At 53.9% G+C, this 56,973-nt stretch carries 58 protein-coding genes, 1 tRNA gene and 2 pseudogenes (1 of these 61 cut by a window edge); 60 read left to right on the forward strand and 1 reads right to left on the reverse strand.

Annotated features, from left to right (window positions below; all coding sequences use genetic code 11):
- From B3K89_RS10120 to B3K89_RS10350, 49 genes and pseudogenes are all read left to right on the forward strand, one after another.
- The coding region (locus B3K89_RS10120) for an FtsW/RodA/SpoVE family cell cycle protein (RefSeq protein ID WP_345907360.1) at positions 1-618 on the forward strand (618 nt) is incomplete at its 5' end.
- A complete protein-coding gene (locus B3K89_RS10125; protein ID WP_345907361.1) occupies positions 605-2,473 on the forward strand; it encodes a TIGR03960 family B12-binding radical SAM protein in 1,869 nt (622 codons plus the stop codon). The genes B3K89_RS10120 and B3K89_RS10125, both read left to right, overlap by 14 nt.
- A complete protein-coding gene (locus B3K89_RS10130; protein WP_345907362.1) occupies positions 2,470-3,069 on the forward strand; it encodes a TIGR03936 family radical SAM-associated protein in 600 nt (199 codons plus the stop codon). Before B3K89_RS10125 ends, B3K89_RS10130 begins: the two co-directional genes overlap by 4 nt.
- A gap of 16 nt (positions 3,070-3,085) precedes the next feature.
- A complete protein-coding gene (locus B3K89_RS10135; protein WP_345907363.1) occupies positions 3,086-4,552 on the forward strand; it encodes an Rne/Rng family ribonuclease in 1,467 nt (488 codons plus the stop codon).
- Complete coding sequence (gene smc / locus B3K89_RS10140) at positions 4,527-7,943, forward strand: chromosome segregation protein SMC (RefSeq protein WP_345907364.1); 3,417 nt, start codon at positions 4,527-4,529, stop codon at positions 7,941-7,943. The genes B3K89_RS10135 and smc overlap by 26 nt, the downstream gene beginning before the upstream one ends.
- Entirely contained in the window at positions 7,940-8,683 is a 744-nt protein-coding gene (locus tag B3K89_RS10145; protein ID WP_345907365.1) for a tRNA1(Val) (adenine(37)-N6)-methyltransferase, read from the forward strand. The genes smc and B3K89_RS10145 overlap by 4 nt, the downstream gene beginning before the upstream one ends.
- Positions 8,674-9,570 (forward strand): 16S rRNA (cytidine(1402)-2'-O)-methyltransferase, encoded by an 897-nt coding sequence (gene rsmI / locus B3K89_RS10150; RefSeq protein ID WP_345907366.1) that lies wholly within the window; start codon positions 8,674-8,676, stop codon positions 9,568-9,570. Before B3K89_RS10145 ends, rsmI begins: the two co-directional genes overlap by 10 nt.
- Complete coding sequence (gene metG / locus B3K89_RS10155; protein ID WP_345907367.1) at positions 9,563-11,491, forward strand: methionine--tRNA ligase; 1,929 nt, start codon at positions 9,563-9,565, stop codon at positions 11,489-11,491. The genes rsmI and metG overlap by 8 nt, the downstream gene beginning before the upstream one ends.
- 92 nt (positions 11,492-11,583) lie before the next feature.
- Positions 11,584-12,375, forward strand: coding sequence for a TatD family hydrolase (locus tag B3K89_RS10160; RefSeq protein WP_345907368.1), 792 nt, complete (start codon positions 11,584-11,586; stop codon positions 12,373-12,375).
- A complete protein-coding gene (gene tgt, locus B3K89_RS10165) occupies positions 12,368-13,489 on the forward strand; it encodes a tRNA guanosine(34) transglycosylase Tgt (RefSeq protein ID WP_345907369.1) in 1,122 nt (373 codons plus the stop codon). Before B3K89_RS10160 ends, tgt begins: the two co-directional genes overlap by 8 nt.
- Positions 13,486-14,049, forward strand: a pseudogene (locus B3K89_RS13790) (L-threonylcarbamoyladenylate synthase); the annotation flags it as partial. The gene tgt and the pseudogene B3K89_RS13790, both read left to right, overlap by 4 nt.
- A gap of 75 nt (positions 14,050-14,124) precedes the next feature.
- Positions 14,125-14,481, forward strand: coding sequence for a Sua5 family C-terminal domain-containing protein (locus B3K89_RS13795; protein ID WP_414712349.1), 357 nt, complete (start codon positions 14,125-14,127; stop codon positions 14,479-14,481).
- Positions 14,482-14,539: 58 nt separating this feature from the next.
- Positions 14,540-14,626 (forward strand) — tRNA-Leu (locus B3K89_RS10170).
- A gap of 129 nt (positions 14,627-14,755) precedes the next feature.
- Entirely contained in the window at positions 14,756-18,202 is a 3,447-nt protein-coding gene (gene rpoB / locus B3K89_RS10175; RefSeq protein ID WP_345907370.1) for a DNA-directed RNA polymerase subunit beta, read from the forward strand.
- Positions 18,203-18,217: 15 nt separating this feature from the next.
- Positions 18,218-22,500 (forward strand): annotated as a pseudogene (gene rpoC / locus B3K89_RS10180) (DNA-directed RNA polymerase subunit beta').
- Positions 22,501-22,674: 174 nt separating this feature from the next.
- The gene (gene rpsL / locus B3K89_RS10185) at positions 22,675-23,049 is read left to right on the forward strand and encodes a 30S ribosomal protein S12 (RefSeq protein ID WP_013608506.1); all 375 of its coding nucleotides are present in this window, start codon (positions 22,675-22,677) and stop codon (positions 23,047-23,049) included.
- A gap of 18 nt (positions 23,050-23,067) precedes the next feature.
- Entirely contained in the window at positions 23,068-23,538 is a 471-nt protein-coding gene (rpsG, locus tag B3K89_RS10190; protein ID WP_293895997.1) for a 30S ribosomal protein S7, read from the forward strand.
- A 392-nt stretch (positions 23,539-23,930) separates the two neighbouring features.
- The gene (tuf, locus tag B3K89_RS10195; protein WP_293896000.1) at positions 23,931-25,121 is read left to right on the forward strand and encodes an elongation factor Tu; all 1,191 of its coding nucleotides are present in this window, start codon (positions 23,931-23,933) and stop codon (positions 25,119-25,121) included.
- 64 nt (positions 25,122-25,185) lie between these two features.
- Positions 25,186-25,494 (forward strand): 30S ribosomal protein S10, encoded by a 309-nt coding sequence (rpsJ, locus tag B3K89_RS10200; RefSeq protein WP_013608503.1) that lies wholly within the window; start codon positions 25,186-25,188, stop codon positions 25,492-25,494.
- A 17-nt stretch (positions 25,495-25,511) separates the two neighbouring features.
- The gene (rplC, locus tag B3K89_RS10205) at positions 25,512-26,132 is read left to right on the forward strand and encodes a 50S ribosomal protein L3 (protein ID WP_288014520.1); all 621 of its coding nucleotides are present in this window, start codon (positions 25,512-25,514) and stop codon (positions 26,130-26,132) included.
- A gap of 11 nt (positions 26,133-26,143) precedes the next feature.
- Complete coding sequence (gene rplD, locus B3K89_RS10210) at positions 26,144-26,773, forward strand: 50S ribosomal protein L4 (RefSeq protein ID WP_293896006.1); 630 nt, start codon at positions 26,144-26,146, stop codon at positions 26,771-26,773.
- Between the two features lie 11 nt (positions 26,774-26,784).
- Positions 26,785-27,087, forward strand: a complete 303-nt coding sequence (gene rplW, locus B3K89_RS10215; RefSeq protein ID WP_293896009.1) for a 50S ribosomal protein L23 — start codon at positions 26,785-26,787, stop codon at positions 27,085-27,087.
- A gap of 14 nt (positions 27,088-27,101) precedes the next feature.
- Positions 27,102-27,926: a 50S ribosomal protein L2 gene (gene rplB, locus B3K89_RS10220; protein ID WP_293896012.1), complete on the forward strand. Its 825-nt coding sequence runs from the start codon at positions 27,102-27,104 to the stop codon at positions 27,924-27,926.
- 9 nt (positions 27,927-27,935) lie between these two features.
- Positions 27,936-28,208, forward strand: a complete 273-nt coding sequence (gene rpsS / locus B3K89_RS10225) for a 30S ribosomal protein S19 (RefSeq protein ID WP_013608498.1) — start codon at positions 27,936-27,938, stop codon at positions 28,206-28,208.
- Between the two features lie 17 nt (positions 28,209-28,225).
- Positions 28,226-28,588 (forward strand): 50S ribosomal protein L22, encoded by a 363-nt coding sequence (rplV, locus tag B3K89_RS10230; protein ID WP_293896015.1) that lies wholly within the window; start codon positions 28,226-28,228, stop codon positions 28,586-28,588.
- A complete protein-coding gene (rpsC, locus tag B3K89_RS10235; RefSeq protein WP_293896017.1) occupies positions 28,589-29,296 on the forward strand; it encodes a 30S ribosomal protein S3 in 708 nt (235 codons plus the stop codon).
- A 6-nt stretch (positions 29,297-29,302) separates the two neighbouring features.
- Positions 29,303-29,719 (forward strand): 50S ribosomal protein L16, encoded by a 417-nt coding sequence (gene rplP / locus B3K89_RS10240; protein ID WP_293896020.1) that lies wholly within the window; start codon positions 29,303-29,305, stop codon positions 29,717-29,719.
- A 4-nt stretch (positions 29,720-29,723) separates the two neighbouring features.
- Positions 29,724-29,930 carry a 50S ribosomal protein L29 gene (gene rpmC / locus B3K89_RS10245; protein ID WP_293896023.1) on the forward strand — a complete coding sequence of 69 codons (207 nt, stop codon included), beginning with the start codon at positions 29,724-29,726 and terminating at the stop codon, positions 29,928-29,930.
- A 15-nt stretch (positions 29,931-29,945) separates the two neighbouring features.
- The gene (gene rpsQ / locus B3K89_RS10250) at positions 29,946-30,197 is read left to right on the forward strand and encodes a 30S ribosomal protein S17 (RefSeq protein WP_293896026.1); all 252 of its coding nucleotides are present in this window, start codon (positions 29,946-29,948) and stop codon (positions 30,195-30,197) included.
- A 15-nt stretch (positions 30,198-30,212) separates the two neighbouring features.
- Positions 30,213-30,578, forward strand: coding sequence for a 50S ribosomal protein L14 (gene rplN, locus B3K89_RS10255; protein WP_244772290.1), 366 nt, complete (start codon positions 30,213-30,215; stop codon positions 30,576-30,578).
- Between the two features lie 10 nt (positions 30,579-30,588).
- Positions 30,589-30,894, forward strand: a complete 306-nt coding sequence (gene rplX / locus B3K89_RS10260; RefSeq protein WP_293896032.1) for a 50S ribosomal protein L24 — start codon at positions 30,589-30,591, stop codon at positions 30,892-30,894.
- Positions 30,894-31,445, forward strand: a complete 552-nt coding sequence (gene rplE / locus B3K89_RS10265) for a 50S ribosomal protein L5 (RefSeq protein WP_293896035.1) — start codon at positions 30,894-30,896, stop codon at positions 31,443-31,445. Before rplX ends, rplE begins: the two co-directional genes overlap by 1 nt.
- 12 nt (positions 31,446-31,457) lie before the next feature.
- The gene (locus tag B3K89_RS10270; RefSeq protein ID WP_293896038.1) at positions 31,458-31,643 is read left to right on the forward strand and encodes a type Z 30S ribosomal protein S14; all 186 of its coding nucleotides are present in this window, start codon (positions 31,458-31,460) and stop codon (positions 31,641-31,643) included.
- 9 nt (positions 31,644-31,652) lie between these two features.
- A complete protein-coding gene (gene rpsH / locus B3K89_RS10275) occupies positions 31,653-32,051 on the forward strand; it encodes a 30S ribosomal protein S8 (RefSeq protein ID WP_244772288.1) in 399 nt (132 codons plus the stop codon).
- An 11-nt stretch (positions 32,052-32,062) separates the two neighbouring features.
- Complete coding sequence (gene rplF / locus B3K89_RS10280; RefSeq protein ID WP_293896041.1) at positions 32,063-32,608, forward strand: 50S ribosomal protein L6; 546 nt, start codon at positions 32,063-32,065, stop codon at positions 32,606-32,608.
- A 16-nt stretch (positions 32,609-32,624) separates the two neighbouring features.
- The gene (rplR, locus tag B3K89_RS10285) at positions 32,625-32,984 is read left to right on the forward strand and encodes a 50S ribosomal protein L18 (RefSeq protein ID WP_293896043.1); all 360 of its coding nucleotides are present in this window, start codon (positions 32,625-32,627) and stop codon (positions 32,982-32,984) included.
- Positions 32,985-32,993: 9 nt separating this feature from the next.
- The gene (rpsE, locus tag B3K89_RS10290) at positions 32,994-33,506 is read left to right on the forward strand and encodes a 30S ribosomal protein S5 (RefSeq protein WP_293896046.1); all 513 of its coding nucleotides are present in this window, start codon (positions 32,994-32,996) and stop codon (positions 33,504-33,506) included.
- Between the two features lie 4 nt (positions 33,507-33,510).
- A complete protein-coding gene (gene rpmD, locus B3K89_RS10295) occupies positions 33,511-33,699 on the forward strand; it encodes a 50S ribosomal protein L30 (protein ID WP_293896049.1) in 189 nt (62 codons plus the stop codon).
- 1 nt (position 33,700) lies between these two features.
- Complete coding sequence (gene rplO / locus B3K89_RS10300; protein WP_293896052.1) at positions 33,701-34,132, forward strand: 50S ribosomal protein L15; 432 nt, start codon at positions 33,701-33,703, stop codon at positions 34,130-34,132.
- Between the two features lie 14 nt (positions 34,133-34,146).
- Positions 34,147-35,463, forward strand: coding sequence for a preprotein translocase subunit SecY (gene secY, locus B3K89_RS10305; protein WP_293896055.1), 1,317 nt, complete (start codon positions 34,147-34,149; stop codon positions 35,461-35,463).
- 15 nt (positions 35,464-35,478) lie between these two features.
- The gene (gene rpmJ / locus B3K89_RS10310; RefSeq protein ID WP_013608481.1) at positions 35,479-35,592 is read left to right on the forward strand and encodes a 50S ribosomal protein L36; all 114 of its coding nucleotides are present in this window, start codon (positions 35,479-35,481) and stop codon (positions 35,590-35,592) included.
- Between the two features lie 53 nt (positions 35,593-35,645).
- The gene (gene rpsM, locus B3K89_RS10315) at positions 35,646-36,011 is read left to right on the forward strand and encodes a 30S ribosomal protein S13 (RefSeq protein WP_293896059.1); all 366 of its coding nucleotides are present in this window, start codon (positions 35,646-35,648) and stop codon (positions 36,009-36,011) included.
- A 14-nt stretch (positions 36,012-36,025) separates the two neighbouring features.
- Positions 36,026-36,403: a 30S ribosomal protein S11 gene (rpsK, locus tag B3K89_RS10320; RefSeq protein ID WP_013608479.1), complete on the forward strand. Its 378-nt coding sequence runs from the start codon at positions 36,026-36,028 to the stop codon at positions 36,401-36,403.
- Positions 36,404-36,421: 18 nt separating this feature from the next.
- Positions 36,422-37,063 carry a 30S ribosomal protein S4 gene (rpsD, locus tag B3K89_RS10325; RefSeq protein ID WP_293896062.1) on the forward strand — a complete coding sequence of 214 codons (642 nt, stop codon included), beginning with the start codon at positions 36,422-36,424 and terminating at the stop codon, positions 37,061-37,063.
- Positions 37,064-37,072: 9 nt separating this feature from the next.
- Entirely contained in the window at positions 37,073-38,125 is a 1,053-nt protein-coding gene (locus B3K89_RS10330; RefSeq protein ID WP_293896065.1) for a DNA-directed RNA polymerase subunit alpha, read from the forward strand.
- Positions 38,115-38,573, forward strand: a complete 459-nt coding sequence (gene rplQ / locus B3K89_RS10335) for a 50S ribosomal protein L17 (RefSeq protein WP_293896068.1) — start codon at positions 38,115-38,117, stop codon at positions 38,571-38,573. The genes B3K89_RS10330 and rplQ overlap by 11 nt, the downstream gene beginning before the upstream one ends.
- 211 nt (positions 38,574-38,784) lie before the next feature.
- Positions 38,785-40,317 (forward strand): ribonuclease Y, encoded by a 1,533-nt coding sequence (gene rny / locus B3K89_RS10340; RefSeq protein WP_293896071.1) that lies wholly within the window; start codon positions 38,785-38,787, stop codon positions 40,315-40,317.
- 7 nt (positions 40,318-40,324) lie between these two features.
- Positions 40,325-41,125: a TIGR00282 family metallophosphoesterase gene (locus tag B3K89_RS10345; protein WP_293896074.1), complete on the forward strand. Its 801-nt coding sequence runs from the start codon at positions 40,325-40,327 to the stop codon at positions 41,123-41,125.
- Positions 41,125-41,901, forward strand: coding sequence for a TlyA family RNA methyltransferase (locus B3K89_RS10350; protein ID WP_293896076.1), 777 nt, complete (start codon positions 41,125-41,127; stop codon positions 41,899-41,901). Before B3K89_RS10345 ends, B3K89_RS10350 begins: the two co-directional genes overlap by 1 nt.
- Here B3K89_RS10350 and B3K89_RS10355 read toward each other — a convergent pair.
- Positions 41,894-42,424 (reverse strand): GerMN domain-containing protein, encoded by a 531-nt coding sequence (locus tag B3K89_RS10355; RefSeq protein WP_293896078.1) that lies wholly within the window; start codon positions 42,422-42,424, stop codon positions 41,894-41,896. The genes B3K89_RS10350 and B3K89_RS10355 overlap by 8 nt on opposite strands.
- A 76-nt stretch (positions 42,425-42,500) precedes the next feature.
- Between B3K89_RS10355 and ptsP the strand changes: the two genes are divergently transcribed.
- From ptsP to B3K89_RS10410, 11 genes are all read left to right on the forward strand, one after another.
- Entirely contained in the window at positions 42,501-44,234 is a 1,734-nt protein-coding gene (ptsP, locus tag B3K89_RS10360) for a phosphoenolpyruvate--protein phosphotransferase (RefSeq protein WP_293896080.1), read from the forward strand.
- Positions 44,203-45,747: a ribosome biogenesis GTPase Der gene (der, locus tag B3K89_RS10365; protein WP_345907371.1), complete on the forward strand. Its 1,545-nt coding sequence runs from the start codon at positions 44,203-44,205 to the stop codon at positions 45,745-45,747. Before ptsP ends, der begins: the two co-directional genes overlap by 32 nt.
- A 2-nt stretch (positions 45,748-45,749) precedes the next feature.
- The gene (locus tag B3K89_RS10370; protein WP_293896084.1) at positions 45,750-46,457 is read left to right on the forward strand and encodes an HAD family hydrolase; all 708 of its coding nucleotides are present in this window, start codon (positions 45,750-45,752) and stop codon (positions 46,455-46,457) included.
- Between the two features lie 17 nt (positions 46,458-46,474).
- Positions 46,475-48,013: a SpiroCoCo family coiled-coil protein gene (locus B3K89_RS10375; RefSeq protein WP_293896086.1), complete on the forward strand. Its 1,539-nt coding sequence runs from the start codon at positions 46,475-46,477 to the stop codon at positions 48,011-48,013.
- Positions 48,014-48,184: 171 nt separating this feature from the next.
- On the forward strand, positions 48,185-48,817 hold the full coding sequence (gene grpE / locus B3K89_RS10380) for a nucleotide exchange factor GrpE (protein ID WP_293896089.1): 633 nt from the start codon (positions 48,185-48,187) through the stop codon (positions 48,815-48,817).
- 90 nt (positions 48,818-48,907) lie between these two features.
- Positions 48,908-50,830 (forward strand): molecular chaperone DnaK, encoded by a 1,923-nt coding sequence (gene dnaK, locus B3K89_RS10385; RefSeq protein ID WP_293896092.1) that lies wholly within the window; start codon positions 48,908-48,910, stop codon positions 50,828-50,830.
- Positions 50,831-50,930: 100 nt separating this feature from the next.
- Positions 50,931-52,070, forward strand: a complete 1,140-nt coding sequence (gene dnaJ, locus B3K89_RS10390; protein WP_293896095.1) for a molecular chaperone DnaJ — start codon at positions 50,931-50,933, stop codon at positions 52,068-52,070.
- Between the two features lie 57 nt (positions 52,071-52,127).
- Complete coding sequence (rlmB, locus tag B3K89_RS10395) at positions 52,128-52,883, forward strand: 23S rRNA (guanosine(2251)-2'-O)-methyltransferase RlmB (protein ID WP_293896098.1); 756 nt, start codon at positions 52,128-52,130, stop codon at positions 52,881-52,883.
- A 176-nt stretch (positions 52,884-53,059) separates the two neighbouring features.
- Positions 53,060-54,274 (forward strand): DUF3798 domain-containing protein, encoded by a 1,215-nt coding sequence (locus tag B3K89_RS10400; protein ID WP_293896101.1) that lies wholly within the window; start codon positions 53,060-53,062, stop codon positions 54,272-54,274.
- Between the two features lie 140 nt (positions 54,275-54,414).
- A complete protein-coding gene (locus tag B3K89_RS10405; RefSeq protein WP_293896104.1) occupies positions 54,415-56,037 on the forward strand; it encodes a sugar ABC transporter ATP-binding protein in 1,623 nt (540 codons plus the stop codon).
- Positions 56,034-56,973, forward strand: partial view of an ABC transporter permease subunit gene (locus B3K89_RS10410; protein ID WP_293896107.1) — the 5' portion only. It continues 122 nt past the right edge of the window; the window shows 940 of its 1,062 coding nt (coding positions 1-940); its start codon is at positions 56,034-56,036; its stop codon lies beyond the right edge, outside the window. The genes B3K89_RS10405 and B3K89_RS10410 overlap by 4 nt, the downstream gene beginning before the upstream one ends.

Here is a 56,973-nt window from a genome sequence, read left to right on the forward strand (position 1 = left end):
GTGCTTTCGGTCATGATCCTTACAGCCCTGTACGCAGCAGGAACACCAGTGAGCTACCTGGTTGGGCTTTGCGGTGCAGCCCTTTTGGCCATGCCGTTCGCCTGGCATTTTCTCAAGACCTACCAGCGCCTGCGACTCATGGTTTTTTTGAATCCCTATGTCGACCCTCTCGGGGCGGGTTACAACGTGATCCAGTCCAGGATCGCAGTGGGTTCGGGACGCCTGGTCGGCAAGGGGTTCATGATGGGAACACAGAGCAAGCTGGGTTTTCTCCCGGAGCCCCACACGGATTTCATTTTCAGCGTCTTTGCGGAGGAGTTTGGTTTCCTGGGCGGCATTGTCCTTCTGGCCCTCTTCTCACTCTTGCTCTGGCGTATCATCGCTGCCGGAGTCAAATCCAGGGATCTCCGCGGGAAAGTCCTTGTCGCCTCCATCGCGGGCTGGATCTGGTTCCAGGTACTGGAAGGCATGGCAATGAGCATGGGGCTTGCCCCCGTAACCGGACTTCCCCTGCCATTCCTGAGTTACGGTGGGAGCTCTCTTCTTTCGCTCGGGATTGCCTTGGGGCTCGTCCAGAGTGTTTTCGTCGAAAACCCGCGACCAGATGACGATTCTTGAGGTGAATAAAAAAGTGGAACGCCCTTTTGAGTTGAAAAGCACGTTGTGGCCCCTCCTTGCGACGGTCAAGCATCCGTCGCGGTACATCGGGCAGGAATGGGGCTCGATCGATAAAATCAGCGGGACCGAAAATTCCGCAGTACGAATCTGCCTGGCTTTTCCCGATACATACGAGGTCGGGATGAGCTTCCTGGGGTTCCAGATCCTCTATGCACTGGCGAATTCCCTTGGTGGAGTCGTGGCGGAAAGGGCCTATTGCCCCTGGGGCGACATGGAGATGTCCCTGCGCTCAGAGGGATTGCCCCTGGTTTCCCTCGAATCGGGCACTCCCCTTGGAAAATTTGACGCTGTCGGGTTCACGCTCCAGTACGAGTTGACCGCGACGAATATCCTGACGATGCTAGACCTTGGAGGCATTCCCATCAGGTCTGAGGATCGTCGCGAGGGAGACCCGCTGGTCATGGCCGGAGGTCCAGGAGGCCTTGCCCCCGAACCTCTGGCACCTTTCATCGACTTCTTTTGCCTGGGGGATGGTGAAGAACTGCTCCCGTCCGTCCTGAAAGTGATGGCCGAGACCCGCGGTTGCCACAGGGGAGAGCGCCTTTCCTGCCTCGCGGGCTTGCCAGGTGTTTACGTTCCGGCCTTCTCGACGTGCGAATTCACAGACAGGGGAGTCGAGATCAAGTCAAGGCAACAACTACCGATCAAGCGCCAGATTGTTCTCGATATGGACACCGCGTTTGCCCCGTCTTCCCTGATCGTTCCCGATACGGGAATCATCCACGACAGGGTTCCGGTGGAGGTTTTTCGTGGTTGTTCAAGGGGATGCCGGTTCTGCCAGGCTGGAATGATTTACCGGCCGGTCCGGGAAAGAAGCCCTGGAAAGGTCATCGACATCGCCAGGGACCTGCTGAAGAAGACCGGTTGGGAAGAAGTCGGGCTTGTGTCGCTATCCTCCTGCGATTACACGGGCCTGGTTCCTGTCCTCGAAACCCTCTCCAGAGAGTTAAGGGCTCCAGGGATCAAGCTGAGCCTTCCCAGCCTGCGGATGGATGCCTCTTCCGTGGAACTGGCTGCAAGCCTGGAGACGGTAAAGAGAGGCGGGTTGACCTTTGCCCCGGAAGCAGGAAGCCAACACTTGCGGGATGTCATCAACAAGGGAATAGACGAGGAAGATATCCGCACGACCCTGGAAGCCCTCAGCGAACATGGCTGGGACAGGGTGAAACTTTATTTCATGGTGGGCCTCCCGACGGAAACGGAGACCGACCTGCAGGGAATCCTGGACATTTGCAGGGAAGCTTTCGGGATCCTGAGGAAGCGCCACCGAAGAGCCGAGGTGTCCGTTTCCGTCAACGGATTCATCCCGAAGCCGCACACGCCATTCCAGTGGGAACCTCAACTACCTTTTCTGGAAACCGAATCCCGTTGCCGGTGGCTTAAGGGGAAACTTGGGAACCCACGGATCTCGATGAATTATCACGATCCGAGACAGGGCTATGTCGAAGGGGTTTTCGCGAGGGGGGATCGCCGCCTTGCGGATGTGATAGAGAGAGCCTGGAGAAACGGGTGCCGTTTCGACGGATGGACGGAGACATTCCGTTTCGATACCTGGATGCAGGCTTTCGAGTCGGAGGGGCTGGATCCGGCGGATTACGCCAACCGCAGCCGGCAGGAGCACGAATCTTTTCCATGGGATCATATCGATACTGGAGTGAGCCGTGATTTTCTTTGGCGTGAAAGGGGAAAGGCGTTTTCTGCAGCAACGACGCCGGATTGCAGAACCGGAGGGTGCCAATCATGCGGTTTCTTGTCGTCAGAGTGTCCCCGCCTTGATGGGGAGGCCAATCGATGAGCCGGATCCGTTTCCTCTTTTCCAAGAGGGGATTGGCTGCCTTTGTTCCTCATGTGGAAATGCCTCCCCTCATTGCCCGATCCGCCAGGAGGGCAGGAATGGAAATCCTCCAGACGGAGGGATTCTCCCCGCATCCGAAAATTAGCCTCGGGCCTGCCCTGCCGGTGGGTGTCCCAGCTCTGGCTGAACCTGCCGAAATCTGGGTGGGCAATTGGGGTGAAGCAATGCTTGATGCCTGGCAGAGGTCCATGCCTAGGGGGTTTGAAATCCTTCGCGCGGGGCCCGTCGAAGGACCGCCCCTAAGTCGTCTCTGCAAGGCCGGAGAGTACAGGATCTTTTTCAGGGGACTCCCTCCCAGCATTGACGAGTTGACTCGGGCCATCGAACCCTTCCTGCAGGAAGAAAAAGTTCTCCATGTCCTGGAGATGGAGGAGGACTCGGCCAGGGTAGTCCTTGCCCAGCCGGATCGCTTCGGGCCAGGGCTCTTCGTCAAGGCCTTGAGGGCCGCCGGCCTCGTGGAGGGGTGGGGGGACCTGTTGATCCTGAGAACTGTAGTGGGAGCTTGGGAAGAGAGCATCGTAAAGCCTCTCGTTTAGCCTGGGGAGTGACGGGATGACGATAGAAAGACAGATTATCGCAAATGTTCTTGATTCGGAAGAAATGCGCCTGGCGATTTTGGAAGAGGGGCGCGTTGCAGAGATCTTTAGCGAGCGGATGTGGGAAACGCAAAAGGCCGGGGAAATATTCAAGGCGAGGGTGGACAGTGTCCTCCCCGGCATGAACGCATCGTTCGTGAGCCTGGGGGATGGTCGGAATGCCTTCCTTTACCTGGAGGATGCCCGTGGGATCGACATACGGGCAAACGCAGAGGTCGTCGTACAGGTCGTAAAGGCAGCCCGAAAGGGAAAGGGGGCCAGGGTCTCGGCCCGGGTTTCACTGCCCGGCCGTTTCCTGGTTTTGGTCCCGGGAGGAAGCGAAACGGGCGTTTCCAAGCGGATCCTCGACGAAGGGGAGAGAAAGCGCCTCAGGCAGATTGCCCGTGCCCTTCGCCCGACTGGGTTCGGGATCATCGTCAGGACCGTAGCCGAGGGAGTTCCCGCGGAAGCTCTCCAAGGAGATCTGGCGATGCTCCTGGAGCTTTGGCAGGAAATTTCTTCTCTGGCGGAAAGCCAGCCGGCTCCTTCCCTGTTGTACCGGGATATAGGGCTGGTGGGACGGATCCTGAGGGATGAACTCAACGGGGATGTTTCCGAGATCGTCGTCGATTGTCCCGAAGAATACGAAAAAGTTGCAGCCTATGTCCGCGATTTCTTTTCCGAGCGGACACCGCAGGTCGAGCTTTACGCGGGATCCGTTCCAATCTTCGAGTTTTACGGCATAGAGAAGGAATTGGCTGCCGCATTGGAACGCAAGGTTTGGCTGCCCTCGGGAGGGACCCTTGTGGTAGACCAGGCGGAGGCCCTGACCGTCATCGACGTGAACACCGGAAAGTACGTCGGGGTGACGAACCTCCGGGAAACAGTCCTTAAGACAAATCTCGAAGCTGCGGAGTCGATCTACCGGGTCCTGCGCCTGAGGTCGATCGGCGGCATTGTGGTTGTTGACTTTATCGACATGGAATACGAGGAAGACAAGAACGCCCTCCTGCAGCGACTTGAGGAGCTCTTCCGGCATGATCGCTGCAAGGCCCGGGTTTACGGGGTGACCCAGCTCGGACTCGTGGAGATCACGCGCAAACGGGCCCGGGGGGATCTCAAGGGGGCCTTCACGCGCAGTTGCCCGTTCTGTTCGGGGAACGGATGGGTACTCAAGGAGGACACCGTGTCCCTATCGGTCAAGCGATTCCTGAGGAAGGTGTGCCGCTCAGGAAAAGCAGAGGCCCTGATCCTCGAGCTTTATCCAGCCGTGGCCCGGCATATTGTCGAAAATTATATCGAGGCCTGGGAGGAAGAATTCGGGAGGAAAATATTCCTCAGGGAGATGCCTGGATTCCCATGGGAGAAATTCCGCCTTGATTTCCAGGGGTCCATGACGCAGGCGGAACACAAGGTCAATGTATATCGCCCAGCTTCAACTTAAGGGATTCAAGAGTTTCGGGGGTGACCACGACCTTTCCCTGTCACCGGGCTTGACCTGCATCGTTGGGCCCAACGGGAGCGGCAAGAGCAACCTGCTGGACGCCATGCGCTGGGTTCTTGGGGAAGGGGCACCATCGGACCTAAGGATTTCACGGCAGACAGATCTTCTTTTCCAGGGTAGTGCAAGCGTCCCCTCGTGCAGGGAAACCGAAGTGGCCGTGAGGCTCCTCGCGGGCAAGGACGGATGCCTGATCCGGAGGAAGGTGGACCGGGAAGGGGCGGCCTCTGTCACAGTCAATGGAAACCGTGTGCGTCTCCAGGACCTGGAACAGGTCAAGAGGGACTGGGGGCTGGAGGGTGTCCGCTTCGCTTTCATCGGGCAGGGAGAGATCTCCGAAATCATCCAGCAAAAGCCTCTCCAGCGGAGAATGCTGCTGGAAGGGCTCTTCGGCATAGATCTTTACCGCAGGAAGCGCGAAGAAGCGGTCGATCGCCTTAAGCGGGCCGAGGAAGAGTTGCTACGCCTTGCAACCCTCTTGTCGGAACTTTCCGCCCGTCGCAATGAAATTGCCCCGATGGTCGAAAAAGCGAGGAAGGCCAAGGAGGTTCTGACGGCCCTGGAAGACCAGAGGCGAGTGTTTTACTGGTTGCGAAGGGAACGCTCGGAATCTGCCCTCGAGTCCCTCCGTAACCGCTGCTCCCTGCTGGAACGGGAACAGGCAACCCACGCTTTTTGGAGCGAGGGCTGGACACGCAGGAGAGAACTTCTAGAGCGGAATCTCGCCACTGTCCAGGAAGAGATGGAGTCTTGCCGGGAAGAAGGAAACGTTGCTTTCCAAGCCCTCCAGGGAACGCTTCGCCAGGCGGCTTCCCTCGCTTCGGCCCTCAGGAGGGACAGGGACCAACTCAAGGAAGCGCAAGCGGAGTCCCTGAGAAAACGCGCTACCCTACTGGACCTGGAAAGGGAGGAAAGGACCCAGCGTGACCTGGCGGAATCCCTTGAAGCTGAACTTTCCGAAAAGCGTGCCGCAGCAAGGGCGGCCAGGCAGGCAAGGTTGCAGCGGCAGGAAGAACTTGAAAGGCAAAATAACGCTCGAAAGGCTCTTTCTCGAAAAAAGGCGGAGCAGGATTCCGCAACAGAGTCGTTAAAAGTTTGCCTGGAGGGCTTGGGCCGTCACTATTGGGCCCTTGTCGAAGAAAAGAGGAAGGCAGGCACGGGGGCTTTGCGCCTGGGGGAGGCTTTGGTCAAGGCCGAGCGATCAGCCGCAGAAAGCCTGAATCAATGCGAGGCGGCAATCGAGTTCCACTCGGCTGCATTTGCCGCCTCCCAGAAAGCTGCTGCTGATATTGCGAGGCATCGAAAACAGGTGAGCCAGCTTGCCTCGGAATTGGAAAGCCTGAGCCAGAAAATGGATGGGCAAGCCTTTCCGCGCCCAGTCCAGTTTCTCATGGCAGCGGCGAGGCTGGGCCGGATTTCGGCTTCTCCTCTTCCTGTCATCGAGGCATTCGAATGTCCCCCCCGTTTCGAAAAGGCCCTCGAATCCTTTCTGGGGGCAAGGCAGTTCTGGCTCTTGGTAAAAGACATGGATGAGGCTCGCCTCTGCATCGAGGGTCTCCGGCAGGCAAGCGCCGGCCGGGCGACATTCCTTCCCCTGGAACGATGTCGCCCCTTGAGGCCGGTTCGGGAAGTTGAACCGAAAAACGAGCCGGGAGTCCTGGGTTGGGCAATCGACCTTCTCGGGATCGCCGAAAAGTGGAAAAAAGCCATGGGGCATATTTTAGGTGATCTCCTCCTCGTGGAGGACTACGATACTGCGGCCCGTCTCGTGAGACGCCACCCGAGGCTTGCTGTCGCCACGTTGGAAGGCGATGTCTTCATGCCTGGCGGGTCCGTGAGCGGAGGAAGCCAGAAAAGCGGTTCGGGAGTCATCGAACTACGCCGGCGCAGGAAACAGCTAGAAGCCTCGCTGGAAGAGGCGCATAACGAGGCCGATCGCCTTCAGTCCATTTTGTCCGAGGCTGAAAGCCTGGAGATCAGGACGGCGGCCGAGAAAGAGGAACTGTTCGACAAGCGAAGGGAAGCGGAGGATAACCTGCGCCTGCTGAAGGGTGAAAAAGACCGGGTCGATAGGGAAGATTTGCGCCTGCAGGAAGCCGGGACGAAAACCCTGGAAGCCCTTTCGGGAGCGGGGCGGTCATTCGGGGAACTTTTCCTCGAACGAAAAAAGACAGTAACCCTCTTGCGCTCCATGGAAAAGGGCATTGAGGACCAAACCCCTGAGGAAAATATTTCGAACCTTGAAAACGAGGTCCTCCTTTCAGAGGAAAGGAGGCGAGGGGCCCTGGAATTGCTGGGTAGGGTAGAGAAGGAAAAAAAGGGTGTCCTTGAGGCCTTGAAAAGGGCTGAAGAGGAGGTCGCAGGGCGTGGGCGGACACTCGATAAGCTCCTGGTGGATTTGTCCGACCTGGGGAAGCGTTATCTCTCCTTCTGGGAACAGGGAAGGGAGATAAGGATGCGTGAAAGCGGCCTTTCCGCTCGAGCCGGGAGGAACAGGAAGGATCTCGTTCGTGTCGTTGCCAGGGAAGGCAGGGCACAGGAAGCGTTTCGCCGCTGCCGGACCCGTTTCGGGGAACTCGAGCGGGAAATCCTTGAAGCTGCAAACAGCCTGGCGGAACTCGCGGGGGAATGGGAGGAAAAGTTCCCTTATCCCGGCAAAGGCGCCGGAGGGGAAACTGATTTGGAGGATGTGAAACGGGCGATCCGGAACGCAGAGAAAACCCTTAGGGCGATGGGGGACGTGGAGATGGGCGTCCTTTCCGAAGAAGAATCGCTCAGGGAACGAACGACTTTCCTATCGGAACAGTGTGCCGACGTGAGAGAAGGCATCCGCACCCTACAGGAATTTATCGCTGAGACCGATAGCCAGGCTTCACGAGTGTTCAGCCTGGCCATGGAAGGGATTGATCGTCGTTTCGACACCCTCTTCCAGCGCCTCTTCGGTGGTGGGGAAGCCCATCTGGAAATCGAAGGGGAGGGGGAGGGCTGGGAGGCGGGTGTTGAAGTGACGGCACGGCCACCGGGCAAGCGCCCCCAGGGATTGGCCCAGCTTTCGGGCGGGGAGCAGTCCCTCTCGGCGATTGCCCTCCTGTTCGCGGCGATGGAAGAAGCCCGTGTTCCCATCGCGATCCTGGATGAAGCAGATGCCGCTCTCGACGAGGTTAACCTTCGGCGTTACGTGGACCTCGCGGGAGAATATGCCCGGGACCTGCAGATCCTCGCCATGACCCACCGTAGAACGACGATGGAAAAAGCGGATGTCCTCTATGGAGTCACGCTCTCCGAGCCCGGGCTATCGCAGGTTGTCGGGGTTCGCATGGAGGATTGGGCATGAGCAAAACGACGCGCGACGATATCCTGTACGGCGAATTAAGCCTCCTCCAGCCCGAGGAAGGCCCCCGTGTCTCCGTGGACACAGTGCTGCTCTCGGCTGCAGCCAGGTTGAGAAAAGGCGAAAGAGTCCTGGAATTGGGATGTGCCCACGGAGCAGTCCTGCTCATTCTTGCCCGGAAATACCCGCAAGTTTCCCGGTTAGATGGCCTCGAGATCCGCAAGGACCTCGCAGAAATGGCCATGGAGAACGCCAGGACCAATGGCCTCGATCACCGCACGGCGTTTACCTGCGGGGACCTAAAGGAAATCAGGAACCTTTACCCGGCAGGATCCTTTGACGTGGTTCTCATGAATCCCCCATATAACGATCCCGGGAAAAGCCGTGTCAGCCCCAATTCGATCAAGGCCGTGGCCCGCCATGGGACCGCCTGTACCCTTTCTGACGTGGTGCGGGCAGCGAATTTCCTGTTGAAGCCCAGGGGAAGGTTTTATCTCGTGCTGAGAGCGAGTCGCGCTGCGGAAGCCCTGGGCATTTTCAGGGAGGGAGGGCTGGAACCGAAACGGATCCGGTTTGTCCACCCCAACCCAGGAAAGGATGCCTCCGTGTTCCTTCTGGCCGCCATGAGGGGAGGAAAGCCGGGACTACTGGTCGCCCCGCCGCTTTTCATTACGGACGAGTGTGGGGATTACACTCCGGAACTCCTTGCCGCTTATCGCCTGGAGGCTCCGCCATGCCTTTGATCCTTGTCCCGACACCGGTCGGGAACCTTGAGGACATTACTCTCAGGGCGATTCGAGTGCTGAAAGAAGCGGATCTCGTCGCTTGCGAAGATACGCGGAGAACCCTGCGCCTTCTAAACCACCTTGGGATACGGGTTCCCCTGGTTTCCTCCCATGAGCATAACGAGAAAGAAAAGGCGCCATTTTTGCTGAGGGCGCTGCTGGAAGGGAAGAAGGTCGCTCTGGTTTCGGATGCAGGAACTCCCGGAATTTCAGATCCTGGAGCCCACCTTGTCGGGGAGGCCATTCGGGAGGGAATCCCCGTGGAGGTTCTGCCCGGTGCCACGGCACTCATCCCGGCCCTTGTCCTTTCAGGTCTTCCTACCCATACGTTTCATTTTGCCGGTTTTCTTCCCCCGCGCAGGGGCGATCGGCAAAAGAGGCTCCATCTCCTGCGAGAAATCCGCTGTACCCTCGTCTTCTATGTTTCACCCCATCGGCTACAGGGTGAGGTTTCCGATTGCGCCCTCGTCCTGGGAAACCGACCGGCGGCACTGGTTCGCGAACTGAGCAAGGTTCACGAGGAAGTCCTGAGGATGGGTCTTGACCAGCTGGCGGAAAGGGTCCTGTCTCCAATGAAGGGCGAGATGGTCCTTGTCGTTGGAGGGGCAACGGAAGATCCCAAAAGCGTAGGCGAAGATGGCGAGGGTTCCTGGGAGGCCTATGCCCGCCAGGTCCTCCGCAAAGGCTTGTCGATACGGGATGTTGTCAAAACGGTCCACGAGCGCTATGGTATTTCGAAAAATTGCGCCAAGGACTTTTTGATCAAAACGGTTTCCGAAGATGAGGATTCAATATCCCAGATAGACGATGAACAAGCGAAGAGGAGGCAAAGAGAAGATGAATAGAGAACCGTTTTACATCACGACCCCCATCTACTATGTCAACGATGTCCCGCATATCGGGCACGCATACACGACGATTGCAGCCGACGTGATTTCCCGTTACCGGCGGATGATGGGGCAACCCGTTCTTTTCGCCACGGGCACGGACGAGCATGGGCAAAAGATCCAGCAGGCTGCCGTGCAAAAGGGGCTTACGGCGCAGCAACTCGCGGACCAGACCGTGGAAAATTTCAGGAAACTCTGGAAAACACTCGATATCTCCAACGACGACTTTATCCGTACCACGGAAGAGCGACACGGGAAGGTCGTTACGGCAATTTTCGAGAAACTCATCGCCCAAGGGGACGTCTACAAGGGGACTTACGAGGGGTGGTACTGCGTTCCCTGCGAAACCTACGTTCCCGAGGCCCAGATGGGGGAGGGGAAGACCTGCCCTGACTGCAAGCGGCCACTGGAACGGATGACCGAGGAAAGCTACTTTTTCCGGATGTCGAAATACGCGGAACCTCTCCTGCGCTTCTACGAGGAGCATCCTGACGCGATCCTGCCCCGTACCCGCTACAACGAGATCGTCAGTTTCATCAAGGGTGGACTGAGGGACCAGTCCATTTCGAGAACGACGCTGGAATGGGGGATCCCGGTCCCGGGAGACGAACGCCACGTCATCTACGTCTGGTTTGATGCCCTGATCAACTACCTGACCGTCTGCGGATACCCCGATGACGAGGCGAAATGGAAAAAATTCTGGCCGGTGGTTCGCCACCTGGTAGGCAAGGATATCATCCGTTTCCATTGCGTCGTCTGGCCAGCCATGCTTCTTGCCCTGGGAGTCAACCCGCCCCGCCAAGTCTTTTCCCACGGCTGGTGGACGGTCGAGGGGGAAAAGATGTCCAAGTCCAGGGGCAACGTGGTGGATCCGTTCGAGATGGTCGACCTCTACGGCCAGGATGCCTTTCGGTATTTCCTCCTCAGGGAAGTTCCCTTCGGGCTGGACGGGGATTTCTCGGAGAACGGCCTTGTCCGCCGGATCAATTCCGACCTGGCAAACGACCTGGGGAACCTGCTGAACAGGACCCTGCAGATGATCGAGCGTTTCAAGGGGTGCACGGTGAACGGGTGCGGCATTGCCGATGCGCTTGACCTTGAAATGGCCAAGTTGGCTTCGGACACGAAGGAGAGCGTCGCAGAAAAGATGGCGGAGTTCGCCTTCGACGAAGCCCTGAAGACCATCTGGACATTCGTTTCCAGGATGAACAAGTATATCGACGAAACGGCCCCGTGGAAGCTCGGGAAGGACAACGATCCCCGCCTGGATTCGGTTTTGGGGACCCTGTACCAGGCCCTCGTGCAGATTTCGCTCCTCGTCGCCCCCTTCATGCCGGGAACTTCCCGCCGCATGTGGGACCAGCTTGGCCTGGACGGCGATCCGAACAGTGTCCTTTTCGAGGATTACCCGTGGGGTTTCCTTCCCGAGGGCACCTCGATCAAGCGCGAGGAAATCCTCTTTCCCCGCATTGACCTGAAGGCCTGGGAAGCGGACAGGGCGGAGCGGGAAGCGAAAAAGAACCTGCTTCCGGATCCCGGCGAACACGAGGAAGAGGTTTCCGTCGAGGAATTCCGGAAGATTGAGTTGCGAACCGCCAGGGTCCTCGGCGTCGAACCGGTTCCCAACGCCAACAAGCTTTACAAGCTTGACCTTGACCTGGGATACGAGAGAAGGACGATCGTTTCAGGCATCCGCGAGTTTTACGAGCCTGAAGATCTCGTTGGCCGGGAGATTATCGTCATCTGCAACCTGAAACCGGCTAAACTCAGAGGCGTCGTCAGCAACGGCATGCTGCTTGCGGCGGAGAGTCCGGACGGGAAGGAACTTGCCCTCCTGACGCTCGACAGAAAGATTACTCCCGGCAGCCGGATTCACTGACCGTCTGCCTCCGCTGAACGATCTCCCCCCTGGGGATACGGCCTGGACATCGCGGGCAGCAACAGGCCCGCGATGCATTTTTGGAGGACCTGATGCGACTAGTCGACAGCCATTGCCATCTCAACATGAAGGAACTTTCAGCCACCCTGGAAACAGTCCTGCGTTCTGCCCGTGAGGCGGGGGTCCTGCGCCTCCTCGTTGCAGGATTTGACGAGCCCTCAAGCGGAGAAGCCGTCAACCTGGCAAAAAAGTACACCGGTGAAGGGGTTTTTGCCGCAGTGGGGATTCACCCACATGACGCGAAGGCCTGTCCCGGGGGAGAAATACCCGGGAGCCTCGCGGCCTGGGCCCTTGACGGCCGGGTTGTGGCTATTGGCGAGACGGGCCTTGATTTTCATTACGATCATTCTCCCAGGGAGGTGCAGGGGGAGTGTTTCCGCCAACACATCGACTTGGCCGTTAAGTTGGGAAAACCACTGGTCGTCCATGTGAGGGAGGCTTACGACGAGGCCCTGGAAATTCTCCGCGGAGAGAACGCGGATCGTTGCAGAGGGGTGATCCACTGCTTTGCCGGGGAGTGGCGCCATGCTGTGAAAGCCCTGGATCTCGGCTTTTTCATCTCCTTTGCGGGTCCCGTGACTTTCCCACGCTCGAGTGCCCTGAGGGAGGTCGCGGCAAAAGTCCCTCTGGATTGCCTGCTCTGCGAGACGGATTCCCCGTACCTGGCGCCCCAGCCGTGGAGAGGGAAAAGCAACCAACCTGCCTACGTCACGGCCATCTACGAAGCAATCGCGGCAGTACGAAAAATCCCAGCCGCGGAACTTGCCGAGGCGGTCTGGCAGAATGCCGCCAGGCTTTTCGGATGGGAGGCAGGAGATGTTTGAGTTCCGTCTTGAAGCGCGCTGCAAAGTGACAGGGGCGAGGGCGGGAACCTTGGCCACTCCCCATGGGATCATCGAAACCCCGGTTTTCATGCCCGTAGGGACCCAGGCAACGGTCAAGGCCATGACGCCTGGCGAACTCGCGGGAATGGGCTCCCGGATCATCCTCTCCAACACCTACCATCTCTACCTCAGGCCGGGGTCAGGCCTCATCAGGGAAGCGGGCGGGCTTCACCGGTTCATGGACTGGGATGGGGCTATCCTGACCGATAGCGGGGGCTTCCAGGTTTTCTCGCTTTCCGACCTCCGCAAGGTGACCGACGAAGGGGTGACGTTTCGCTCCCACCTCGACGGTTCCTCGCATTTCATGACCCCGGAAATGGCGGTTTCGATTCAGGAAGAACTGGGAAGCGACATCGCCATGTGTTTCGACGAGTGTGTTCCCTACCCCTCTTCCGAAGCGGCCTCAATGGAGGCTGTACTAAGGACGACCCGATGGGCCCAGCGATGCAAGGCAGCCCATGGGAGTGTGGACCAGGCCCTGTTCGGCATCGTGCAGGGATCCGTCTTTGAAGCCCAACGCCTTCGGTCGGCAGAGGCCCTTATGGGGATCGGCTTTGACGGCTACGCCATCGGGGGCCTCTCTGTAGGAGAACCCCACGCGGAAATGTACCGGATCCTGGATGTATTGAACCCGGTCCTGCCGGTGGATCGCCCCCGCTACCTGATGGGGGTCGGGTTGCCTTCAAACCTGGTGGAGGGGGTAACGAGGGGAATCGACATGTTCGATTGCGTCCTGCCGACACGAACGGGCAGGAACGGCACGGTTTTCTTTTCCGGAGGCCGCCTTAACCTCAAGAATGCGGCCTTCGCCCGTGATTTCGGCCCTATAGACCCCGAGTGCGACTGCATGGTCTGCCGCCGTTTCACCAGGGCCTATCTGAGACATCTCTACAAGTCGGGCGAGATATTGGCCGCGAGGCTTTGTTCGTGGCATAACCTCCATTTCCTCGTGCATCTCATGAAACAGGCCAGGGAGGCGATTCTGGCAGGGCGATTCCCCGAATTCCGCGAGTCCTTCCTCGCCCGGTTCGGAGAAGGGGGCCCCGTTTCATGAGGGCAAAAATACTGGACGTCCAATCCGGCACTTCCGAAGGAGCCTTGCAGGAAGCAGCAGCGGTCCTGAGGGGGGGAGGCCTCGTCGTCTTCCCTACGGAGACGGTGTATGGCCTGGGGGCGAACGCCCTTGACGAGAAAGCCGTGCTGCGGATCTTCGAGGCAAAGGGAAGACCCGCCGACAATCCCCTTATCGTCCACGTGGCAGAAGTTTCCGGGGCGGAGAGAGTCGCCTTTGTGCCGAGGTTGGGGTATCTCCTAATGGACCGATTCTGGCCGGGGCCTCTAACTCTTGTCATGCCTGCCTGCCCGGTCGTACCCCCTTCCGTTACCGCAGGGCTTTCGACCGTAGCTGTACGAATGCCGGCCCAGCCCGTGGCCCTCGAATTGATCCGCCTTGCGGGAGTGCCCGTGGCGGCACCCAGCGCGAACCTGAGCGGACGGCCGAGTCCAACGGATGCCCAGGCAGTGGAGGAAGACCTGGGCGACCGGGTGGAAATGATCCTTGACGGGGGGCCCACGCAGGTGGGGGTTGAATCGACGGTACTTGACATCACGGGGGAAAAGGCCGTTTTACTGCGCCCCGGTGGTGTTTCGATAGAAGCCCTGGAGGAATTCCTGTGCTACCGTCCCTTCCTGCCCGGTGAAGATGGGGCGGCTACTCGCCGTTCCCCCGGTACTCGTTACCGGCATTATGCGCCGCGGGTTCCCCTTTTTCTACGCGAGGACGAATCGGTTTGGGAAAAGATCGAGGCTTGGGATCCCTCCAAAAGGGCCTACGTTGGAATTCGTGCCCCCGGTGCCTCTTTTGCCTTCGTCCGCCTCTTCCCGGATGCCGAGTCCTACGCCCGCGGACTATTTTCCGCCCTGCGGGAACTCGAAAGATCCGGCGCCTGCGTGATCGTGGCCGATTGGCCGGGAGAAGCCCGGGTAGGGCTCGCTCTCAGGGATCGGCTACGAAGGGCTTCCGGCGGGTCTAACATGCCCGAATAGCGAAGGGCCCTTGCCAAAAAGAGATCGGGTTGCTAAAATCCCGTTTGTTGGTTTCGATGTCGGGGTGGCGGAATTGGTAGACGCGCTAGACTCAGGCTCTAGTGGGCATTAGCCTGTGGGGGTTCAACTCCCCCCCTCGACACCATAAAAACTGGAAGAAGTTCCATGTCAGGTCGTGCCTGTCTGTTGACATTGCGCGGCCTTTTTGCTATTATGCCCCTTCGTCACCTCTAGGATTGTCCCCATAAACCCCTTAAGGGAGGTCGTAACTCCCATGACAGTTTTTGCCCCCTCAAAGAAGCACATTCAGCGCCGTGTTTTTGGGAGAGCCAAGGATCTCATTGATCTACCCGATCTTGTAGAGGTCCAGAGGAATTCCTACCGATGGTTTTTCCAGGCCGAAACAGAGGCGGATTCCCGCGAGGCCCAAGGCCTCCAGGAAATCCTGGCGGAGATTTTTCCCATTGAGAGCTACGACGGATCCTTCGCGCTCGAGTTCGTTCGCTATTTCGTGGACGAATCCCCGATCATGGAGGAGGAAGCGCGACAGCGGGACCTGACCTGGTCCATGCCTGTCCGTGCAACGATCCGTCTGGTGAACCGGAAGAACGGAGAAATCAAGGAAGAGGAGATATACCTCGGGGATTTTCCCGTCATGACGGACCGGGGAACGTTCATCGTCAACGGGACCGAGCGAGTGGTGGTCAACCAGCTGGCACGGTCGGCAGGCGTTTACTTCAGCGCGGACACCACCGTTCCTGGAGGAGAGTCGTATGCAGCCAAGGTGATCCCCGACAGGGGCGCCTGGCTCGAGTTTGACCTGACTCCCGGGGACGTCTTGTCCGTCAATATCGACAACCGCAAGAAGATCCCCGTTACGATGCTCCTTAAGGCCTTCGGGGCCACGAGCGACGAAGAGATACTGAAGCTGTTCGGGGCCGCTCCCGAGCAGATCGACCTCGTGGAACTCCATGAAGAGGCCAGGGGTCGCCTCCTTGCGGAAGCGGTTCTCGACAAGGAAGGGCAGGTCCTGATCCGCCGCAACGACCGGTTGACGAAAGAACACCTGGAACAGCTATTCGAAATGGGAATGACCAAGGTTTGGGTCTGGAGCGTCGACAACGCTATCGCAGCTACGTTGGAAAGGGACACTTCCCGCTCCGGGGAAGATGCGGTCCTTGAACTTTTCCGCCGCCTTCGCCCCAACGAGCCGGCCCGGATGGAGAACGCCCGGGAGTATGTGTACGGACTCTTTTTCGATACCCGACGGTATAATCTGGGCCGCGTCGGCCGCTATAAGCTAAACAAGCGACTTGGCCTTGAAATCCAGGAAAACCAGCGTCTCTTGACCATTGACGATGTCGTTGCCATTATCCAGGGGATTCTCAGGCTCCGTAATGCCGAGGAAACCGAAGACGATATCGACCATCTCGGAAACAGGAGAGTCAGGGCCGTTGGCGAACTCCTCCAGAACCAGGTCCGCATCGGCCTGCTGAGGATGGAACGTATCGCCAAGGAACGGATGACCACCCTGCCCGATCTGACAAACGCCACGGCGAAGGACCTTATCAACGTTCGCCCCATCTCCGCCTCATTGAGGGAATTCTTCGGGTCCGCCCAGCTTTCCCAGTTCATGGACCAGGTCAACCCGCTTGCCGAGCTTACCCACAAGAGAAGGCTCAATGCACTCGGTCCCGGTGGTCTTTCCCGCGACCGCGCCGGCTTTGAGGTTCGTGACGTTCACTACACCCATTATGGTCGTATTTGTCCCATCGAGACTCCTGAAGGACCGAACATCGGTCTCATCGTTTCGCTGGCAAACTATACCCGCATCAACCAGCATGGATTTTTGGAGACCCCGTACCGCAAGGTAGTCAATGGAGTGGTCACCAAGCAGTACCGCTATTTGGATGCGAACGATGAAGAGAAGTTCTTCATCGCCCAGGCTTCAGCCAAGTTGGACAGTGACGGCAATTTCCATGACAATGAGGTTCCTGTACGCAGAAGTGGAGACTACTCCACCAAGCCGCCGGCCGAAATCAAGTACATGGACGTTGATCCGAAGCAGGTCATCAGTGTTGCAGCCTCCCTTATTCCGTTCCTTGAGCACGACGATGCCAACCGAGCCTTGATGGGTTCGAACATGCAGCGTCAGGCGGTTCCCCTTGTATTTCCCGAAACCCCGCGTGTGGGTACCGGCATGGAAGGCAAGACCGCGTATGACAGTGGTGTATTGGTAAAGGCCAAGCGAAGTGGAACGGTTACGTATGTAAGCTCCGACCGTGTGGTGGTTCAGCCTGATTCTGCAGAGATTCAAGGCCAACTGGATACCTACGAGGTGCAGAAATACCAGAGAACCAACCAGGATACCTGTTTCAACCAGAAGCCGATCGTATCGTTCGGCCAGCATGTTGAGGCCGGTGAAGTGTTGGCTGACGGTCCTGCAACACAGAGTGGTGAGTTGGCGCTCGGACGCAACATTCTTGTAGGCTTCGTTCCTTGGAACGGCTACAACTATGAGGACGCCGTTCTCATCAGTGAGCGCGTTGTCAAGGACGATATTTTCACCTCGGTCCACATCAAGGAGTTCACCACTGATATCCGTGAGACCAAGCTCGGTCCTGAGAAGCTTACCCGCGATATCCCCAATACGAGCGAGAAAATGCTTGAGCAGTTGGATGAGGATGGCATTGTACGCATCGGAACCGCAGTTCGCCCGGGCTCGATTCTGGTCGGCAAGGTGACTCCCAAGAGTGAGAGCGATACGACTCCCGAGTTCAAGTTGCTCAACTCGATTTTCGGTGAGAAGGCCAAGGAGGTTCGCGACACCTCCCTGAAGGTTCCCCATGGAACCGAGGGTACGGTCATCGACATCCAGCGCCTCAAGCGGAGCAACAATGACGAGCTTCCTCCCGGTGTTGAGGAGACGGTGAAGGTCCTTATCGCCACCAAGCGCAAGCTCAGGCAAGGTGACAAGATGGCGGGAAGGCATGGCAACAAGGGTGTTGTAAGCCGAATTCTTGCCGAGGAAGACATGCCGTACATGGCTGATGGCACTCCGCTTGATGTCTGCTTGAACCCGTTGGGCGTTCCGTCCCGAATGAACATCGGTCAGTTGATGGAGACCCAGCTGGGTTGGGCTGCCGTGAAGCTGGACAAGTGGTATTCCACTCCGGTCTTCCAGAGTGCAACGATGGCTCAGATCGAGGAGAAAATGCGCGAGGCGGGGCTGCCTGAGAACTCCAAGACCGTTCTTTACAACGGTTTGACCGGTGTTCCGTTCGTCAACCCTGTATTCTGCGGATATATCTACTATTTGAAGCTGCACCACCTGGTCGATGACAAGATGCATGCCCGTTCAACCGGTCCCTACTCTCTGGTAACCCAGCAGCCGCTCGGCGGCAAGGCTCAGTTCGGTGGTCAGAGACTCGGAGAGATGGAAGTGTGGGCCCTTGAGGCGTACGGCGCTGCCAATACGCTGCAGGAGCTTTTGACCATCAAGAGTGACGACATGAACGGACGTGTCAAGATTTATGAGAGTATCGTCAAGGGTGAGCCGGCTACTACAGCAGGAATGCCCGAGGCATTCAACGTTTTGGTTCAGGAGATCCGCGGCTTGGCTCTGGATATGTCTGTGTATGACTCCAAGGGTCGGCAGGTGCCCCTTACCGAACGTGATGAAGAGTTGATCGCCAAGCAGTCGAAAGGCTCCCTCAACTAACCAGGAGAAGTACGGATGAAAGAAATTCAAGATTTCGATAGCATCATGATAAAGCTGGCTTCGCCGGAACAGATCAAGGATTGGTCCTACGGCGAGGTGAAGAAGCCGGAGACGATCAACTACCGCACCCTTCGTCCGGAGCGCGATGGTCTTTTCTGCGAAAAGATTTTCGGTACGACCAAGGAGTGGGAGTGCTACTGCGGTAAATTCAAATCGATTCGCTACAAGGGTGTCATTTGCGACCGGTGTGGTGTCGAGGTTACCAATACCAAGGTGCGTCGTGAACGCATGGGTCACATCACCTTGGCGGCCCCGGTTTCCCATATTTGGTACTATCGCTCGGTTCCCAGCCGTATGAGCATGCTGCTCGATATTACCCGCAACTCCCTGCAGAGCATTCTTTACTATGAGAAATATGTAGTGATCAACGCAGGGGATACCAATCTGAAGAGCAAGCAGTTGCTTTCCGAAGAGGAGTACTGGCAGGCTCGTGAGCAGTATGGCGACTCTTTTGAGGCAGGCATGGGTGCCGAGGCGGTACGCAAGCTTTTGGTCAATCTCGACCTCGAGGAACTCTCTCGCGATCTTCGCGAACAGATGCGCCTCAAGGGAGACAAGGCTGACAAGCGCCTGCTCAAGCGCATCGAGGTGTGTGAAAACTTCCGTGACAGCGGCAACCGCCCTGAGTGGATGATTCTCACCGTCATTCCTGTCATTCCCCCCGATCTCAGGCCCATGGTACAGCTCGATGGCGGCCGTTTTGCCACCAGCGACCTGAATGACCTGTATCGTCGCGTGATCAACCGAAACAACCGTCTTGACCGTTTGGTCAAGCTCAACGCACCGGACATCATCATCCGCAATGAGAAGCGTATGCTTCAGGAAGCGGTGGATGCTCTCTTTGACAACTCAAAGCGCAAGCGGGTTGTCAAGGGCGCGAGCAACAGGCCGTTGAAGAGCCTCTCCGACATGCTGAAGGGCAAGCAGGGCAGGTTCCGACAGAACTTGCTCGGAAAGCGTGTTGACTACTCCGGACGTTCGGTAATCGTTGTCGGTCCCGAGCTGAGAATGCACCAGTGCGGTCTTCCTTCGAAGATGGCCCTTGAGCTGTACAAGCCTTTCATCATGAAGAAGCTGGTACAGGATGGCGTTGTCTACAATATCAAGAAGGCGAAGAGCCTGGTTGAGGAAGAGACCGATGCCGTATGGTCCATCCTTGATGAAGTTGTCAAGGAACACCCTGTCCTGCTCAACCGTGCACCTACGCTGCACCGTCTTGGCATTCAGGCTTTCGACCCCGTCCTCGTGGATGGAAAGGCCATCAAGCTGCATCCGCTGGTATGTCATGCCTACAACGCCGACTTCGACGNNGCGACCAGATGGCGGTGCACGTACCGTTGACGCATGCAGCCCAGCTTGAGTGTTGGACGCTGATGCTCAGTGTTACAAACCTGCTCGACCCCGCAAACGGAAAACCGATCGTCTATCCTTCTCAGGACATGGTTCTTGGTATCAACTACCTGACCCGTGACATGAAGGGTGCCGCCGGCGAAGGCAAGTATTTTGACAATATCGACGAGCTTGAGGCGGCTCTTGATACCGGACTGCTCTCCTATAATGCGAGGATTCGCTACAAGCTGGAGAATGGGACCAAGATTGAGACCACTCCCGGCCGCGTTCTTTTTAATTCCGTCCTTCCCAAGAGTGTTCCGTTCCAGAACGCAACCCTCGGAGACAAGGAGCTCAAGGCTTTGATCGGTGACACCCTGAAGGCCAACGACAACTCCATCGCCGTTGAGATGCTCGACTCCATCAAGGATATCGGTTACAAGTATGCAACGCTCTTCGGTGCAACCATCGGCCTGTCGGATATGATCGTTCCCGCCGCCAAGCAGGAATTGGTCAGTAAGGCGAACAACGAGCAGCAGAGAATTCTCGAGCAGTATCGCCAGGGTCATATCACCCAGGAAGAACGGTACAACAGGGTCATCGAGGTCTGGACACAGACCAATGACCAGCTTACCGACGCTTTGATGGGTGAGTTGCGAAGCAGCCAGAACGGCTTCAACCCGCTGTTCCTCATGGCTGACTCCGGTGCTCGAGGATCGAAGACCCAGATCAGGCAGCTTGGTGGTATGCGCGGTTTGATGGCAAAGCCGTCCGGCGACGTCATCGAATTCCCCATCAAGTCGAACTTCAAGGAAGGTCTTTCGATCATCGAGTTTTTCATTTCCACCAACGGTGCCCGTAAAGGTCTGTCCGATACCGCACTCAAGACTGCTGAGGCAGGGTACCTTACCCGCCGTCTGGTTGATATCAGCCAGGATGTTGTCATCAATGAGGATGACTGCCACACAATCAACGGTATCTGGAGAGGAGCTCTCAAGGATGGTGATGAGATTATCGAATCGCTGTCCGAGCGCATCGTCGGACGCTGTCCCGTCGAGGATGTCATGCATCCCTTCTCCCGTCAGGTCATTGCCCAGGCCAATGTCGAAATCGATGAGGCTACCGCCCTCAAGATCGAGGAAGCCGGTATTGAGAGCGTATTGCTGAAGACTGTGCTAACCTGTGAAGCGAAACACGGTGTCTGCCGCAAGTGCTACGGCCGCAATCTTGCAACCAACAGGCCGGTTGTCATCGGTGAGGCGGTCGGCATCATCGCCGCCCAGTCCATCGGTCAGCCGGGTACCCAGCTGACGATGCGTACGTTCCACGTCGGTGGTACTGCTTCGACGAGTGCAGAGGAGAACAAGCTTACTTTCAACTATCCCGTGCTTATCGGCAACATCACCGGAACCAGGGTCGTCCGAGAGAGTGACTCGATCGATGTATTCACCCGCAAGGGCCACATCGAATATTTCCGTGTCAATGCCGTTATTGATGAAGGTCAATACGACTCCTTGTTGGTTGAGGATGGATCGATTGTAGCCAAGGGAACCCCGTTGTACCTGAAGAAGGGCAAGGAAGTGACCAGTGGAGAGAACGGGTCGGTAAAGATTGTCGGTTCCAAGGTGTATCTTGTCGGCCACTCCACCAGTCAGGTGGTCAAGACCGGTTCCGAGCTCTTGGTTGCAAGCGGCCAGTTTGTGGAGGCGAAGACTCCGATTGTCTCCTTCGACCCATTCAGTGAACCTGTGTTGGCTGAAGTAGGCGGTTTTGTCAACTTCGTCGATATCAAGCTGGGAACCACCTTGATCGAGGAAGTGAACGAAGAGACAGGCAATATCGAGAAGAAGATTACCGAACACAGTTTGGAGTCGCTCCAGCCCCGCATCGAGATTACGAGTGCAGAGCACGGAAAGGGCGATGTGCTTGCAGCATATCTGTTGCCCGGCGGCTCGTATCTGCAGATCAATGATAATGCCAAGGTCTATAAGGGCACCATTCTTGCCAAGCTGCTGAAGGAAGGTGTCAAGACCAAGGATATCACCGGTGGTCTTCCCCGTGTCGGCGAGCTTTTCGAGGCTCGAAGGCCCCGCAACGCGGCAATCCTTGCCCAGGTTGCAGGCTTGGTAAGCTTTGCATCAATCGTCAAGGGCAAGCGGACCATCGTGATCACCGATCCGTACGGCCATGAGTACAAGCACATGGTACCGATGGGCAGGAATCTGTTGGTACGTGACGGCGACTCGGTGGAAGCTGCCGAGGCACTGTGTGACGGCTCTGTGGATCCGCACGACATCCTGGACATCCTCGGGGAGAACGCTTTGCAGTCCTTCCTGGTGGACGAGGTTCAGGAGGTTTACCGCATGCAGGGTGTACAGATCAACGACAAGCACCTTGGCATCATTGTCAGGCAGATGCTCCGCAAGGTCGAGGTTGTCCATGTCGGTGATACCAACCTGATTCATGGGCAGCAGGTTGATAAGTATCGGTTCTTCGAGGAAAATGACCGGGTGATCGCCGAAGGCGGCGAGCCTGCTGTTGCAAGGCCGTTGCTGCTTGGCATCACCCGTGCATCCTTGAGCATCGACTCCTTCATCAGTGCAGCCTCCTTCCAGGAGACTACCAAGGTCTTGACAAACGCAGCAATTGCTGGTAGTAAAGATGAGTTGCGCGGTCTGAAAGAGAACGTCATCATCGGCCACCTCATTCCTGCCGGAACCGGCATGAAGAAGTACCGTGATGTGAAACTCAAGGACGAGGAGTTGCTTGCACTGCAGCAGAAAGTTGATGCGGTCAAGGAGTCCAGGCGTCAAGAGATGATTGATGACGATGATTTCGACGTCGAAGATTTGGCAGACATGAAATCCGTAGGTGATACCGTGGATGTGGACGATTTGGACGAGGAGTGATGGATGCGCCTGTCGGCGTATCCACAGCCTGGAACGACTCGTGTAAAAACCACACCGCTGTGTCCATGCTGGGTACGGATTTTACATACGAGGCGCTGCCCGTAGGGGTGGCGCAGATCCCTGCTTTTGTGAGAGGCGGTGGATCAAAGAAAGAAAAGGGAGTGTGTCTACAAGATGCCTACTATTAATCAGCTGATCAGAAAAGGGAGGACAAGCGTCCGCAACAAGACCAAGTCCCCAGCCCTTGAAGGTTGTCCCCAGAAGCGTGGTGTTTGCACCAGGGTTATGACCGTCACCCCGAAGAAGCCGAACTCTGCTCTGAGAAAGGTCGCCCGTGTGCGCCTTTCCAACGGTATTGAAGTTACCGCGTACATTCCCGGTATCGGACACAATCTGCAGGAGCACTCTGTTGTTCTTCTGCGCGGTGGAAGGGTCAAGGACCTTCCCGGTGTTCGCTATCACATTGTCCGCGGTGCCAAGGATACCCTCGGTGTTGCAGATCGGAAGAGAAGTCGCTCCAAGTATGGTGCGAAGAGACCCAAGGCTTGATAAGGGAGGAGATGGAATATGTCAAGAAGAACTACTGCTCCCGTCAGGGAAGTATTGCCCGATCCCGTCTATGGGAGTGTCATTGTTGAGAAGTTCATCTGCCGCATGATGGTGGATGGCAAGAAGTCCATCAGCACCAGGATCATCTACCAGGCTATGGCCAGCCTTGGCGAGAAGACCGGTGAGAAGCCGTTGGACGTATTTCTCAAAGCCTTGGAAAATGTGAAGCCTGTTGTAGAAGTAAAGAGCCGCCGTGTCGGTGGTGCCACCTATCAGGTTCCTGTTGAGATTCGTGACAATCGCCGCGAAGCGCTTGCAATGCGTTGGATTATCACCGCCGCCCGCAATCGCAATGGTCGCAGCATGGCTGAGAAGCTCGGTGCCGAGCTCCTTGATGCCTTCCAGAATACCGGTTCCGCCTTCAAGAAGAAGGAAGACACCCACAGGATGGCAGAGGCCAACAAGGCTTTCAGTCACTACCGTTGGTAGTCCTATACCAAAGAAAATCCGGCTTTTTCAAAAGAAAAGCCGGTTTTTTTTGTATCTGTATATAAACAAAAGAGTATTGCTTGACATAAAAACTGCTTTCGCATATAGTGCTTAAGGTGTCCGCACAGCTATGCCTATGCGGTGCTATGAAGAGCCAAACCAATTATTGCAGAAGCAATGATAAGGTGGTTTCAGGCAGTACGAAGTTTTTTAAAAAACTTATACTATGTCGTCAGGATGGATTCTCCAGGCCTGAGGACCTCTGGAATCCTCTTATGTCATGTTTCCAAGTAATTAGTTTGTCTCAATCGGAATGGTAAAGGCTTTGGGCCTTTATGAGCACATATTAATTATTTTTGTGACCGTCTATGGAACGTCACAAGGAGGAAATGATGGCAAAAGAGAAATTTCAGAGGAACAAGCCACACGTAAACGTAGGAACCATCGGTCACGTTGACCATGGCAAGACTACCCTTACCGCAGCAATTACCATGCACTGTGCAAGACTGTTCGGCGATAAGGCACTCGCTTACGATGCAATTGACAACGCCCCTGAAGAAAAAGAGCGTGGTATTACCATTAACACCAGACACGTTGAGTATCAGTCCACCAACAGGCACTATGCTCACGTTGACTGCCCGGGTCACGCTGACTACATCAAGAACATGATCACCGGTGCTGCTCAGATGGACGGCGCCATCATCGTCGTTGCAGCAACCGACGGAGCCATGGCTCAGACCAAGGAGCACATCCTTCTTGCCCGCCAGGTTGGTGTACCCTGCTTGATCGTGTTCATCAACAAGTGCGACCAGGTTGACGATCCTGAATTGATCGATCTCGTTGAGGAAGAGATGCGCGACCTGCTTCGTGCACAGGGATTCGATGGCGACAACGCTCCGGTAATCCGCGGCAGCGCCTATGAAGCCATGACCGAGCCTGACAATCCTGAGAAGACCAAGTGCCTCGACGAGCTGCTCGAAGCCATGGACACCTATATTCCGCTTCCGGAGCGTGCTGTTGACCAGCCCTTCCTGATGCCGATTGAAGACATCTTCTCCATCTCCGGTCGCGGTACCGTTGTTACCGGTCGTATCGAACGCGGTATCATCAAGGTCAACGATCCTGCTTCCATCGTCGGTATCAAGGAAACCCGTGACACCGTCGTAACCGGCGTTGAGATGTTCAACAAGCTGCTCGACGAAGGTCAGGCTGGTGACAACATCGGAGCACTGCTGCGCGGTGTTGACAAGAAGGACGTTGTTCGCGGCCAGGTTCTGGCAAAGCCCAAGTCGATCATGCCCCACGCCAAGTTCAATGGTACCGTGTACGTATTGAGCAAGGATGAAGGCGGTCGTCACTCTCCGTTCTTCAGCGGCTATCGCCCGCAGTTCTATTTCCGCACCACTGACATCACTGGTACGGTAAACCTGCCCGAAGGCAAGCAGATGGTTCTGCCTGGTGACCACACCGAGATTATTGTTGAGCTGATTCACCCGATCGCCATGGACAAGGGCCTCCGCTTCGCTATCCGCGAAGGTGGTAGAACCGTTGCTTCCGGTCAGGTAACCGAGATTATCGACTGAGTTCATTGACGAATGTCTTGCCATCATCGGTTGGTGATGGCAAGGCCCGTTTTTTGGAGGAATAATGGCTAAAGAAAGAATTCGAGTAAGGTTGAGAGGCTTTGATATTGAGCTTGTTGAACAGAGCTCTAAAGCTATCGTTGAAACTGTCGTCAGGGCTGGCGCTACTGTGTCCGGGCCTGTTCCTCTCCCGACTCGTATTAACAAGTACACTGTCCTGAGATCGCCCTTTGTCAATAAAAAGTCTCGTGAACAATTCGAGATGAGAACCCACAAAAGGTTGATTGACATTTTGGATCCTACATCAAAAGTCATGGATGCCCTCATGAAGCTTGAGCTCCCTGCCGGTGTGGATGTAGAGATTAAACAGTAAGAGAGTTGAGGTAAGAGATGTTAGGGCTTATCGGCAAAAAAGTTGGAATGACACAGGTGTTTGATGCGCAAGGCAGGCTCACACCCGTGACTGTAATAAAAATTGAGGGCAATGTTGTTGTCGGGGAACGTACTGACGAAAAGCACGGATATAGTGCTGCCGTCCTGGGTTCCATTGACAAGAAAAAAAGCACTATCACCAAGCCGTATGCAGGGCAGTTCACCGATGTGTGTGAGCCGAAGCAGCATGTCATTGAGTTCCGTGACTATGACAAGGAACTTACCGTCGGCGAGGTGTTGGGCGTGGATATATTCAAGGACGCCGCCTTTGTGGACGTCACCGGGACTACGAAAGGTAAGGGTTATGCCGGTGGTATGAAGCGTCATGGCTTCTCTGGCGGTCGCGCCACCCACGGTTCCAAGTTCCACCGCGATATCGGTGGTACTGCAATGTCATCCACCCCTGCCCGCACGTTCAAGGGTCACCGAATGGCCGGCCACATGGGTAATGAGAGGATGACGGTTCAGAACCTGAAGGTCGTCCGTGTCGATGAAGAGATGCAGGTCCTTATGGTTAAGGGTGCAATCCCTGGCCCCGCCCAGAGTGTCGTCATCGTCAAGAAAGCGATTAAGAAGTAGGGGCGAGATATATGGAAACGAAAGTCTTTTCAATTGACGGCAGTGAAGTCAGAAGCATTGAGTTGAATGATCAAGTGTTCAACAGAGAAGTGAGTGACGGATCCATTTATTATGCCGTAAACAACGAGCTTGCAAACCGGCGTGTCGGTACTGCATGCACGAAGACCCGCGCTGAGGTCCATTACAGCAACGTAAAGCCATACAAACAGAAGGGAACCGGTAACGCACGTGCCGGTGACAAGAAGTCTCCCATCTGGGTTGGTGGTGGTACGATTTTCGGACCCAAGCCGCGTGATTATAGCTACACCCTTCCCAAGAAGATGAAGAGGCTTGCCATGAAGAGCCTGCTCTCTTTGGGGGTCAAGGAGGAGCGCCTCGTAGTAGTTGAGGATTTCTCCATTGAAAGTGGCAAGACCAAGGATTTGAACCAGATCATCAAGAATTTTGTGAAGGATGAGTCCAGAACCATCCTGATCTTGAAGGATGATGATGAGATGGTGCGCCGCGCTGCGAGGAACATTCCGTACCTGCGTGTTCTCTCATACAACAGGCTTTCTGCAAAGGAACTGCTGTATGGAAGAAAGCTCTTGGTTCTGGAAGGTGCCGCTAAAAATCTGAACGATTTCTACGGCGACAAATAAGGGGACCGGAAATGAGAGCAGATCAAATTATCATCGAGCCCGTTCTGAGCGAAAAAACAAACATTGCTCGTGAAGGCGAAACGAAAAAGTACACGTTCAAGGTCCACATGGACAGCAATAAATTCCAGATCAAGGCTGCTGTAAAGGAGCTGTTTGGAGTTGAGGTTGCCGATTGCAACGTGATGATTGTAAAGGGCAAGCCGAAGTATTCCCGCGGTAAGGGTGGCAGCATCCTTGGTAACACCGGTGATTGGAAGAAGGCTGTCGTAACCTTGGCCAAGGGTGCAACCATCCAGGCCATCGAAGGCGTATAAGGAGAAGTTGGAACATGGCTCTAAAAACTTACAAGCCCAATACTCCCGGCCTTCGCCAGAAGACTACTTTGGTCTTCAGCGAGCTGACTGCCAGCAAGCCTGAGAAGTCCTTGACCGTCGGCCTTACCAAGAAGGCTGGTCGGGATACTTTCGGGCGCATCAGTGTTCGCCGTAGAGGCGGTGGCCATAAGCGTGCATATCGTATTATCGATTTCAAGCGCGACAAGTACGGCATTCCCGGAATTGTCAAGACTATCGAATACGATCCGAACCGCAGTGCAAACATTGCCTTGGTATTCTATGCCGACGGCGAGAAGCGCTACATGATTGCTCCGAAGGGACTGACCGTAGGGACCACCGTGGTCAGCGGACCTGATGCTCCCATTCAGAGCGGCAATGCTCTTCCTTTGAAGAAAGTGCCCCTTGGGTTGATGGTCCACAACGTTGAGCTCACCCTCGGTCGCGGTGGACAGCTTGTCCGCTCTGCAGGTCTTGGTGCAACCGTTGTCGCCAAGGAAGGTGACTATGTAACGCTGCGCCTCCCCTCCGGTGAAATGCGCATGGTGTTCGGTGAGTGTTATGCTACCCTCGGGCAGCTCGGCAATGAAGACCATATGAATGTCAGCCTCGGAAAGGCCGGCGCAAGCCGTCACCTGGGAAGAAGGCCCAAGGTTCGCGGTGTTGCAATGAACCCGATCGATCACCCGCATGGTGGTGGTGAAGGCAAGACTGCAGCTGGACGCAACCCTGTTACCCCGTGGGGTAAGCCGACCAAGGGTGGCAAGACTCGTTCCAAGAAGAAGCCTTCCGGTGCCTTTATCGTGAAGAAGCGGAAGTAGGAGAAGAAAGTGGCTAGATCAATCAAAAAAGGTCCTTTTATTGAGAAGAAATTGTATAAGAGGATTCAGGAGTCTCTCAAGACTAATCAGAAGCAGATGATCAAGACTTATTCCCGCTGTTCAACGATCATCCCTGAAATGGTGGGATTCACGATTTCCGTCTACAACGGAAAGACTTGGATTCCTGTATTTGTGACGGAGAACCTGGTAGGGCACAAGCTTGGTGAGTTTTCACCCACCAGAATCTTCCGCGGGCATGCATCCGACAAGAAGGTTGGTTAATCGCAATGGGTACTAATATGGAAGAAAAGAAAGGTTACTCAGCAACTGCAAAGTATCTGATGGTATCTCCTTCCAAGGTTCGCCCCGTCGCCAATCTTGTGAGGAATAAGTCCTATGTGGAGGCTGTTGCAATTCTCGAGGCTATGCCCCAGAAGGGATCGAATTTGATCCTGAAAGTGTTGCAATCCGCTTGTGCAAATGCTCTTGATCAGAACAAGAAGATCGATGAAGAGAATCTTGTGATCAAGGAGTTGCAGGTTAACGAGGGTCCGAGGCTCAAGAGAGTCTGGCCGAGATCCCATGGAAGACGGGATATTCTGCTTAAGAGGATGTCACACATTACCGTCGTCGTTGACGAAAAAGCAAGCGTGAGGAAATAAATGGGCCAGAAAGTTAATCCTATTGGACTCCGTCTTGGAGTCAACAAGACCTGGAAGTCCAAATGGTATGTGGACCCCAGGGAGTATGCAGAGACCCTGCACGAAGATTTGAAGCTGAGAAAGGCTTTGGTTGAATGCCCGGAAGTCCAGGGTGCTGAAATTTCCGATGTTGAAATCATCCGCAAGCCTCAGCGCATTACGATTGTAATCACCACCAGCCGCCCCGGCATCATTATTGGAAGCAAGGGTGCTAATGTTGAGAAGCTTGGTGAACGTCTGCAGAAGCTTTCCAACAAGAAGGTGCAGATTAAGATCAAGGAAATCAAGAAGCCCGAGGCGGATGCCCAGTTGATCGCCATGAACGTCGCCAAGCAGCTTGTATCCCGCGGTTCTTTCCGCAGAGCAATGAAGACTGCTGTTTCCAAGGCGATTCAGAGTGGTGCCCAGGGTGTGAAGATCAGGCTGAGCGGTCGTATCGGTGGTGCAGAAATTGCACGCTCGGAGTGGATGAAGGAAGGACGTGTTCCTCTTCATACCCTGCGCAGCGACATCGACTATGGTTTTGCTACTGCTAATACTACCTTTGGTGTCATTGGCGTCAAGGTTTGGGTATTCAATGGTGAAATCTACGATCGTACAATCAAAGAGGACGCCGGCGGGTTGGTAAGAAAGCCCAGCAAGAGCGAAAGCCTTGAGGCAAGGAGTTAGTAGGCCATGCTTAGTCCAAAGAGAGTAAAATATAGAAAGAAACAGCGTGGTACCACCGATGGTGTTGCCCATCGCGGAATTACGATTGCTTTTGGTGAGTATGCCCTGTTGGCTCTCGAGCCGAAGTGGATTACAAACCGCCAGATTGAGGCAGCTCGTATCGCGATGACCCGTCATATCAAGCGCGGTGGTAAGGTTTGGATCAGGATTTTCCCCGACATGCCTTACACCAAGAAGCCTGCTGAAACCCGTCAGGGTAACGGTAAAGGCGCTCCCGAAGGCTGGGTTGCTGTGGTAAAGACCGGTGCTGTCATGTTTGAAATGGGCGGCGTTACTGAAGAGCTGGCTCGTGAAGCATTGGCGCTTGCAGCGTCCAAGCTTCCGATTAAGACGAAGTTTGTCGCCAGAAGGGAAGTGGAGTGAGAGTATGAAAAATTCATATAATGATTTGACCCTTGACGAGCTGACTGCCAAGAAGGAAAAGCTGCACAAAGAGTATTTTGACCTTCGCATGGGAAGAGTGCTCGGGCATGTGGAAAATCCGCTTGCTGTTCGCACCATCAGGCGGAATATCGCTCGTGTGAATACCCGCATTCGTGAATATGAGCTCGGAATCCGGAAAGCGGCAAAGTAAGGGAGAGCGATTCAGATGGAAGTTAACAAGAAGAGTTTTACCGGCCAGGTGGTCAGTGACAAGATGGACAAGACTATTGTCGTGGCCATCTCCTCCAGAAGACTGCATCCCCTGTATAAGAAGTATGTGACCACCACCAAGAAAGTGAAGGCACATGATGAAAGGAACGAGGCCAATATCGGCGACACAGTACGTATTGTTGAAAGCCGCCACATCAGCAAAGATAAGTGCTGGCGTCTCGTGCAGATCGTCGAGCGCGCTCGCTAATAGGAGAGAGACGATATGGTACAGATGCAGACGTATTTGAATGTTGCGGACAACAGTGGTGCCAAGCAGGTGCAGTGCATCAAGGTGCTTGGCGGCAGCCACCGGTATGTTGCCGGCATCGGTGATATTATTGTGGTTGCTGTAAAGAATGCCCTGCCCCACGGCGCCATCAAGAAGGGTGACGTCATGAAGGCGGTCATTGTGAGGACAAAGAAGGAATACCGCCGACCTGACGGTACCTATATCAGGTTCGATGACAATGCTTGTGTTATCATCGATGCCAACAATAACCCGCGCGGCAAGCGTATCTTCGGGCCCGTAGCTAGAGAGCTGCGTGACAAGTACATGAAGATCGTTTCACTCGCGCCGGAAGTGTTGTAGGAGTGTGCACATGAAGCTTAAGAAGAACGACACCGTACTGATTATTGCTGGAAAGGACAAAGGAAAGTCCGGCAAAATCGTAAAGGTAGACCGTGAGAATGAGAGGGTCGTCGTCCAGGGTGCCAACATGGTCAAGAAGACCATGAAAAAGAAGAATTCGCAGGATAAGGGCGGCATCATGGAAATCGAGGCTCCGATCCACGTTTCCAACGTTGCGTATGTCACCAGCAAGGGTGAGCCTACCAGGATCGGGTACAAGTTTGATGAAAGTGGAAACAAAGTCCGCTATGCCAAGAAAACCGGGGAAGTGATCTAATGGAAAAGTTCGTACCAAACCTTAAAACGAAATACCTCGAAACTGTGGCACCTGCCCTGTTCAAGGAACTTGGCTACACCTCCAAGATGCAGATTCCAGCCTTGGAAAAGATTGTTGTCAGTGTTGGTGTCGGCGAGGCTATTACCAATAAGAAGCTTCTCGATGCTGCTGTGAAAGAGCTCGAGCAGATCACCGGTCAGCATGTACTGAAAACCAAGGCCAGGAAGTCCATTGCCAACTTCAAGGTCCGCGAGGGTCAGGAGATTGGCGCCATGGTCACCCTTCGCGGGGATAACATGTGGTTTTTCCTGGAACGGTTGATTAGTATTGCTCTTCCCCGCGTCAAGGACTTCAAGGGTGTAAAGCCTAATGCTTTTGACGGTCATGGAAACTATTCGCTTGGCATCACCGAGCAGATTATTTTTCCGGAAATCGACTTCGACAAGATCGAGCGTGTCAGCGGCTTCAATATCGCCATTGTTACGACCGCGAAGACCGATGAAGAAGGCTACGCCCTGCTTGCAAAGCTTGGCATGCCCTTCAGCAAATAAGGGTGGAGACATATGGCAAAGAAATCAATGATCGTAAAGGCCAATAGGGAACCCAAGTTCAGTACCAGACACGTCAACCGCTGTAAAGTGTGCGGCAGACCCCGTGGCTATATGCGCCAGTTCGATATGTGCAGGATCTGCTTCCGCAAATTGGCAAGTGAAGGCCAGATTCCTGGTGTTACCAAATCCAGTTGGTAGGAGAGAAAAATGGCTGTAAGTGATCCAGTTGCTGATATGCTGACCAAAATCAGAAATGCTAGTTTGGCTAAGCATGAAAAAGTAGATATCTCCACTTCAAAGATGAAGCTTCAGATCGTGAAGATTCTCAAGAATGAGGGATTTATCAAGAACTTCAAGAAGGTGACGAAGGATGGTATTTCGTACATCCGCGTTTTCTTGAAATATGACGAGACTCAGGGGCCTGTGTTGCACGGGATTGAACGCATTTCCACTCCTGGACGCCGGATTTATACCGGATACAGGGATATGCCCCGTGTGTACAACGGACATGGTGTTGTTGTAGTATCCACTTCTGCTGGTATCATTACCGGTAAGAAGGCGACTGAGAACAAGGTCGGTGGTGAGCTGATCTGCTCTATTTGGTAAGGTGGTATAACATGTCCAGAATTGGAAAATTGCCGATCACAGTACCTCAAGGGGTGAAGATTGCCGTCACCGATGGTGTTGTTCATGTCGAAGGTCCGAAGGGAAAGCTTACTTGCCCTACCCGTTCTGAAGTGGTAGTCACCATCAAGGGTACCGAGGTCAAGGTTGCTCCCAGGGATGAGTCCAAGGAAGCCAATGCTTTCCAAGGTCTCTATCGCCAGTTGATCAACAACATGGTCGAGGGCGTCTCCAAAGGATTCTCCCGCACCCTGCTGATCAATGGTGTCGGTTATCGTGCCGACCTGAAAGGGAATCTGCTGACGCTGAACCTCGGCTTCTCCGAATTGTTTGAAGTTGTAATTCCCCAGGGAATCACTGCTACTGTTGAGAACCCCAACAAGGTTGTCTTCAGCGGCATTGACAAGCAGCTTGTCGGACAGACTTGTGCCGAGATTCGCTCCCTCCGCGGACCTGAGCCGTATAAGGGCAAGGGTATTCGGTACGATAACGAGGTCATCCGTCGCAAGGCTGGTAAGACCGCTTCGGCAAAGAAATAGTGGGTAGGTAAGAAAGATGAATAGAGTAATCGACAAGAGGAAGAAGCTTGCTCGCCGCAAGCATCATATTCGCAAGAACATCTCCGGTACTGCCAGCAAGCCAAGGATGAGCGTATTCCGCAGCAACTCCCACATGTATGTTCAGGTCATCGACGATGTGGCCGGGTGCACCCTTGTGTCCGCCAGCTCCATGGAAGGTGAATTGAAGGGCTTGAAGAACAATGTTGCCGATGCAGCCAAGCTTGGAGAGGCCGTCGGGAAGAAAATGCTCGAGAAGAACATCGATACCTGTGTGTTCGATCGTAACGGCTATCTGTTCCACGGCATTGTCAAGAGCATCGCTGACGGCGCACGTAAAGCCGGCGTCAAGTTCTAGGGGGAAACTGTGGAAAGATCCAGAGAAAGAGATAACAATAAGAACGACGGGTATGTCGAGAAGCTGATCAAGCTCAACCGTGTTGCCAAGGTTGTCAAGGGTGGTAGAAGGTTCTCCTTCTCGGCCCTGGTGGTCGTAGGCGACCAGAACGGTAAGGTTGGATACGGATTTGGCAAGGCCAACGACGTAACCGAAGCTATTCGCAAGGCCGTCGATCGTGCAAAGGTCAATATGATTGTCGTTCCGGTGAAGAAGTCTTCAATTCCTCACGAGATCGTCGGCAATTACAAGAGTGCCAGTGTGCTTCTCAAGCCCGCAGTACCCGGAACCGGTGTTATCGCCGGCGGTGCTGTGCGCGCCATTTGCGATGCATGCGGTATCAATGATATCCTGAGCAAGAGCCTTGGCTCCAAGAACTCCATCAATACGGTAAAGGCTGCATTCGATGCACTGGAGCACCTGTTTGATGCAAAGGTTGTTGCGAAGAATCGGGGCAAGTCCCTGAGCGAGATGTGGGGGTAAGATGATGGCTGAAGCAAAGAAGATCAAGGTCACCCTGGTCAAAGGCCTCGCCGGCTGCCTGCCTAATCAGCGCAGGACTGTCAAGGCTCTGGGACTCGGCAAGATTTCCAGCTCGGTTGTACATGACGCCACCCCTGCAAACCTTGGGATGGTCCGTGTAGTAGCTCACCTTGTGAAAGTCGAGGAGATGTAAGATGGGACAGATCAAAGCACCCAAGGGTGCCAATATGAAAAAGACTATCGTTGGTCGAGGCGCTTCCTCGAAGGGCCGCTCCAGCGGTAGGGGTCACGATGGACAGAAATCCCGTTCCGGCGGTGGTGTCCGTCTTGGCTTCGAGGGCGGTCAGATGCCTCTGTACCGCCGTGTCGCTCGCAGGGGTTTCTCGAACAGCGTATTCAAGCAGGAGTATGAGGTCGTATCCCTCGATGTGATTTCCGCCAACTTTGAAGATGGAGATGTAGTTACCCTCGACGCCCTTAAGGACGCTGGGTTGGTCAAGGGTTTCAATGCACAGGCAAAAATCCTGAGCAATGGGGAACTGACCAAGAAGGTAGTTATTGACGGACTGAAGGTTTCCGCAAGCGCAATCGAAAAGATTAAGGCTGCGGGCGGCGAAATCAGATAACAAAGAAGGGCTTTATGGCAAACTCCTTAGTTGAGATGTATAGAATCAAGGATCTTCGGAAGAAGATATTCATTACCCTGGGCCTGCTGATCGTCAGCAGGATCGGGGCCGTGATTCCAATTCCGGGAATTGATCCGGAGGTTCTGAAACTGTTTTTTCTTTCACAGAGCTCAAGTTCCAATATCGGTCTGACTGAGTATTTGAACTTCTTCTCCGGCGGAGCATTTTCCAACTTCTCTCTCTTTATGCTTGGTGTCATGCCGTATATCAGCACGCAGATTATTGTGCAGCTGCTGATGTTGGTCATCCCATCCTTGAAGAAGCTGGCTCAAGATCCGTCAGGCCACAAGAAAATTCAGCAGTACACCAGATATGGTACGATTGTTGTTTGTCTGATTCAGTCGTATGTAGTAACCATCTACGCCAATTCCATTCCCGGCGTGATGACTATGGGCGTCCTTCCGTTCACGTTGGTGGCAATGCTGACTGTGACCACCGGATCGATGCTCTTGATTTGGATCGGTAACAAGATCACCCAGTGGGGTATCGGAAACGGTATCAGCTTGTTGATCTTCGCCGGTATCGTGGCAAGATTCCCCGAGGCCATGTCGGTCTTGTTCAGAAGCATCTCCGCGGGTGTGCTGAATCCGATTGTTGTCTTGGTGGTTTTTGTGATGTTCTTGGTGGTTGTCGCTCTCGTCGTGTACGAGGAGCAAGGCGTCCGCAAGATTCCCGTGAACTACGCAAAGCGTGTGGTAGGCCGGAAGATGTACGGTGCACAAAGTACGTACATCCCCATCAAGGTCAACCCCTCGGGCGTTATTCCGGTAATTTTCGCAAGCGCATTGCTCTCTTTCCCGTTGCAGATCGCTACTACCTTGGGCCCGGAAGTAAGGTGGCTTGCCGCCTTTGCCAATTGGCTGAATCCGCAGGGTGCCCCTTATCTGATTATCTACGCCCTGTTGATCATAGCGTTTGCTTTCTTCTATACGCAGGTGTCTATGAACCCGGTAGAGATGGCCAAGCAGATTCGCGAGAATGGTGGCTCGGTTCCCGGTGTACGGTCCGAGAAATTGGAAGAGTACCTGACAAGGGTTCTCAACCGCATCGTTCTTCCCGGCTCCATTTTCTTGGCTTTCATCGCCTTGATTCCCACGCTGGTACAGAAGTTCTTCAACTTCCCCTCGACGGTGGCCATGCTCTTCGGTGGAACGTCATTGCTGATTCTTGTCGGCGTTGACCTGGATACCATGCGCCAGATTGAGGGTGTCATGAAAATGCACCACTACGATGGGTTCAATGTGGGTGGCAGGAAGTCAAAACATATTTAGGCTAGGAGCTAGAACATGAAAGTAAGAGCAAGTGTCAAACCGATTTGTGACAAGTGCAAAGTAGTCAGACGGAATGGGGTGGTCCGCATTATTTGTGACAATCCCAAGCACAAGCAGAGACAGAGATAACAGGGTTCGGCGCAAGCCTTCCTACTCTATAAGAGAAATTCAGGAGGCCATGAATGGCGAGAATTGCAGGTGTAGATTTGCCGAACAAGGCAGTGAAAATCGCCTTGACCTATATCTACGGGATCGGTAGGTTTTCGGCGGTTGAAATTTGTAAGAAAACAAATATTAATCCCGATACCAACATCAACACCCTTTCCAGCGAGGATCTTGCAGTACTTCGTAAGGTAATCGAGGAAGAGTACAAGGTTGAGGGACGTCTGAGAACAGAGGTCGCTCTGAATATCAAACGCCTTATGGACATTGGCTGCTACCGTGGCCTTCGTCATCGTAAGGGTCTTCCGGTACATGGACAGAGGACTAAGACCAATGCCCGTACTCGCAAGGGTAAGAAGAAGACCGTTGCGGCTAAGAAGAAATAAGGAGCAGGTACCATATGGCTACAGCAAAGCGTAAAGTCAAGAAGACGGTATATGAAGGGAACGTCTATATTCAGGCGACCTTCAACAATACCATTGTTACCGTAACCGACCTCAACGGGAATGCGGTATCTTGGGCAAGTGCCGGCGGACTTGGGTTCCGCGGTGCCAAGAAGTCCACCCCCTATGCAGCACAGACCACTGCCGAGAAGGCAGCCAAGGCTGCTATGGACAGCGGACTGCAGGAAGTGAACGTATTTGTGAAGGGACCAGGCGTTGGCCGTGAGAGCGCCATCAGAACGTTGGGTGTGCTTGGACTGAAGGTCCGATCCATCCGTGACGTCACCCCCATCCCCCACAATGGATGCAGACCTCGCAAGAGTAGAAGAGTCTGATGAGGAGATAGCAGATACATGGCAAGATATACTGGACCTAAGTGCAGATATTGCAGGGCTGAGAGGACCAAGTTGTTCCTCAAGGGAGAGCGTTGCCACAGCGGCAAGTGCCCGATGAACGATGTAAAGTCCACCGGCCTTCCGGGCAAGGATCCCCGCGCACGTTCCAAGAAGCCGACCGATTACGGCTTGCAGCTGCGCGAAAAGCAGAAACTGAAGAGAACCTATTGCATGCTCGAGAAGCAGTTCAAGCTGACATTCGACGAAGCAGCAAGAATTCCCGGTAAGACTGGTGAGAATTTGATCATGCTTTTGGAGCAGAGGCTCGACAATGTGGTGTTCCGCCTCCACTTTGCAGCCAGCCGCAACCAGGCAGCTCAATTCGTCAACCATGGTCACATTTTCGTGAATGGAAAGCGTGTAAGCATTCCTTCCTACCGCCTGCGCCCCGGTGACGTAGTCAGCGTTGGTGCCAAGGGTCAGAAGATGCTTATGATTAAAGAAAACCTCAAGGAATACACCAAGTCCGGTGTCTGCCAGTGGCTGAGCCTGGACGTGGATGCGATGAAGGGTACCTTCATAGCTGTTCCGAGGAGAAGTGAAGTCACCGAGCTCGAGAAGATCAACGAACAGTTGGTTGTCGAGTTGTATTCCAGATAAGGAGTAACCATGGCACGCAAAAACCTTCTGAAGGGCTTCAAGAAGCCCAAGGGGATAACCTTCGAACACAGCGCAGTTGAGCCGAACTATGGAAAATTCATTGCCTATCCGTTTGAGAGAGGTTTTGGAACCACGATCGGAAACACGCTCAGGAGGGTGCTCCTCTCATCTATCCAGGGGTATGCCGTCACTGCCGTCAAGTTCACCAGCTTCAATGAGGATGGTGTTCCCCACCTGATTTCCAGCGAGTATGAGCAGCTTCCAGGGGTCCGCGAGGATATCGCCGACATTATTGCTGCACTGAAGAAACTTCAGATCAGGATGCCCGAGGATTCGGAGGGAACCAACCTCCTCATCGAGTGCAAGGGGCCCGGCATTGTAACCGGCGCAAACTTCGAGCGTGACCAGGTTGAGATCACCAACAAGGATTTGGTTCTTTTCACGATGATGGATGATGCCAACATCGAGATGGAGGTCCAGATTGACCTTGGTAGGGGCTATGTCCCGTCTGAAATCAACGAGAAGTATGTGGAAGAGATCGGGACCATTCCCATCGACGCCACATTCTCACCGGTTACCCGCGTCAAGTATTCGATTGAACCCACCCGTGTCGGCTATCGCAGCGATTACGACAAGCTTACACTGGAAATCTACACCGATGGTACGATTGCACCGCAGAATGCTCTTGCTGAAGCTGCGAAGATTGCGAAGGAGTACTTCCAGATCTTCATCAACTTCGACGAGACTCTGATCAGCAACAATGATGAGGTCAACGAAGAGGAAGAGAGGGTCCGCAAGATTCTCACTACCTCGGTTGAGGAGCTCGAACTCACCGTTCGCTCCAGCAACTGCCTGAAGAATGCCAACATCCGTACAATCGGCGATCTCACCAAGAAGACTGAGGAAGAGATTGCAAAGACGAGGAACTTCGGCAAGAAGAGCCTCCAGGAGATCAAGGAAAAGCTGAAAGAATGGAATCTCAGTCTCGGGATGACGGACTACAGTATTCTGAAGACAGCAATCAAAGTACCTGGGAACAAGGAAGAAGAGAATGAAGCATAGGATTGGATTCAATGCGCTTAGTAGGAACTCTGCTCACCGCAAGGCCCTCAAGCGCAACATGGTGACCTCCCTGTTCAGATATGAACGGATTGAGACCACCAAGGCAAAGGCTCTGGAAGTTCGCAGAATGGCAGAGAAGATGATTACCCGCGCCAAGATTGACAGTGTTGCAAATCGCCGTCTGATCGCCCGGGACATCACCGACGAAGCTGTTGCTGTAAAGCTTTTTACAGAGATCGCTCCCTTGTTTGTCGAGCGGAAGGGCGGGTATACCCGCATCCTGAAGACCGGCAACCGCCTCGGTGACGCTGCCGAGATGGTAATCCTCGAGCTGGTTGAGAAGACCGCAAAGCCCGAGAAGAAGGCCGAGAAGAAAGCTGAAAAGGCTGCCAAGAAGGCCGATAAACCAGCCAAGAAGGCTGAGAAGAGCGACAAAGAGGAAAACTAAGCCCCCGAAGTGCCTCTTCAATGAATCAGGAACCCGTTTGGGTGAAGCCGCTGTTGTTGTGACGGCGGTTTTTTATTTGTTCCGTAAGGCTGTACAATTCTCCGTAATTAACTGAATAATCTGTACTTACAGACATAATAGTGGTACTTTCGAGCCTTGACAATTCGGACAAGCGTACGTATCATTGTACCATTACAATAGGGGGTAGTATATGGAACGTATACTTATCATCCTCCTTAGTTGTCTTATTGGTATCATCTTAGGTTGGTTGAGCCGTTGGCTGTATGCGAAATTTAAGCTTACCTCGGTCGAACAGAGAGCGATCAGGCTGAACGAGGAAGCGATAAAGGAAGCGGAAGCGAAGAGCAAAGAGCTCTTGCTTGAGACTCGGGATCAGTTGTTGAAAGAACAACAACAGCAGGAACGAGAGGCTAGGGAAAGACGGAGTGAACTGCAGCGCGTCGAGAGACGAATTCTTCAGAAGGAAGAGAATCTTGAGCATAAGCAGGCTGAATTAGATGCTATCAAAAAGCAATTAGGAGACCGGGAAGCTGGACTTTCCCGGAAAGAACAAGAGGTTGCCGAAAAAGAAGGCAGCCTGATTATTGAACTTGAACGCATTGCTGGATTGTCCGCTGATGAGGCAAAGAACATCATCATGGAGACAATGTACAACGATGCGAGGAGAGATGCGCAGCTCATGATCAATAAGATTGAGCAGGAAGCGCAGCTTTCCGCTGACAAAAAGGCTCGTGATATCGTTGTGACCTCAATCCAGAGACTTGCCACGGAGGTCGTCAGTGATGTGACGGTCAGCTCGGTGAGTCTGCCCAGCGACGAAATGAAAGGCAGGATCATTGGTCGGGAAGGAAGAAACATCCGTACCCTTGAGACCCTTACCGGGGTGGATGTCATCATCGATGATACTCCTGAGGCTGTGGTCATTTCATGCTTCGACCCGGTTCGCAAAGAGATTGCAAGGGTTTCCCTTGAGCGCTTGGTCCAGGATGGGCGCATTCATCCGGCACGCATTGAGGAAGTGGTCAACAAGGTTACCAAGGAAATTGGAAGAATCATCGCCGATGAGGGTGAGAAGGTCATTTTCGATCTTGGCATCCACAACGTTGGTCCGGAAACCATCCGGGCTTTGGGGAGGTTGCACTTCAGGACCAGCTATGGTCAGAATGTGCTCAGCCATTCCAAGGAAGTCGCCATTCTTTCCGGCATGATCGCCAGTGAGATTGGTGCCAACAGTGAGCTTGCGATGCGCTCGGGCTTGTTGCATGATATCGGAAAGGGTATCGAGACCGAGAGTGATGCGAACCACGCTGAACTTGGTGCTGATATGGCAAAGCGCCTTGGTGAGGATCCAAGGGTTGTCAATGCAATCCTTGCCCATCACAACGATGCGGAACCTCAAACCATCGAGGCTGTCATTGTACAGATTGCCGATGCGATCAGTGCTGCACGCCCCGGCGCCCGTCGTGAAACGTTGGATAATTACATCAAGCGTCTCGAGTCTCTTGAGCAGATCGCCGAGAGCTTCACCGGAGTCGATAAGGCCTATGCCATCCAGGCCGGGCGAGAACTGAGGATTCTGGTGAACAACGATCAGGTCACTGATGATGGTGCCAAGGAGATTGCCAAGGGCATCGCCGGGCGCATCGAGGCTGAATTGAGATACCCGGGACGCATCAAGGTGACCATCATCCGAGAGATGAGGGTCGTCGAGTACGCTAGGTAGGTTGTTCGTGGCTGATGCAAAAACATGTGTCGCCCTGCTGCTTGGGGATGTCTGCGGACAGCCCGGAAGCAGGGCTCTTTTTATCGGATTGCACACCCTGGTGAAGGATTACCGTGCTGATGTGGTCGTAGTCAACGGTGAAAATGCCGCCAATGGCTTCGGCCTTTCGGCAGCGCTGATGGACCAGTTTTTTTCTCTGGGAATCAATGTAATAACCAGCGGGAACCATATCTGGCAGCAGGATGATCTCAGGGGTCTGCTCGACAGTGAGAAGCGCCTGCTCAGGCCTGCGAATTATCCCCCTCAGGCTCCTGGTCATGGTTCGGTGGTGGTGGATATCAAGAACTACAAGGTTGCTGTTCTGAATCTCCAGGGACGTCAGTCGATGCCCAGCATCGACTGTCCGTTCAGGGTGGGTGTCGACCAGGTACAGCGCCTGAAAAAGCAGACCCCCATCATTCTTGTTGATTTTCATGCAGAAAATTCCGAGGAGAAAGAAGCGATTGCCTTCCATTTGGACGGCAAGGTATCGGCAGTTGTGGGTACCCACACCCATGTTCAGACCGCCGATGAGAAAATTCTCCCTGGGAAAACCGCCTACATCACTGACTTGGGACTCTGCGGTCCGTCTGCAAGCGTCATCGGTTCAGATCCCGCCGTCTCGATAGCCAAGCAGCTGACGCAGATGCCTCTGCGTACCGAAGTTGCAAATACAGCACCTGTGTTGCAGGGGGTTTGCATCACCATCGATGCGGCAAGCGGTCAGGCAATCTCAATCGAGCGCTTCTCAAGGTTGTACGATATTTGATGAAAGTTCGGAAGGTTGCACTGCTGAAGGCCCTCGGCCGGCAGTTTGACGAGTATACCAAGGACCAGCTCACAGCCTTCATTGTCTGCCGCAATGTGCTGGTCGATGGTGTGCTCGCAACCGATCCTCGTCTTCTTGTCAATCCCGAATCCTCTTTCTCCTTCACCTTCGATGCCTATGTCTCCCGCGGCGGCTATAAGCTTGAGCATGCACTGGATCGGTTCGCTCTGGATGTGCAGGATCTAATCATGCTCGATGCGGGCGCTTCCACCGGAGGGTTTACCGACTGCCTGCTCAAGCGCGGAGCCAGGCTGGTCCATAGCGTCGATGTCGGGTACAACCAACTCGACTGGCGCTTGCGTACCAACGACCAGGTCATTGTGCATGAGAAACAGAACATCATGACCCTCGAGTCTTTGGATCCGGCATGCGATGCCGCCGTCTGCGATCTTTCGTTTCGATCCATTGCCGGGGCGGCAAGCCACATTCTTTCCTTGTGTAAAGATGGTTGGTTGGTGAGCTTGATCAAGCCCCAGTTCGAGGTTCCCAAGGGGATGACCAACTTCAACGGAGTGGTGCAGGACCGTACCATCCTGATACAGGTCATGCGAAAGGTGTATGACCTGCTTGCCGAGGATGGGGTTGGGATGCATCAATTGGCGATGAGCCCGATCACCGGGCATAAAGGGAATAGTGAATTTCTTGCCTTGTTGAAAATGGAGCCCGGCTTGAGCAAGGACCAGATGACTGAACAGGTGGAGAATCTGGTCAGCTAAGCGGTTTTCCTTCAACAAGAATCACTACATCCTTTACGCGGGGGAAGGCGAGACCGGTGCGTCGTATCTGCTGGCGTGCTGCTTCAAGATCGGGCGAGAGCAAATACTCCTTGGAGACGTCCACATACAAGATGCTTGAGGAGAGGGTGACCCCTCTGAGGGTTGTGTCTGGATGCAGGTAGCTGACCGCTCCAGTCTTGAGAACCTCAAGCGATGGTCCGGCGAGCAATGCTTCAAACGTATCGTGATAGGCACTTCCCCCCAGTCGTGGCTGTTGGACCGAAAACGTTTGGTATGTCAGGGGATACTGGACGAAAACCACCTCTACCTTGCGCAGGTTGGTTTGGGTTTGCTGATCTGCCGTACTGTTTTTCAACACCTCAAGTACACCGCTTTCCTCAATGGAGGTGCGCACACGTGGATATCCGAGAGCTGTGACTGCAACGGTGAAGAGCAGCCAGATGAGAAACAGCACTACAGGGCGGTGATTTTTTGGTTTTTCATCGAGGATTGGATCTTCCATCGTAACCATTCTAGCGAATCGACGGTTGTGTTTCCAGCTTTACATCAGTAGATAAAGTCCGTATAGTACATTACATATGAGGATATTCAAGGGCATAGCAGCCTCCGAAGGGTTGGCGAAGGGAAAGGCGTTGGTTCACCACCACGCTTCTTTGGCTGCAGAGAAGCAGCATATCCTGGCCGATGGGGTGCCTGGTGAATTGGCAAAGTTCCGCAGCGCCCTGCAGACTGCGAAACAAACACTGCAAGAGCATGACGCAAGCAATATTTCCAGAGAGTCGAAGGACATTCTGGAAACGCATCTGCTTATGCTCGAGGATCCCGAATATATTCAGCAGATTGAAGCCTATATCACCACCAATCTGGTGTGCGCCCAATGGGCCATCGATTCAGTTACCTCGAGCATGGTGGCGCTTCTTGAGCAGACGGATGACGACCTGCTTCGTGAGCGTGCTGTGGATTTCAAGGATGTATCGTTGTACTTGATCGATGCGATCAAGGGCAAGGGCCAGCGACGGATGGAACACCTGAGCGAGGATGTGATTCTTGTTGCCGACATCCTGATGCCCAGCGAGCTTTTTGCGATGGACAAGACGCACATCCTGGGCATCTGCCTCGATGGCGGTGGCAGGGCCAGCCATGTGGCAATCCTGGTTCGGGCTTTCAACATCCCCACCGTGCTTGCTGCCGGCGGGGCGTCGAAGACAGTCAACGACGGGGACGAAATCATCGTCGACGGCACCTATGGCGAGGCCTTCATCCGGCCAGACCATACGGTTTCACAGATGCTCGATGAGCGGTATGCTCTCTGGCAGCAGCACGAACTTGAGCTGCACCAGATGGCCGGCCTGTCCACCACCACGACCGACGGGCATGAGATCCTTTTGAAGACCAATATCCAGACTGCCAACGAGGTGGAAGCCGCCAAGGCCTGCGGTGCTTCAGGAATCGGGTTGTTTCGCTCCGAGTTCCTGTATATGGAATCCTTGGAGACTCCCTCGGAAGAGCGGCAGTTCCAGGTCTATAAACAGATCATCGAGGCTATGGCGCCCAAGCCGGTAACCATCCGTACCATCGATATCGGAGGGGACAAGGTGGTCAGCGGTTTGGGTATCGATGAGAAGAACCCCATCCTCGGTTGGAGGGCTGTCAGGTTCTGTCTCTCTCGCAAGGATATTTTTACCGTTCAACTCAGGGCGTTGCTCCGCGCCAGTGTCTACGGAAAATTGCAGATCATGTTCCCCATGATCAGCGGGGTGGAGGAGTTGAACGCTGTTTTACACCTCCTCGAGCATGTCAAGGGGGAGTGTCGAAGTGAACACATTCCCTTTGATCCCGATATCAAGGTGGGGACGATGATCGAGGTGCCTTCTGCAGCCTTGTGTGCAGATATTCTGGCCAAGAAGGTGGACTTCTTCTCTATTGGAACCAATGACCTGATCCAATACACCATCGCCGTCGATCGGGGAAATGAGAAGATCGCCTACCTGTATCAGCCATTCCACCCCGGGGTGCTCAGGTCGATCAGGATGATTATCGAAATGGCCCACCAAAACAACATACCGGTAAGCCTCTGCGGGGAGATGGCTTCCGATCCGTTCTGTTCCGTGCTGTTGGCAGGGATGGGACTGGATGAATTGAGTATGGGGTCCCAAAGCCTGCTTCAGGTTCGTAAAATTCTTCGTTCCGTCTCCTACGAGGAGGCAAAGAAACTTGCCGAACATGTGCTGAGCATGGACTCCTATCTAACCATTACCACCTATATAAGGGAGTGGATGCATGACCGATTCGATCATTTCACCACCATTTGAAACCGTTGATACCCAGGTAAAGATTCCTGTGGTATCCATCATAGGACGGCCCAATGTGGGCAAGTCCACCCTCTTTAATCGCCTCATTGGAAAACGACGAGCCATTACCGACCCCACGCCCGGGGTTACCCGCGATCCGATTCCCGAGCGTTGGCTGTTGGGGAACCACCCGGTCACCCTCATCGATTCCGGCGGAGTAAAAGTCGACCGGGACAGCATGGATGATTTGGTAGCACAAAAGAGCCTGGGTCTGCTCTCCATCAGCGATGCCATAATTTTTATGATGGACTGCACCGAAATAACCGCCGAGGATCGGGAGCTCTTGGAGTACCTGCGCCCCTACACCGACAAGATCGTCTTGGTGGTCAACAAGATAGACGACCCCAAACGGGAAGACCTGCTATGGGAATACTACGAGTATGGGTATCAGCGGATTTTGGGTGTTTCAGCCGCCCATGGTCTGGGTATCGAGGAGTTGGAGGAAACCCTGCTGGGCATGCTCGATTTGGTAAGCCTGGAAGAGGCTCCCGAGGAAGCCGAACGGGTGAAGATTGCGATTCTCGGTAAACCCAATACCGGCAAATCCACGTTGACCAACCTGTTGGTCGGCAAGGATATTTCAATCGTCAGTGACATTGCCGGTACCACCCGTGATGTGGTGATGGGAGCCTTCAACTACAAGGGAACCGACTTTACCGTACTCGATACCGCAGGCATCCGGCGCAAGAGCAAGGTTGAGGAGGATGTCGAGTATTACTCGGTCAACCGTGCCATCAAGACGATTGATGAAGCCGATGTTGTTTTGTTGATGATCGACAGCGTCGAAGGACTTTCCGATCAGGACAAGAAGATTGCCAATCTTATAGTACGCCGTGGAAAGGGAATCATTCTGGTATTGAACAAGATCGATCTGCTTGCAGGAATCGGCAATGAGTTGGAGGCGATCAAGGACCGAGTCAGATTCCTGTTCCCGATTCTCAATTTTGCACCGATTACTTCCATCAGCGCCTTGAAAGGCCAGGATATCGGGAAGCTGCTCGACATGGTCTGGATGGTGTGGAAGCAGCTGAACAAGCGCGTTGACACCGCCCGCCTCAATGAGGCGATCAAGGTCTGGAGCGAGGCTTATCAACCACCGCGCGGCGGCAGCGGCCACTATAAGGTGTATTATGGAACCCAAATCAGCGCCAATCCGGTGAAATTCCTGTTTTTTGTTAACCGTGTAAAGGAATTCCCGCAGATTTACATCCAATATCTAAAGAACAACATCAGAAAGGACCTTGGTTTTACCCTCATCCCCGTCGAGATTGATCTTCGTGAGCGGAGGCGAAATCCCTCACTGCATGAACGTGGGCCTAAGGCTCCAGCCAATCCTGCACCCCAGAAAGAGGTGAAGCGGAACACTGGAGGCAAGGCGGTAGCAAAACCGAAGGCTACCAAACCCGGCAACAAGGCTGCAGTAGACAAGGCCCGTAAGCGCAACGAGAAGCAGAGCGGCCGGAGGCGGGATTAAGAATGGGGTTCTTGGTAGACCAAGGCATCAGGGTACTGTGCCTCGATATTGATGGAACCATCTATCCCAAGCGGATGCTCAACAGCAGAATGCTTCGCTCTTCATTCCCTTCGCTTCGGTTGGCCATGGCCTTCAACTGGGCTCGTAAAGAGTATCGCCGGCTCCAGGATCAGGAGCCGGGCCTGAGGCCGAATCGTGAAGGCTTGTTGGACTTTCAGGCTCGTTTGGTTGCCGGTCGACTCGGCCGTCCTCTGGATGCGCACAGTCTGCAAAAAACTCGTGCCTCCATCGAGCGGCAGTTTTATCAGGCTTGGGAACGTTCATTTCGTTCGATCAAGGCTTATGATGGGATGCGCTCTGCACTCATTGAGGCGAAACGGCATGGTCTTGCCATTGCGGTTTTCAGTGATTTCCCTCTCGCCGGCAAACTGGAGACTTTGGGGATTGCTGACCTCGTGGACCATGCATACAGCTCTGAAGAAAGCGGTTATCTGAAACCGAGCAGCCGGGCATTCTCGTTTTTGCTTGAACGTTTGGCACTGCCTCCGACTCAGGTTCTTTTCATGGGAGACAGCTACTCCAAGGATTGTCAAGGTGCCAAGAAGGCAGGTATGTACTCCTGCCTGATTACCTCGAAGCACAAACCAGTCTACCCTGATGCCGATCTTGTAGTCTGCTCTTGGAAGGAGTTCGCTTCTCTGGTACTCTGAATGCATGGAGGTGCGGTATGGGACTTGAACTCTTGCTTCCTGTCATCCTGTTTCTGATCACGTTGGTTATTATCTACTTATTGCGGGTGGAGGATAAGCGTGACCGACGCTTGGATTTGATGAAGCAGAAGGTGAGTCTCTTCTCCCGGGAAGTGGAATCGGCCCGATCGCAGTTCAAGGATACCGCACAACAGGTGGAAGAGCGGGTCAATCATAAGATTGAAGCCTCCCAGCAGATGCTGATGAGGCTTGACAACCAACTTGCCGAGCTCGAGGTTCGCAGTGACGATCTTGCCAAGCTTCAGGGTGTACTCAACACATATCGCGACTCCCTGACCAAGCTTGGCTCAACCACGGCACAGGTTGAGGCGCGAATCGAGCAGGTCAAGGAAGAAGTGCCACGCATTGAAGCTGTGCAGGCGATCATTGACGGATTCGATGCAAGACTCGAGGCATTCAGGAATTCGTTGCAAGCCATCATAGAGGATGGTACAGATGCAATTTCCAATCAGCAGCTTCGAGTCAAGCAGTTGTTGGACAGCTCGTATGCAAAGCTCCAGGAGTATGAGAGTGAAGTACAAGAGGTGGAGCGAGCCAACCAAGCGAGAGTCGCATCCCATTCAGAGATGCTCAAGAGCCATGAGGCTGCTTCTCTGGCTGTCCTTTCCGGCCAACTTGCAAAAATCCGCCAGCTCGGAGATGAGAGTGATCAAATCATCGCTTCCAACGGACATGCATTGGAGCAGGCCCGCGAGCAGGCTTTCCAAGACCTGAACGAGCAGAAGAAACAGTACGAACAGCTTAAGACTGAAATCGAGGAAACCCTCGTTCAGCAGAAGCAGATAGTGCAACAATTGTTGGTAGAGGTTAATGCCCAAACACTACAGTCCTTGAAGGATTTCTCACAACAATGCAATGGTGAGATGGATGCCCTGTTAACCCATGCCATTACCAAGATGGACCAAGCTTTCCATACCATGGTCCATACTATCACGAGTTTTATCCAGGAGTTGCAGGAACGCGTACTGCAGGCCCAACAGATGAGTGAGAAGCTCAAGGAGCAGGAACACGTAAATCTGGAAACGTATGCCGCCCAGATTCAGCAACTGGTACAGCGAAATGACGACGTGCAGGAGAGACTGCGACGGGATGGCCGTAAGCAGGAAGAGCTTGCTCAAGTAATCGCACATCTCAAGGATGAGGCGACAACCCTGCATGCAGATCTCATCCGTTTGAATGGTGAGAAAGAGAATCTCATTGCATCGAATACCCAGGAAAGCAACACCGCTGCGGCTCTTACAGCGTCACTTGCTTCTCTTGCCCTGCAATTGACCCAAAAACAGGATGAGCTGCAAACGATCACAGAAACAATCCAGCAACAAGAGGCGCAGGCCCAAGCCCATCTTTCCAAACCTGAGATGGAAGAACCTGTTGAGATGGAGGAACCCTCTGAAGAAGAGGGCTCGGCCAAGGAAGAAAAAGCATGGGTTGAGTATGTTCCTGAGGGTGAAGAAGAAGAGATCTCTCTGGATGAGGAAGAGGACAAAAATACTTGACGCTTCCTCTTGTGTGTGAGTATGTTATCAGCATGCCCGAGGTCGGGCTACTCTCTATGATATGAATGGTTATGATTCTGAGCCCGGCACATGGGAAGTTTCTGTATGCCGGGTTTACAAATAGACATGTGCCAATACCCTGTTTTGGCGTATGGGAAATCGAGGGACGGAATGGAAAAGAAAAATAAGAAAAGCAAGGCTGATGCACAAGATGAAGTGAAAACTGCAACCGCTCAGGCTGTTGAAACCCAGCAGGAGGCTCCTGCTTCTTCGGAAGCAGCAGGACAGGAAAGTAATGTCCCGTCTGAACTTGAACAGAAGGAGTTGGAAATCGTGCAATTGAAAGAACAGCTTGCAGCATCTCAAAGTGAGGTTGCCTCCTTGAAGGAGCAAATGCTTCGCGACCGTGCAGATCTTGAGAATTATAGAAAACGTCTCATCCGTGACAAGGAAGAATCCATCAAGTTTGCCAACGAGAGCCTGATCCGCGACCTTTTGCAGCCGCTTGACGATTTCAACCGTGCGTTGGAAGCTGCTGAGTCCGCCAAGGATTATACCAAGGTGCATGACGGGGTGGTGATGGTAAACTCCCAGCTGTACTCTACATTGGAGAAGAACTGGGGTCTTCAGCGAATTGAAGCAGTCGGGAAGGAGTTCAATCCCGAAGAGCATGAAGCCTATATGGTGGTTGCCGACGATTCCTTGGAAACCGAAACGGTACTGGAAGAGTTCGCCGTTGGTTACAAACTTCATGGCAGAGTACTTCGGCCTTCAAAGGTAAAAGTAGGTAAGCCAAACGTTTGACGTTTAGCTACGGTATGAGTACCTTAGGTGCAGGGAGAAAATTCCCTGAACCATGAATTTGATAGTTACATAGGAGAGGAGAAATATAAAATGGGAAGAATTATAGGAATTGACTTGGGTACCACCAATAGCTGCGTTGCAGTTATGGAAGGTAATGATCCTGTGGTCATTGCAAACAGCGAAGGCCAGAGGACGACTCCCAGTATTGTTGCATTTACCTCCAAGGGCGATCGCTTGGTAGGTCAGCCTGCAAAGAACCAGATGGTTACAAACGCCGAGAATACTGTATGGTCGATCAAGCGCTTCATGGGTCGCAAGTATCATGAAGTTCCCTCTGAACTTGGAAAGATTCCGTACAAAGTGGTCGCCAAGAATGGTGATGAGATAAAGATCGACATCCGTGGAGAGTTATACTCACCTCAGGAGATTTCTGCTGCAATCCTGCAGAAGATGAAGAAGACCGCAGAAGACTATCTTGGTGAGCCTGTCACCGAAGCCGTCATCACGGTCCCTGCATACTTCAACGATGCTCAGAGGCAGGCAACCAAGGATGCAGGCAAGATCGCCGGCCTTGACGTCAAGCGCATCGTAAACGAACCGACCGCAGCAGCCCTTGCATATGGCCTTGGGAAGGATGCTTCACGGGAAGAGAAGATTGCAGTGTACGACCTTGGTGGCGGTACCTTCGACATCTCCATTCTCGAGCTGGGCGATGGTGTTTTTGAAGTTAAGTCCACCAATGGCGATACTCACCTCGGTGGTGACGACTTTGACCAGAGGATCATCGAATGGATGATCAGCGAGTTCAAGAAGTCCAACGCAATCGATCTCAGCAATGACAAGATGGCCTTGCAGAGACTGCGTGAAGCAGCTGAGAAGGCGAAGATCGAGCTCTCCAACTCGACCAGCACCGACATCAACCTGCCCTTCATCACCGCTGACAGCACTGGTCCGAAGCATCTGCAGATGTCTCTTTCCCGTGCAAAGTTCGAGCAGCTGACCGCTGACCTGATCGAGCGCACCAAGCTCCCGGTCAAGAATGCACTCCGTGATGCCGGTCTGACTGCAGCCGATGTTGATGAGGTCATCCTCGTTGGTGGTTCCACCAGAATCCCCGCTGTCCAGGCGATGGTCCGCGAGCTGTTCGGCAAGGAGCCCCACAAGGGCGTGAACCCCGATGAAGTTGTAGCCATGGGCGCTGCAATCCAGGGTGGAATCCTTGGTGGAAACGTCAAGGACGTTCTGTTGCTTGATGTTACGCCGCTCTCCTTGGGTATTGAGACCCTCGGTGGTGTCTGCACCCGCTTGATCGAGCGCAACACGACCATTCCAACCCGCAAGAGCCAGATTTTCTCGACTGCTGCTGATGGACAGACTGCTGTGAGCATCCATGTTCTGCAGGGTGAGCGTGAAATGGCTTCCCAGAACAGGACCCTCGGCAAGTTCGATTTGATCGGTATTCCTGCCGCCCCCCGTGGCGTTCCCCAGATTGAAGTCACCTTCGATATTGACGCCAACGGCATTGTCCACGTTTCTGCAAAGGATCTTGGCACCGGCAAGGAGCAGAAGATTCGCATTGAAGCCTCCAGCGGCCTCAGTGACGCCGAAATTGAAAAGATGGTCAAGGAAGCAGAAGCTCACGCTGAAGAGGATAAGAGGGAACGTGCACGTATCGATGCCCGCAACGAGGCTGACAGCTTGATTTACTCCACGGAGAAGTCCTTGAAGGAGTACGGGGATAAGATCAGCGGCGATGATAAGGCAAAGATTGAAAGTTCCATCGCCGACCTGAAGAGAGTGATGGAGAATCAAGGGGCGAGTGCCGAGGAAATCAAGGCGAAGAATGAGGCCTTGCAACAGGCAGCATACAAGCTTGCCGAAGAAGTGTACAAGCACACCGCCTCTCAGGGTGCCGAGGCTTCTGCAACCCAGGAAGAACCTTCCGAAGCAGCTTCCCAGCCGAAGCATACGAAGGACGGAGTTGAGGATGCAGACTTCGAAGTTGTAGACTAAGGAGTCGGTAACAGGGTACTATAGCATAACGGCTTACCATCATGTCGGCTTCGGCCGACATGATGTTTCTGAGGCCAATCTGTTCTAAGGAAGTCGCATCGTGGCGAAACGTGATTACTATGAAGTGCTTGGGGTCGGAAAGACTGCAACACTTGAAGAGATTAAGAAGGCATATCGAAAACTGGCTATTGCCAACCATCCCGACAAGAATCCGGGTGACAAGGCTGCTGAGGAACGCTTCAAGGAAGCAACCGAAGCATACGATGTCCTCGGCGATGAGAAGAAGCGCAAAATGTATGATCAATACGGCTTTGCGGGCATTGATGGTGCGAATGGCGGTCCTCGCGACTACTCCAATGTGTATCGTGATTTCAGCGATATCTTTGGTGGTGGATTCGGTGGCGGTGGATTTGAGGATATTTTCAGCTCCTTCTTTGGAGGAGGCGGACGGACGCAGGGCCGTGGTGGACAACGAGGTCCTGAAGCCGGGTCTTCCTTGCGCTATGATGTCGATATTGATTTCAAGGATGCTGTATTCGGAACCAAGGTCGAGGTAACCTACTCGCATCAGGTGGCCTGTGAAGAGTGCCATGGATCAGGCTCTCAAGGCCGCAGCGGGACAAAGGCTTGTCCGACCTGCAACGGCAGCGGCCAGGTACGGCGCAACAGCGGCTTCTTCGCCATCGCCAGCACATGTCCCACTTGCAATGGCAGCGGTCAGGTAATCGACAACCCCTGTTCCTCCTGTCATGGCACCGGATTGAAGCGCAAGCAGCAGAAAGTCAAGGTGACCATTCCTGCCGGAGTTGATACAGGAAGCCGGGTTGTCCTGCGCGGCATGGGTGATGCAGGGCCCAACGGTGGCCCCGCCGGTGATTTGTATGTATACATAAACGTGAAGCCCCACAAGTATTTTGTAAGGCAGGACTATGATTTGTACTGCAAGATACCCATCTCATTCACGCAGGCCTCCCTGGGTGCCGAGATACAGGTTCCTACCATTGATGGACAGTCGATCAAGGTGAATATTCCTCCGGGTATACAGCATGGGAAAATGCTCAGGGTGAGGGAGAGGGGAGTAACAAAGCTCAATTCGACCGACCGGGGCGATATGTACATCAAGCTCATGGTCCAAGTCCCCAAGCGTTTGGGAATGAAGGCAAAGAAGCTGATGCAGGAACTCTCGGATGCATTGGGTGAAGAGACTTCGCCGAATCCAGTTCCATTTGATGAAGAATAACATGGCCAGGGCTACCGGATTCGGTAGCCCTGTTGCACACAGTACGAGGAGCACCATATGGGTGAGAAAATTATTGGCTTCCACGCCATTGAAGAAGGACTAAAACGAGCAGCCGCAGGGTCTGTTCTCTATCTTGTACGTGGTATGGGGAGCAACACCCAGACGCTGGAGCGCCAGGCACAGCTAAGCGGCAAGGTAATCGTCAAGAAGATTGCGAAGGTCGAGATGGATCGCATGGTCGATCATGCCGACCATCGGGGAGCGGTTCTGGATCTCGTCATCCCTGTGAAAGGGTCCGGGGCCAGGATTCCTGCCATATCGGTAAAGGAGTTCTGCGCGAGTCTGAAGGAAGACGATTCAGCTTTGGTCTTGGTGCTTGATGAGATCACCGACCCCCAGAACCTTGGTGCAATTCTCCGCTCCGCCGACCAGTTCTCAGTCTCTTTGGTGATCATCCCGGAAAGACGCAGCGCCCAGGCCAATACCACTGTCGTGAAGGTCTCCTCGGGTGCCGCCCATTATGTTCCGCTGGCGACGGTCACCAACATGAATCGGGAGATCGAGTATCTCAAGGGCCAGGGGTTCTGGGTCTATGGCGCCGCCATGAATGGGCAGGCAGTGTACAAGACCGTTTTCCCCAAACGGACTGTCCTGGTGATGGGCAACGAGGGCAAGGGAATCGGGCAATTGACACAGAAGCTTTGCGATCATCTGGTTACAATCCCAATGACCGGACATATCGATTCCTTGAACGTTTCGGTGGCAACCGGCATCCTTCTTTATGAAGTGAGAAGGCAGCAAGCAACCAAGTAAAGTATACGAATTGTGTTGAATGTATAGGGGCGTGGAGGCATTCCATGCCCTTATTCTATAAAAATGCAGGCAATTTACATCGAGTTGCATAAATAAAACAATCTTTTCTTGTATTCTGGCTATCTTTTTCGTATCATGACTCGTGGGATATTTCCCATTCAAGGAGAAAAGTAGAAATGAAAAAGACCTTAGCTCTTGTTCTTTGCATCCTGCTGGCCTCCAGTTTCTTGTTTGCACAAGGTACAAAAGAAACTGCCGCCAAGCCCGCTGCCAGTGACTTCCATGTTGGTATTGTCACCGGTACAGTCTCCCAGTCTGAAGATGATCTTCGTGGTGCTGAACGCCTGATCGAGGAGTATGGTTCCGTTTCCACTGGTGGCATCATTCAGCACGTCACCTATCCTGACAACTTTATGGACGAAGCTGAGACCACCATCAGCGTAATCAGCGGCCTCGCCGATGATCCGAAAATGAAGGCAATCATTGTCAACCAGGCTATTCCTGGAACCACTGAGGCTTTCCGCCGCGTCAAGGAGAGAAGACCCGACATCATCACCATCGCCGGTGAAGCTCACGAGGATCCTAATGTAATCCAGACTTCTGCAGACCTCGCTGTCAACAATGACTTCGTCGCCCGCGGCTATCTGATTATCCGCACCGCTCATGAGCTCGGCTGCGATACCTTCGTACACATCTCGTTCCCCAGACACATGAGTTATGAAACCATGAGCCGCCGTGTTGCCATCATGCGTGCAACATGTCAGGAACTCGGTATGAAGTTCGTGCTTGAGACCGCTCCCGATCCGACCTCCGACGTTGGTGTTGCCGGTGCTCAGCAGTATATTCTTGAGAAGGTTCCCGCATGGATCGAGACCTATGGCAAGAATGCTGCATTCTTCTGCACAAACGACGCTCACACCGAGCCTTTGCTCAAGCAGCTTCTGGCCTATGGTGGTTTCTTCATCGAAGCCGACCTCCCCAGCCCGCTGATGGGATATCCTGGAGCTCTGGGCATCGACCTCTCTGCTGAGGCTGGCGACTTTAGTGCTATTCTCAAGAAGGTTGAAGCTTCTGTTGTCGCCAAGGGTGGCGCAGGCCGCTTCGGCACCTGGGCTTATTCGTATGGCTACACCACCACTGCCGGCCTTGGCCAGCATGCCATCAACGTGCTCAGGGGCGAGAGCGAATTGCTCAAGCTTGCCGACCTGATGAAGGCGTATGGCAAGTACACCGCTGGTGCAAAGTGGAATGGTTCCTTCTACACCGATGTCAACACTGGTGTGAGGGCTCGCAACCACGTCCTCATTTACCAGGACACCTACATGATGGGCAAGGGCTACATGGGCAACGCTGATCTCGTTGTTCCCGAGAAGTATTTCTCCATCAAATAAGGTTTTCTAGTTGCAATCATGAGGGGGAGAGTGGTACTCTCCCCCTTTATACCGCTTAGTGAAACAACTATTTGAACGTGGTCGTAACTGTTGTCTGCACTCAGATAAGAGTCACAACCAAGTTTGGAAGGATAGAACAGATGAATGAGAATGATGCTCCCTTGCTGGAGATGAGACACATCAGCAAGGACTTTTTCGGCAATCAAGTACTCAGCGACATCAATTTCTCTCTGAAAAAAGGAGAGATCTTGGGGCTTGTCGGTGAGAATGGTGCAGGAAAGTCCACCTTGATGAAGATTCTCTTTGGCATGGATGAGATCCATCAAACCGGTGGGTTTGGTGGGGAAATCCTGATGAATGGACAGAAAGTGGAATTCGCATCCCCCATTGATGCTTTGGCAAAAGGAATCGGCATGGTGCATCAGGAGTTTTCCCTGTTGCCCGATTTTACCGCTACGGAAAATATTCTCCTTAATCGTGAGCCGCTCAAGTATACATGGCTCAGCGAGGTGTTCGGAGAGAGGATGAACACTCTCGACCGTGCACAGATGGACGATATTTCCAAACGAGCCATCGGCCGGTTGAATGTCCCCCTCGATGCCGACATGTTGGTTTCCCAAATGCCGGTAGGGCACAAACAGTTCACCGAAATCGCACGTGAGCTCAGCAAGGAAGCCACCGCGGCTACCGAAGGCATCAAGCTCTTGGTCCTTGATGAGCCGACTGCAGTACTTTCCGAGCAGGAGGCGGACAGCCTGCTTGCTGCCATGCGTAAGTTAAGTGATTCCGGAATTGCCATAATTTTCATCACCCACCGTCTTCAAGAGATTATTGATGTGTGCAACACCATCATGGTCATGCGTGACGGCAAGATTATCAAGACGGTCCCTGCACAAGGGGTTGTCATCACCGATATCGCCCGTTGGATGGTGGGGCGTGATGTGAATACTTCCCAGCGCCAGACCCGTACGTTCGATTACGAGAAATCTCCTGTGATTCTCAGCATTGAAAATCTGTGGGTGAATATGCCCGGTGAGACGGTAAGGGATGTGAGCCTTGAGGTGCATAAGGGAGAAATCCTGGGTATCGGAGGCATGGCCGGGCAGGGCAAGCTCGGTATTCCCAATGGAGCAATGGGCCTGTTCCCTGCCGGCGGGAAGGTTGCCTTCGAGGGAAATCAGATTGATTTGAACAATCCCCGCAACTTCCTTGATGCCGGAATGGCGTTTGTCAGCGAAGATCGGCGCGGGGTGGGTTTGCTGCTCGATGAGACGCTGGAGTGGAACATCTCCTTTACGGCCATGCAGGTCCAGGATAAATACCTCAAGAAGTACCTGGGCGGTGCCATCAAGTGGCGTGACCAGGAAGCTATTGAAAAAGAGACGCAAGCGTATGTGGAGCAATTGGAAATTCGTTGCACCAGCACCAAGCAAAAAGCAAAGGAGCTGAGTGGAGGCAACCAACAGAAAGTATGTCTGGCCAAGGCCTTTGCTGTATCACCCAAGCTTTTGTTTGTATCAGAACCTACGAGAGGCATTGATATCGGGGCCAAGAGCCTTGTACTCAAAGCGCTCAGGAAATACAACGAGGAGAGTGGGACCACCATTGTCATGATATCCAGTGAACTTGAAGAACTACGGGCGATTTGCGACCGGATCGCCATCATCAGCGACGGCAAGGTATTCGGCATTCTGCCAGCCAGCACCGACAGTGCTGAATTTGGTCTGTTGATGGTCGGCCATAAACAAGGAGGGAGTGTATGAACTTCGAAAAGCTGAAAGCTTCGATACAGGACATGGTACGCTCCTTCGGGCTTCCCCGAGTCATTATTGCCTTGTTCTTGCTGGTCCTCTTCATTCTCGCCCCGTTCGTGGGCGTTAATGTAGGAACCAGCCTTTCTGATACACTCAACCGTTTCGGAATGAACGCAGTCATGGTTTTGGCGATGGTTCCGATGATTCACAGTGGTTGCGGCCTGAACTTCGGACTTCCCTTGGGCATCATTGCCGGGCTCCTGGGTGCAACCATCAGCCTGCAGATCAATATCCCCGGACCTTTCTCCTTCGTGCTGGCAATTCTTCTGGCAACCCCGTTCGCTGTCATCCTCGGCTGGGGGTATGGGCAATTGCTCAACAGGGTAAAGGGTGGAGAGATGATGATCGCCACCTATGTAGGATTTTCCAGTGTGGCTTTCATGTGCATCATGTGGCTGCTGTTGCCCTTCAGCAATCCCACCATGGTCTGGGGCTATAGTGGATCGGGGCTTCGTACCACGATTTCGGTTGAAGGCTACTACCTGCATGTGCTGAACAACCTGCTGTCGATTCGACTAAGTGATCACTTGGTGATTCCCACCGGAATGATCCTGTTTTTTGCATTGCTGGCATTCATCATCTGGGCATTCCTGCACACCAAGACAGGGACTGCAATGACGGCTGTTGGCTCGAATCCTGTGTTTGCCCGTGCAAGCGGCATCAATGTAGACCGTATCAGGACCCTCAGTGTCGTGATGTCGACCTGGTTGGGAGCTTTAGGCATCCTCGTGTATCAGCAAAGTTTTGGATTCATCCAACTGTATATGGGTCCTTTCTACATGGCTCTGCCGGCGGTTTCGGCAATTCTCATCGGAGGAGCCTCGGTGAACAAGGCTTCAATCCTCAACGTTGTGATTGGAACCTTCCTGTTCCAGGGCATTGTCA

This window comes from Sphaerochaeta sp. UBA5849, from assembly GCA_002432715.1.
Classification (GTDB): Bacteria; Spirochaetota; Spirochaetia; order Sphaerochaetales; family Sphaerochaetaceae; genus Sphaerochaeta.

Excerpts from the sequence above, each read along its gene's own strand:
- rpsJ (WP_013608503.1), top strand. The coding sequence starts at position 25,186 with ATGGCTAAAGAAAGAATTCGAGTAAGGTTGAGAGGCTTTGATATTGAG.
- rplE (WP_293896035.1), top strand. The coding sequence starts at position 30,894 with ATGGAAAAGTTCGTACCAAACCTTAAAACGAAATACCTCGAAACTGTG.
- rplV (WP_293896015.1), top strand. The coding sequence starts at position 28,226 with ATGGAAGAAAAGAAAGGTTACTCAGCAACTGCAAAGTATCTGATGGTA.
- tuf (WP_293896000.1), top strand. The coding sequence starts at position 23,931 with ATGGCAAAAGAGAAATTTCAGAGGAACAAGCCACACGTAAACGTAGGA.
- B3K89_RS10270 (WP_293896038.1), top strand. The coding sequence starts at position 31,458 with ATGGCAAAGAAATCAATGATCGTAAAGGCCAATAGGGAACCCAAGTTC.
- rlmB (WP_293896098.1), top strand. The coding sequence starts at position 52,128 with ATGGGTGAGAAAATTATTGGCTTCCACGCCATTGAAGAAGGACTAAAA.
- rplP (WP_293896020.1), top strand. The coding sequence starts at position 29,303 with ATGCTTAGTCCAAAGAGAGTAAAATATAGAAAGAAACAGCGTGGTACC.
- rpsM (WP_293896059.1), top strand. The coding sequence starts at position 35,646 with ATGGCGAGAATTGCAGGTGTAGATTTGCCGAACAAGGCAGTGAAAATC.
- dnaK (WP_293896092.1), top strand. The coding sequence starts at position 48,908 with ATGGGAAGAATTATAGGAATTGACTTGGGTACCACCAATAGCTGCGTT.
- rplD (WP_293896006.1), top strand. The coding sequence starts at position 26,144 with ATGGAAACGAAAGTCTTTTCAATTGACGGCAGTGAAGTCAGAAGCATT.
- B3K89_RS10400 (WP_293896101.1), top strand. The coding sequence starts at position 53,060 with ATGAAAAAGACCTTAGCTCTTGTTCTTTGCATCCTGCTGGCCTCCAGT.
- rplX (WP_293896032.1), top strand. The coding sequence starts at position 30,589 with ATGAAGCTTAAGAAGAACGACACCGTACTGATTATTGCTGGAAAGGAC.
- metG (WP_345907367.1), top strand. The coding sequence starts at position 9,563 with ATGAATAGAGAACCGTTTTACATCACGACCCCCATCTACTATGTCAAC.
- rsmI (WP_345907366.1), top strand. The coding sequence starts at position 8,674 with ATGCCTTTGATCCTTGTCCCGACACCGGTCGGGAACCTTGAGGACATT.
- rpmD (WP_293896049.1), top strand. The coding sequence starts at position 33,511 with ATGGCTGAAGCAAAGAAGATCAAGGTCACCCTGGTCAAAGGCCTCGCC.
- rpsQ (WP_293896026.1), top strand. The coding sequence starts at position 29,946 with ATGGAAGTTAACAAGAAGAGTTTTACCGGCCAGGTGGTCAGTGACAAG.
- B3K89_RS10375 (WP_293896086.1), top strand. The coding sequence starts at position 46,475 with ATGGGACTTGAACTCTTGCTTCCTGTCATCCTGTTTCTGATCACGTTG.
- rpmC (WP_293896023.1), top strand. The coding sequence starts at position 29,724 with ATGAAAAATTCATATAATGATTTGACCCTTGACGAGCTGACTGCCAAG.
- B3K89_RS10135 (WP_345907363.1), top strand. The coding sequence starts at position 3,086 with ATGACGATAGAAAGACAGATTATCGCAAATGTTCTTGATTCGGAAGAA.
- rplO (WP_293896052.1), top strand. The coding sequence starts at position 33,701 with ATGGGACAGATCAAAGCACCCAAGGGTGCCAATATGAAAAAGACTATC.
- rpsC (WP_293896017.1), top strand. The coding sequence starts at position 28,589 with ATGGGCCAGAAAGTTAATCCTATTGGACTCCGTCTTGGAGTCAACAAG.
- tgt (WP_345907369.1), top strand. The coding sequence starts at position 12,368 with ATGTTTGAGTTCCGTCTTGAAGCGCGCTGCAAAGTGACAGGGGCGAGG.
- rpsK (WP_013608479.1), top strand. The coding sequence starts at position 36,026 with ATGGCTACAGCAAAGCGTAAAGTCAAGAAGACGGTATATGAAGGGAAC.
- B3K89_RS10350 (WP_293896076.1), top strand. The coding sequence starts at position 41,125 with ATGAAAGTTCGGAAGGTTGCACTGCTGAAGGCCCTCGGCCGGCAGTTT.
- rpoB (WP_345907370.1), top strand. The coding sequence starts at position 14,756 with ATGACAGTTTTTGCCCCCTCAAAGAAGCACATTCAGCGCCGTGTTTTT.
- B3K89_RS10370 (WP_293896084.1), top strand. The coding sequence starts at position 45,750 with ATGGGGTTCTTGGTAGACCAAGGCATCAGGGTACTGTGCCTCGATATT.
- ptsP (WP_293896080.1), top strand. The coding sequence starts at position 42,501 with ATGAGGATATTCAAGGGCATAGCAGCCTCCGAAGGGTTGGCGAAGGGA.
- rplC (WP_288014520.1), top strand. The coding sequence starts at position 25,512 with ATGTTAGGGCTTATCGGCAAAAAAGTTGGAATGACACAGGTGTTTGAT.
- rpsG (WP_293895997.1), top strand. The coding sequence starts at position 23,068 with ATGTCAAGAAGAACTACTGCTCCCGTCAGGGAAGTATTGCCCGATCCC.
- rplQ (WP_293896068.1), top strand. The coding sequence starts at position 38,115 with ATGAAGCATAGGATTGGATTCAATGCGCTTAGTAGGAACTCTGCTCAC.
- B3K89_RS10330 (WP_293896065.1), top strand. The coding sequence starts at position 37,073 with ATGGCACGCAAAAACCTTCTGAAGGGCTTCAAGAAGCCCAAGGGGATA.
- B3K89_RS10405 (WP_293896104.1), top strand. The coding sequence starts at position 54,415 with ATGAATGAGAATGATGCTCCCTTGCTGGAGATGAGACACATCAGCAAG.
- rplF (WP_293896041.1), top strand. The coding sequence starts at position 32,063 with ATGTCCAGAATTGGAAAATTGCCGATCACAGTACCTCAAGGGGTGAAG.
- rpsH (WP_244772288.1), top strand. The coding sequence starts at position 31,653 with ATGGCTGTAAGTGATCCAGTTGCTGATATGCTGACCAAAATCAGAAAT.
- rplW (WP_293896009.1), top strand. The coding sequence starts at position 26,785 with ATGAGAGCAGATCAAATTATCATCGAGCCCGTTCTGAGCGAAAAAACA.
- rplR (WP_293896043.1), top strand. The coding sequence starts at position 32,625 with ATGAATAGAGTAATCGACAAGAGGAAGAAGCTTGCTCGCCGCAAGCAT.
- rpsL (WP_013608506.1), top strand. The coding sequence starts at position 22,675 with ATGCCTACTATTAATCAGCTGATCAGAAAAGGGAGGACAAGCGTCCGC.
- rpsD (WP_293896062.1), top strand. The coding sequence starts at position 36,422 with ATGGCAAGATATACTGGACCTAAGTGCAGATATTGCAGGGCTGAGAGG.
- rplB (WP_293896012.1), top strand. The coding sequence starts at position 27,102 with ATGGCTCTAAAAACTTACAAGCCCAATACTCCCGGCCTTCGCCAGAAG.
- rny (WP_293896071.1), top strand. The coding sequence starts at position 38,785 with ATGGAACGTATACTTATCATCCTCCTTAGTTGTCTTATTGGTATCATC.
- rplN (WP_244772290.1), top strand. The coding sequence starts at position 30,213 with ATGGTACAGATGCAGACGTATTTGAATGTTGCGGACAACAGTGGTGCC.
- grpE (WP_293896089.1), top strand. The coding sequence starts at position 48,185 with ATGGAAAAGAAAAATAAGAAAAGCAAGGCTGATGCACAAGATGAAGTG.
- B3K89_RS10355 (WP_293896078.1), bottom strand. The coding sequence starts at position 42,424 with ATGGAAGATCCAATCCTCGATGAAAAACCAAAAAATCACCGCCCTGTA.
- secY (WP_293896055.1), top strand. The coding sequence starts at position 34,147 with ATGGCAAACTCCTTAGTTGAGATGTATAGAATCAAGGATCTTCGGAAG.
- rpmJ (WP_013608481.1), top strand. The coding sequence starts at position 35,479 with ATGAAAGTAAGAGCAAGTGTCAAACCGATTTGTGACAAGTGCAAAGTA.
- B3K89_RS10145 (WP_345907365.1), top strand. The coding sequence starts at position 7,940 with ATGAGCAAAACGACGCGCGACGATATCCTGTACGGCGAATTAAGCCTC.
- der (WP_345907371.1), top strand. The coding sequence starts at position 44,203 with ATGACCGATTCGATCATTTCACCACCATTTGAAACCGTTGATACCCAG.
- B3K89_RS10160 (WP_345907368.1), top strand. The coding sequence starts at position 11,584 with ATGCGACTAGTCGACAGCCATTGCCATCTCAACATGAAGGAACTTTCA.
- B3K89_RS10125 (WP_345907361.1), top strand. The coding sequence starts at position 605 with ATGACGATTCTTGAGGTGAATAAAAAAGTGGAACGCCCTTTTGAGTTG.
- smc (WP_345907364.1), top strand. The coding sequence starts at position 4,527 with ATGTATATCGCCCAGCTTCAACTTAAGGGATTCAAGAGTTTCGGGGGT.
- B3K89_RS10130 (WP_345907362.1), top strand. The coding sequence starts at position 2,470 with ATGAGCCGGATCCGTTTCCTCTTTTCCAAGAGGGGATTGGCTGCCTTT.